General features: G+C 62.1%; 49 protein-coding genes and 1 pseudogene (1 of these 50 running past the window's edge). 30 read left to right on the top strand and 20 right to left on the bottom strand.

Features of this window, described 5'->3' with window-relative positions:
* Positions 1-440 carry the beginning of a bifunctional UDP-4-amino-4-deoxy-L-arabinose formyltransferase/UDP-glucuronic acid oxidase ArnA gene (gene arnA, locus AC07SU_RS00250; protein WP_494995789.1) on the bottom strand. It extends 1,552 nt beyond the left edge of the window, so the window shows 440 of its 1,992 coding nt (coding positions 1-440); the start codon lies at positions 438-440; the stop codon falls past the left edge of the window.
* Complete coding sequence (gene arnC / locus AC07SU_RS00245; RefSeq protein ID WP_494995788.1) at positions 437-1,477, bottom strand: undecaprenyl-phosphate 4-deoxy-4-formamido-L-arabinose transferase; 1,041 nt, start codon at positions 1,475-1,477, stop codon at positions 437-439. Before arnC ends, arnA begins: the two co-directional genes overlap by 4 nt.
* A gap of 471 nt (positions 1,478-1,948) precedes the next feature.
* Between arnC and AC07SU_RS00240 the strand changes: the two genes are divergently transcribed.
* Positions 1,949-2,752 carry a M949_RS01915 family surface polysaccharide biosynthesis protein gene (locus AC07SU_RS00240; RefSeq protein ID WP_494995787.1) on the top strand — a complete coding sequence of 268 codons (804 nt, stop codon included), beginning with the start codon at positions 1,949-1,951 and terminating at the stop codon, positions 2,750-2,752.
* Between the two features lie 115 nt (positions 2,753-2,867).
* A complete protein-coding gene (locus tag AC07SU_RS00235; protein WP_176996097.1) occupies positions 2,868-3,782 on the top strand; it encodes a site-specific integrase in 915 nt (304 codons plus the stop codon).
* Positions 3,783-3,788: 6 nt separating this feature from the next.
* Here the strand turns inward: AC07SU_RS00235 and AC07SU_RS00230 are convergent, their stop codons facing one another.
* On the bottom strand, positions 3,789-4,055 hold the full coding sequence (locus AC07SU_RS00230; RefSeq protein ID WP_494995786.1) for a DUF2790 domain-containing protein: 267 nt from the start codon (positions 4,053-4,055) through the stop codon (positions 3,789-3,791).
* Positions 4,056-4,256: 201 nt separating this feature from the next.
* Between AC07SU_RS00230 and AC07SU_RS00225 the strand changes: the two genes are divergently transcribed.
* From AC07SU_RS00225 to AC07SU_RS00190, 8 genes are all read left to right on the top strand, one after another.
* The gene (locus AC07SU_RS00225) at positions 4,257-5,018 is read left to right on the top strand and encodes a GntR family transcriptional regulator (protein ID WP_494995785.1); all 762 of its coding nucleotides are present in this window, start codon (positions 4,257-4,259) and stop codon (positions 5,016-5,018) included.
* A complete protein-coding gene (locus tag AC07SU_RS00220; protein WP_494995784.1) occupies positions 5,015-6,736 on the top strand; it encodes a fumarate reductase/succinate dehydrogenase flavoprotein subunit in 1,722 nt (573 codons plus the stop codon). Before AC07SU_RS00225 ends, AC07SU_RS00220 begins: the two co-directional genes overlap by 4 nt.
* Positions 6,737-6,904: 168 nt before the next feature.
* Positions 6,905-7,150 (top strand): 4Fe-4S dicluster domain-containing protein, encoded by a 246-nt coding sequence (locus AC07SU_RS00215; RefSeq protein ID WP_028616162.1) that lies wholly within the window; start codon positions 6,905-6,907, stop codon positions 7,148-7,150.
* 119 nt (positions 7,151-7,269) lie between these two features.
* The gene (locus AC07SU_RS00210) at positions 7,270-8,676 is read left to right on the top strand and encodes an ABC transporter substrate-binding protein (RefSeq protein WP_494995783.1); all 1,407 of its coding nucleotides are present in this window, start codon (positions 7,270-7,272) and stop codon (positions 8,674-8,676) included.
* A 13-nt stretch (positions 8,677-8,689) separates the two neighbouring features.
* Positions 8,690-9,472, top strand: coding sequence for an ABC transporter permease (locus tag AC07SU_RS00205; RefSeq protein WP_494995782.1), 783 nt, complete (start codon positions 8,690-8,692; stop codon positions 9,470-9,472).
* Positions 9,472-10,302, top strand: coding sequence for an ABC transporter ATP-binding protein (locus AC07SU_RS00200; RefSeq protein WP_494995781.1), 831 nt, complete (start codon positions 9,472-9,474; stop codon positions 10,300-10,302). Before AC07SU_RS00205 ends, AC07SU_RS00200 begins: the two co-directional genes overlap by 1 nt.
* The gene (locus AC07SU_RS00195) at positions 10,299-11,243 is read left to right on the top strand and encodes a HEAT repeat domain-containing protein (protein ID WP_494995780.1); all 945 of its coding nucleotides are present in this window, start codon (positions 10,299-10,301) and stop codon (positions 11,241-11,243) included. Before AC07SU_RS00200 ends, AC07SU_RS00195 begins: the two co-directional genes overlap by 4 nt.
* A complete protein-coding gene (locus AC07SU_RS00190; RefSeq protein WP_494995779.1) occupies positions 11,240-11,524 on the top strand; it encodes a DUF971 domain-containing protein in 285 nt (94 codons plus the stop codon). Before AC07SU_RS00195 ends, AC07SU_RS00190 begins: the two co-directional genes overlap by 4 nt.
* Here AC07SU_RS00190 and AC07SU_RS00185 read toward each other — a convergent pair.
* On the bottom strand, positions 11,521-12,393 hold the full coding sequence (locus AC07SU_RS00185) for a LysR family transcriptional regulator (protein WP_494995778.1): 873 nt from the start codon (positions 12,391-12,393) through the stop codon (positions 11,521-11,523). The genes AC07SU_RS00190 and AC07SU_RS00185 overlap by 4 nt on opposite strands.
* 178 nt (positions 12,394-12,571) lie before the next feature.
* On the opposite strand from AC07SU_RS00185, the pseudogene AC07SU_RS00180 reads away from it, so the two are divergent.
* The 3 genes and pseudogenes from AC07SU_RS00180 to AC07SU_RS00170 all read left to right on the top strand — a co-directional run.
* Positions 12,572-13,480 (top strand): annotated as a pseudogene (locus AC07SU_RS00180) (HAMP domain-containing protein); the annotation flags it as partial.
* A complete protein-coding gene (locus AC07SU_RS00175; protein ID WP_494996012.1) occupies positions 13,472-14,335 on the top strand; it encodes a methyl-accepting chemotaxis protein in 864 nt (287 codons plus the stop codon). The pseudogene AC07SU_RS00180 and the gene AC07SU_RS00175, both read left to right, overlap by 9 nt.
* Positions 14,336-14,338: 3 nt before the next feature.
* On the top strand, positions 14,339-16,354 hold the full coding sequence (locus tag AC07SU_RS00170; protein WP_494995777.1) for a putative bifunctional diguanylate cyclase/phosphodiesterase: 2,016 nt from the start codon (positions 14,339-14,341) through the stop codon (positions 16,352-16,354).
* Here AC07SU_RS00170 and AC07SU_RS00165 read toward each other — a convergent pair.
* The gene (locus AC07SU_RS00165; RefSeq protein WP_176996109.1) at positions 16,281-17,501 is read right to left on the bottom strand and encodes a multidrug effflux MFS transporter; all 1,221 of its coding nucleotides are present in this window, start codon (positions 17,499-17,501) and stop codon (positions 16,281-16,283) included. The two genes, AC07SU_RS00170 and AC07SU_RS00165, sit on opposite strands and share 74 nt — an antisense overlap.
* 134 nt (positions 17,502-17,635) lie before the next feature.
* Between AC07SU_RS00165 and AC07SU_RS00160 the strand changes: the two genes are divergently transcribed.
* Positions 17,636-18,532 carry a LysR family transcriptional regulator gene (locus tag AC07SU_RS00160; protein WP_494995776.1) on the top strand — a complete coding sequence of 299 codons (897 nt, stop codon included), beginning with the start codon at positions 17,636-17,638 and terminating at the stop codon, positions 18,530-18,532.
* Here AC07SU_RS00160 and AC07SU_RS00155 read toward each other — a convergent pair.
* The 3 genes from AC07SU_RS00155 to AC07SU_RS00145 all read right to left on the bottom strand — a co-directional run bounded on the left by AC07SU_RS00155 (position 18,509) and on the right by AC07SU_RS00145 (position 21,827).
* On the bottom strand, positions 18,509-19,705 hold the full coding sequence (locus tag AC07SU_RS00155; RefSeq protein ID WP_494995775.1) for an iron-containing alcohol dehydrogenase: 1,197 nt from the start codon (positions 19,703-19,705) through the stop codon (positions 18,509-18,511). The genes AC07SU_RS00160 and AC07SU_RS00155 overlap by 24 nt on opposite strands.
* 19 nt (positions 19,706-19,724) lie before the next feature.
* Positions 19,725-21,209, bottom strand: coding sequence for an APC family permease (locus tag AC07SU_RS00150; protein WP_494995774.1), 1,485 nt, complete (start codon positions 21,207-21,209; stop codon positions 19,725-19,727).
* Between the two features lie 258 nt (positions 21,210-21,467).
* A complete protein-coding gene (locus AC07SU_RS00145; protein ID WP_176996118.1) occupies positions 21,468-21,827 on the bottom strand; it encodes a winged helix-turn-helix transcriptional regulator in 360 nt (119 codons plus the stop codon).
* A 105-nt stretch (positions 21,828-21,932) separates the two neighbouring features.
* Here AC07SU_RS00145 and AC07SU_RS00140 point away from each other — a divergent pair, with 105 nt between their 5' ends.
* Positions 21,933-22,682, top strand: a complete 750-nt coding sequence (locus AC07SU_RS00140) for an SDR family NAD(P)-dependent oxidoreductase (protein WP_494996011.1) — start codon at positions 21,933-21,935, stop codon at positions 22,680-22,682.
* A 170-nt stretch (positions 22,683-22,852) separates the two neighbouring features.
* On the opposite strand, the gene AC07SU_RS00135 is transcribed toward AC07SU_RS00140, so the two are convergent.
* Positions 22,853-23,416, bottom strand: coding sequence for an RrF2 family transcriptional regulator (locus AC07SU_RS00135; protein ID WP_494995773.1), 564 nt, complete (start codon positions 23,414-23,416; stop codon positions 22,853-22,855).
* Between the two features lie 250 nt (positions 23,417-23,666).
* Between AC07SU_RS00135 and AC07SU_RS00130 the strand changes: the two genes are divergently transcribed.
* Positions 23,667-24,869, top strand: coding sequence for an NAD(P)/FAD-dependent oxidoreductase (locus AC07SU_RS00130; protein ID WP_494995772.1), 1,203 nt, complete (start codon positions 23,667-23,669; stop codon positions 24,867-24,869).
* Between the two features lie 55 nt (positions 24,870-24,924).
* On the opposite strand, the gene AC07SU_RS00125 is transcribed toward AC07SU_RS00130, so the two are convergent.
* The gene (locus AC07SU_RS00125) at positions 24,925-25,527 is read right to left on the bottom strand and encodes a dTMP kinase (RefSeq protein ID WP_494995771.1); all 603 of its coding nucleotides are present in this window, start codon (positions 25,525-25,527) and stop codon (positions 24,925-24,927) included.
* 178 nt (positions 25,528-25,705) lie between these two features.
* On the opposite strand from AC07SU_RS00125, the gene AC07SU_RS00120 reads away from it, so the two are divergent.
* The gene (locus AC07SU_RS00120) at positions 25,706-26,617 is read left to right on the top strand and encodes an enoyl-CoA hydratase-related protein (protein WP_494995770.1); all 912 of its coding nucleotides are present in this window, start codon (positions 25,706-25,708) and stop codon (positions 26,615-26,617) included.
* A 59-nt stretch (positions 26,618-26,676) separates the two neighbouring features.
* Here AC07SU_RS00120 and AC07SU_RS00115 read toward each other — a convergent pair whose 3' ends face one another.
* Positions 26,677-27,996 (bottom strand): LLM class flavin-dependent oxidoreductase, encoded by a 1,320-nt coding sequence (locus tag AC07SU_RS00115; RefSeq protein ID WP_494995769.1) that lies wholly within the window; start codon positions 27,994-27,996, stop codon positions 26,677-26,679.
* Positions 27,997-28,019: 23 nt separating this feature from the next.
* Positions 28,020-28,976 (bottom strand): ABC transporter substrate-binding protein, encoded by a 957-nt coding sequence (locus tag AC07SU_RS00110; RefSeq protein WP_494995768.1) that lies wholly within the window; start codon positions 28,974-28,976, stop codon positions 28,020-28,022.
* 310 nt (positions 28,977-29,286) lie between these two features.
* On the opposite strand from AC07SU_RS00110, the gene AC07SU_RS00105 reads away from it, so the two are divergent.
* The 4 genes from AC07SU_RS00105 (at position 29,287) to AC07SU_RS00090 (ending at position 36,275) form a co-directional block, all read left to right on the top strand.
* The gene (locus AC07SU_RS00105; RefSeq protein WP_494995767.1) at positions 29,287-30,882 is read left to right on the top strand and encodes an efflux transporter outer membrane subunit; all 1,596 of its coding nucleotides are present in this window, start codon (positions 29,287-29,289) and stop codon (positions 30,880-30,882) included.
* A gap of 25 nt (positions 30,883-30,907) precedes the next feature.
* Entirely contained in the window at positions 30,908-32,095 is a 1,188-nt protein-coding gene (locus tag AC07SU_RS00100; RefSeq protein ID WP_494995766.1) for an efflux RND transporter periplasmic adaptor subunit, read from the top strand.
* Between the two features lie 9 nt (positions 32,096-32,104).
* Positions 32,105-35,161, top strand: coding sequence for an efflux RND transporter permease subunit (locus AC07SU_RS00095; RefSeq protein ID WP_494995765.1), 3,057 nt, complete (start codon positions 32,105-32,107; stop codon positions 35,159-35,161).
* Positions 35,162-35,405: 244 nt separating this feature from the next.
* Positions 35,406-36,275, top strand: a complete 870-nt coding sequence (locus tag AC07SU_RS00090; protein ID WP_176996135.1) for an isocitrate lyase/PEP mutase family protein — start codon at positions 35,406-35,408, stop codon at positions 36,273-36,275.
* Between the two features lie 45 nt (positions 36,276-36,320).
* Here AC07SU_RS00090 and AC07SU_RS00085 read toward each other — a convergent pair whose 3' ends face one another.
* The 5 genes from AC07SU_RS00085 to AC07SU_RS00065 form a co-directional block, all read right to left on the bottom strand.
* The gene (locus tag AC07SU_RS00085; RefSeq protein ID WP_494995764.1) at positions 36,321-37,184 is read right to left on the bottom strand and encodes an NAD(P)-dependent oxidoreductase; all 864 of its coding nucleotides are present in this window, start codon (positions 37,182-37,184) and stop codon (positions 36,321-36,323) included.
* A 36-nt stretch (positions 37,185-37,220) separates the two neighbouring features.
* Complete coding sequence (locus AC07SU_RS00080; protein WP_494995763.1) at positions 37,221-37,976, bottom strand: SDR family NAD(P)-dependent oxidoreductase; 756 nt, start codon at positions 37,974-37,976, stop codon at positions 37,221-37,223.
* A 108-nt stretch (positions 37,977-38,084) separates the two neighbouring features.
* Positions 38,085-39,512 carry an NAD-dependent succinate-semialdehyde dehydrogenase gene (locus tag AC07SU_RS00075; protein WP_494995762.1) on the bottom strand — a complete coding sequence of 476 codons (1,428 nt, stop codon included), beginning with the start codon at positions 39,510-39,512 and terminating at the stop codon, positions 38,085-38,087.
* A 2-nt stretch (positions 39,513-39,514) separates the two neighbouring features.
* A complete protein-coding gene (locus AC07SU_RS00070) occupies positions 39,515-40,219 on the bottom strand; it encodes a type 1 glutamine amidotransferase domain-containing protein (protein WP_494995761.1) in 705 nt (234 codons plus the stop codon).
* Positions 40,220-40,415: 196 nt separating this feature from the next.
* Complete coding sequence (locus tag AC07SU_RS00065; protein ID WP_494995760.1) at positions 40,416-41,312, bottom strand: AraC family transcriptional regulator; 897 nt, start codon at positions 41,310-41,312, stop codon at positions 40,416-40,418.
* Positions 41,313-41,602: 290 nt separating this feature from the next.
* Between AC07SU_RS00065 and AC07SU_RS00060 the strand changes: the two genes are divergently transcribed.
* The 4 genes from AC07SU_RS00060 to fumC all read left to right on the top strand — a co-directional run bounded on the left by AC07SU_RS00060 (position 41,603) and on the right by fumC (position 47,219).
* Positions 41,603-42,526 (top strand): AraC family transcriptional regulator, encoded by a 924-nt coding sequence (locus AC07SU_RS00060; protein ID WP_494995759.1) that lies wholly within the window; start codon positions 41,603-41,605, stop codon positions 42,524-42,526.
* Between the two features lie 489 nt (positions 42,527-43,015).
* Complete coding sequence (gene mqo / locus AC07SU_RS00055) at positions 43,016-44,515, top strand: malate dehydrogenase (quinone) (protein ID WP_494995758.1); 1,500 nt, start codon at positions 43,016-43,018, stop codon at positions 44,513-44,515.
* Positions 44,508-45,770, top strand: coding sequence for a threonine/serine exporter family protein (locus AC07SU_RS00050; RefSeq protein WP_494995757.1), 1,263 nt, complete (start codon positions 44,508-44,510; stop codon positions 45,768-45,770). Before mqo ends, AC07SU_RS00050 begins: the two co-directional genes overlap by 8 nt.
* Before the next feature lie 3 nt (positions 45,771-45,773).
* Positions 45,774-47,219: a class II fumarate hydratase gene (fumC, locus tag AC07SU_RS00045; RefSeq protein ID WP_494995756.1), complete on the top strand. Its 1,446-nt coding sequence runs from the start codon at positions 45,774-45,776 to the stop codon at positions 47,217-47,219.
* A 47-nt stretch (positions 47,220-47,266) separates the two neighbouring features.
* Here fumC and AC07SU_RS00040 read toward each other — a convergent pair whose 3' ends face one another.
* Positions 47,267-49,876: a type III effector HrpK domain-containing protein gene (locus AC07SU_RS00040; protein ID WP_494995755.1), complete on the bottom strand. Its 2,610-nt coding sequence runs from the start codon at positions 49,874-49,876 to the stop codon at positions 47,267-47,269.
* A gap of 455 nt (positions 49,877-50,331) precedes the next feature.
* On the opposite strand from AC07SU_RS00040, the gene AC07SU_RS00035 reads away from it, so the two are divergent.
* On the top strand, positions 50,332-51,654 hold the full coding sequence (locus AC07SU_RS00035; protein ID WP_494995754.1) for an OprD family porin: 1,323 nt from the start codon (positions 50,332-50,334) through the stop codon (positions 51,652-51,654).
* Here AC07SU_RS00035 and AC07SU_RS00030 read toward each other — a convergent pair whose 3' ends face one another.
* Positions 51,655-52,131 carry a winged helix-turn-helix transcriptional regulator gene (locus AC07SU_RS00030; RefSeq protein WP_176996147.1) on the bottom strand — a complete coding sequence of 159 codons (477 nt, stop codon included), beginning with the start codon at positions 52,129-52,131 and terminating at the stop codon, positions 51,655-51,657.
* Between the two features lie 107 nt (positions 52,132-52,238).
* Here AC07SU_RS00030 and fabF point away from each other — a divergent pair, with 107 nt between their 5' ends.
* Positions 52,239-53,507: a beta-ketoacyl-ACP synthase II gene (gene fabF, locus AC07SU_RS00025; RefSeq protein WP_494995753.1), complete on the top strand. Its 1,269-nt coding sequence runs from the start codon at positions 52,239-52,241 to the stop codon at positions 53,505-53,507.
* 38 nt (positions 53,508-53,545) lie between these two features.
* Here fabF and AC07SU_RS00020 read toward each other — a convergent pair whose 3' ends face one another.
* Positions 53,546-53,839 carry a hypothetical protein gene (locus tag AC07SU_RS00020; RefSeq protein WP_178921183.1) on the bottom strand — a complete coding sequence of 98 codons (294 nt, stop codon included), beginning with the start codon at positions 53,837-53,839 and terminating at the stop codon, positions 53,546-53,548.
* Between the two features lie 94 nt (positions 53,840-53,933).
* On the opposite strand from AC07SU_RS00020, the gene AC07SU_RS00015 reads away from it, so the two are divergent.
* The 3 genes from AC07SU_RS00015 (at position 53,934) to AC07SU_RS00005 (ending at position 57,592) form a co-directional block, all read left to right on the top strand.
* Positions 53,934-54,887: a GlxA family transcriptional regulator gene (locus tag AC07SU_RS00015; RefSeq protein ID WP_494995752.1), complete on the top strand. Its 954-nt coding sequence runs from the start codon at positions 53,934-53,936 to the stop codon at positions 54,885-54,887.
* Positions 54,888-54,933: 46 nt separating this feature from the next.
* Positions 54,934-55,314 (top strand): RidA family protein, encoded by a 381-nt coding sequence (locus AC07SU_RS00010; protein WP_178921187.1) that lies wholly within the window; start codon positions 54,934-54,936, stop codon positions 55,312-55,314.
* 298 nt (positions 55,315-55,612) lie between these two features.
* Positions 55,613-57,592, top strand: coding sequence for a peptidase U32 family protein (locus tag AC07SU_RS00005; RefSeq protein ID WP_176996150.1), 1,980 nt, complete (start codon positions 55,613-55,615; stop codon positions 57,590-57,592).
* Positions 57,593-57,671 lie beyond the last annotated feature (79 nt).

Here is a 57,671-nt window from a genome sequence, read left to right as displayed (position 1 = left end):
AGGATTGCGCCGGCATCGGCGCGCTTGACCATGCGGTGCAGGGTCACGCCGGTTTCGGTTTCGCCGTTGACCAGCACCCAGTTGGCCGGGGCGCGGCCACGGTATTTCGGCAGCAGGGAACCGTGCAGGTTGAACGCGCCTTTCTTGGCGGTGGCCAGCAGCGCTTCGCTCAGCAGGTTGCGGTAGTAGAAGGAGAAGATGAAGTCCGGGTTCAGCTTGGCGATGCGCTCGATCCACAGCGGGTGGTTGGCGTCTTCCGGTGCATGCACCGGGATGCCGTTGCGGGCGCACAGTTGGGCGACGGAGCCGTAGAAATTGTTTTCCTTGGGGTCGTCGGCATGGGTGAACACGGCAGCAATGTCGTAGCCGGCAGTCAGCAGGGCTTCAATGCCTGCACAGCCAATATCGTGGTAAGCGAAGACAACGGCTTTTGAATTCATGACGAAACCTGATCGGAAGGAGAAGTAGAGGTGGAGGTATGGGAAGACACCAGGCCGTCAACGACGACGACAGGTGCCGGTACTGCCGGTGTGTTGCGCAGCACTTTTTCAATAAAGAAGCGCGGGCGGGCGCGCACGTCGCTGTACATGCGGCCCAGGTATTCACCCAAGAGGCCCATACCGATGAACTGGCCACCGGTGAACACGAACAGCACCGCAAACAGCACGAACATGCCGTCGCCGGCCCATTGCGCGCCGAAGGCCAGGCGCAACACGATCAGGGCAATGGCGAACAGCACGCCCAGGGCCGCCAGGCTGAAGCCGACCACGGAGAGCAAACGCAAAGGCGTGGTGGTCATGCAGGTCAGCAGGTCGAACATCAGGCTGATCAGCCGCATCGGGCTGTACTTGGACTCGCCGTGCTCGCGCTCGGCGTGGTGCACGAGGATTTCCGTGGTGTGGCGGGCAAAGCCATTGGCCAGGATCGGGATAAAGGTGCTGCGCTCGCGGCAGGCGAGCATGGCGTCGACGATGGTGCGGCGGTAGGCGCGCAGCATGCAGCCGTAGTCGGTCATGGCCACGCCGGTGGAGCGCTGCACGGCCAGGTTGATCAGGCGCGAAGGCCAGCGGCGGAAGGCCGAGTCCTGGCGGTTGTTGCGCACGGTGGCGACCACGTCGTAGCCCAGGGCGGCTTGCTCGACCAGGCGCGGGATTTCTTCGGGCGGGTTCTGCAGGTCGGCGTCGAGGGTAATCACCACCTCGCCACGACACTGCTCGAAACCGGCCATGATCGCCGCATGCTGGCCGTAGTTGCGGTTGAGGATCACCGCCACCACGTTGCTGCCGTCTTCGGCGGCAGCGTCTTCCAGCAGTTGGGCCGAATTGTCGCGACTACCATCATCGACCAGGATGATTTCGTATTCGTAGGCCAGTTGCTTGCAGGCTGCCGTCGTGCGACGCAGCAATTCAGGCAGGCTCTCTTGTTCGTTGTAGACCGGGATAACGATCGACACGCAATGAATAGGGTAGGGTTTCAAAGATTCATGACCTCGGGGCTAGAGCAGGTTGGAGCGTGAAAACGGCAGTAACCAGCGGCTGAAAGCTCAGTGAACTGATTAAACATGGCGTGGGGTTGCGGCATTCATTCGACTTTCCTGAGGACGGGCATTGGTTTCTTCCATGGCTAGCTGAGTAAAGACGAAATATATGAAAGGTAAAGCGTAATCAACAGGTTAGTCGTAGAACACGCGGCTTGTTCTCAAGTCCTGGGGCAGAGATTAAGCGGAAAAATGTTGAACGAATATGAAAGGCTGATGAAAAACTCGTTTATTTGACAGGTAGACAGCTAGGGTTCAGCTAAGTGACTGACGCGCCAACGGATACTGTTTGCGGGCAAAAACCCAGGGTTTTCCCTAGCGTGTGGAGCGCTCCCCGGTTTATTCAACAATCTTCTCTGCATTGGCCTTCAAGTGCCGGTAAAGTAAGCCATCTCTTGCCAGGGTACTCGGATGAATAGCGTGCAGCTTTTGCGCGGCCAGTTGCGGCCGGCGTTGATGGGATTGTTGATGGCCGTTGCGTGCGTCACCACCGTGCGGGCCGATGACGGCGTGGCACTGACCAGCATCGACCAGGTGCCGGACGGCGTGGAAGTCCGTGGCAAGCAGGTCGCGGCCTACACCTGGGACGACCATCAGGGCAAGAACTTGCTGGTGCTCGCCGAGCAGGTCAGCGAGCGCGATGATGACGGCACTCAATCGGCGTTCGTCTACGCGGCGCAATACCTGCTGAGCGGCGACCATCCCAAGCGTGTCTGGATGCTCTACGACGATGTGCAGCATTGCCAGTTCGATGCGGCGCTGCGTTTTGACATGGCCGCCACCAAGGTCACCGACCTGTCTGGCGACGGCATCACCCAGGCCACGGTGGGTTATTCACGCACCTGCACCAGCGATGTCAGCCCCAACGAATTCAAGTTGATCATGCACGTGGGCAAGTCCCAGAAATACCGACTGCGCGGTGTCGACCGCGTGGGCGCCAGTTGGTGGGACGAGGAGGCCGGCGCCCTGCGCGGCATGCCGCTGCCCAAGGATTGCAGCGTGGCGGCGCAACAGGCGTTGGTCAGCCAGTACAAGGAGCAGGGCACCGAATTGCCGCTGCCGGGTTGCTACAGCGAAGAGAAGGATTTCGCCAAGGCACCGGAGGGTTACCTCACGTTCATGCGCCAGCATTGGTTCGCACTGATGCAAAAACAGGACGCTGACTGGAGCCAGTCCCAGGCCCAGCCACAGGACCCGACCGACGACGAAGAGTAAGCCGTGATTTTGTGCCAGGGCTGATCGTGGGGTAGACTCGGCTCTCGCCAATTCACTAAATATCTCTATTAAACAAAGGCTTGTTAGAGGTATTTAATCCAAAGGCTGATCTACCTTGACTGAGTCTATCCGCAACCCACTGACCCTTTACCTCACCCGCCTGGCGCCCTCCAGCCAGCTGACCATGCGCTACGTGCTGCAAGATGCGGCCGACCGCCTGGGCTTTGAAGACATCAACCTTGAAGACATCGACTGGCATTTGCTGCAGCCGGAGCATGTGATTGCCCTGGTAGCCGCGCTGCGTGAGGACGGCTATGCGCCGAACACCTCGTCGCTGTACGTGAACGCGGTGCGCGGCGTGATGAACGAAGCGTGGCGGATGAGCCTGATCAGCCAGGATCACTTATTGAAGATGCGCTCGGTCAAGGCAGCTCCCGGCACGCGTCTGGGCCAGGGCCGCAACCTGCGCCGTACGCTGATCCGCGAAATGATGGCAGTGTGCGCTGCCGACCCGCGCCCCCAAGGCCTGCGCGATGCTGCGGTGATCGGCATCCTCTATGGCTCGGGCATGCGCAAGTCGGAATCGGTCAACCTGGACCTGGCCCAGGTCAACTTTGACGAACGCAGCCTGCGGGTGACCGGCAAGGGTAACAAGGAATTGATCAAATATGCGCCAGCCTGGGCCTTTGAAAAGTTGCAGGCCTGGCTGGCGTTTCGTCGCGAGCAGCTCAAGGAAGGCGAGCAAGACGATGCATTCCTGTTCAATCGCATTCGCCGGGGCAGCCACATCACCCGCGAGCGCATCACCAAGCACGCGATCTACTACATCGCCCGCCAACGCGGCGAACAGGTGGGGGTGAAGATCATGCCTCACGATTTTCGCCGCTCGTTCATCACGCGGGTGATCGAAGAGCACGACCTCTCGATTGCGCAGAAACTGGCGCATCACACCAACATCCAGACCACCGCCAGCTATGACGTGCGTGAGGATAACGAGCGGCGCCGCGCAGTCGACCGCTTTGACCTGTAGCGCGGATCAACCGTGCTGGCAGGCGTCGCCGACGCGCACATAGTCCAGCTCATGGCGCACGCCCTGGCTGTCCACGTACACCACGTGGCCCTTGACCGGCCCACAGGCGGTTGAAGCGCCGCTGGTGTTGCGCACGGCCTTGGCGATATCCAGGTCTTCGGAATAATCATCGACCTGGGTGGCCGGCGCATTCGCCCCGGGAGCGGGCGCGTCCTGGGCGGCAGCGAAGGTGCTGAACAGGCTCAGCACAGCAGCAATAAGCACATAACGCATGATGACCTCCAGCACCGAACGGTGACGGCTTGACTGTGGTCGCCATTCTATAAAGCCCGCCTGCGCGTCAGAAGGCATTGCGGCCGATACCGGACATCAGCCAAAACAATAGAAGTTTAAGCTTATGCATAAACGGTATTTCCATGGCGATGCTTAGGCTTCTTAAGATCACGTCATAACTCGTTATGACAAGTGACCTTGATGAACGAACCCGCCGTTGCCTTATCCCCACTGTCCAGTATTCCCCTGCATGCGCAACTGCGTGATTTGTTGCGCAGCGGCATCCTGGATGGCCAATACGCCCCCAATACGCAAATGCCGTCCGAAGCCGAATTGGGCGCGCGCTTCAAGGTCAGTCGGATCACCGTGCGCCAGGCCTTGGGCGACCTGCAGAAAGAAGGGCTGATCTTCAAGATTCACGGCAAAGGCACCTTCGTGTCCAAACCCAAGGCCTACCAGAACGTCAGCACCCTGCAAGGCTTGGCGGAATCCATGACCGAACGCGGCTATGAAGTGATCAACCGCCTGCGCAGTTTTCGCTTTGTAGCAGCCGACAAGCACGTGGCCGAGCGCCTGGGCCTGGAGGAGGGCACCACGGTTGCGCAAATCAAGCGGGTGCGCCTGATCAACCGCGAGCCGGTGTCCCTGGAAATCACCTACCTCAACCAGGCATTGGGCGAACGCCTGGAAAAAGCCGACCTGGTCACCCGCGACATCTTCCTGATCCTGGAAAACGACTGCGGCCTGCAACTGGGCCATGCCGATGTCGCCATTGATGCGGTGCTGGCCGACAGCGACCTGACCCAGGCGCTGAATGTGGAGCCCGGTTCGCCGATCATGCACATCGAACGCCTGACCCACACCGCCGACGGCCAGCCCGTGGACTTCGAGCACCTGTACTACCGCGGCGATGCGTTCCAGTACCGCCTGCGCATCGACCGCGAGCGAGGAGCCCGCCCATGAGCCGCAAGACCCTGGAACTGGAATACGACATCGTGGTGATCGGCGGCGGCACGGCCGGCCCGATGGCGGCGATCAAGGCCAAGGAAGCCAACCGCGACCTGCGCGTGCTGCTGATCGACAAGGCCAACGTGAAGCGCAGCGGCGCGATCAGCATGGGCATGGATGGGCTGAACAACGCGATCATCCCGGGCCACTCAACGCCCGAGCAGTACACCAAGGAAATCACCATCGCCAACGACGGCATCGTCAACCAGGCCGCGGTGTATGCCTACGCCACCCACAGTTTTGAAACCATCGAGCAACTGGACCGCTGGGGCGTGAAGTTCGAGAAGGACGAGACGGGCGACTACGCAGTGAAGAAGGTCCACCACATGGGCGCCTATGTGCTGCCCATGCCCGAAGGCCATGACATCAAGAAAGTCCTGTACCGCCAGCTCAAGCGCGCACGGGTGAACATCACCAATCGCCTGGTGTGCACGCGCCTGCTGACCGACAGCGAAGGCGCGGTCAATGGGGTGATGGGCTTTGACTGCCGCACGGCGGACTTCCAGGTGATCAAGGCCAAGGCGGTGATCCTCTGCTGCGGCGCGGCCGGCCGCCTGGGCCTGCCGTCTTCGGGCTACCTGATGGGCACCTATGAAAACCCCACCAACGCCGGTGACGGCTACGCCATGGCCTACCACGCCGGGGCGGAGCTGGCGAACCTGGAATGTTTCCAGATCAACCCGCTGATCAAGGACTACAACGGCCCTGCCTGCGCCTACGTCACCGGCCCATTGGGCGGCTACACCGCCAACAACAAAGGTGAGCGCTTCATTGAGTGCGACTACTGGAGCGGCCAGATGATGTGGGAGTTCCACCAGGAGCTGGAAAGCGGCAACGGCCCGGTGTTCTTGAAGCTCGACCACCTGGCCGAGGAAACCATCCAGAACATCGAACAGATCCTGCACAGCAACGAGCGGCCCAGCCGAGGCCAGTTCCACGCTAACCGGGGCACGGATTACCGCAGCGACATGGTGGAAATGCACATTTCCGAGATCGGCTTTTGCAGCGGGCATTCGGCCTCCGGCGTGTGGGTCAACGAACGGGCGGAAACCTCGGTAAAAGGTCTGTATTCGGCGGGCGACATGGCGGCGGTGCCGCACAACTACATGCTCGGCGCGTTTACCTATGGCTGGTTCGCCGGCACCAATGCGGCGCAGTACGTGGCCGAGCGTGAGTTCAGTGCGGTCAGCGCCGAACAGGTCGCCGCCGAACAGGCCCGGGTGTATGCGCCGCTGGACCGCGAAACCGGGCTGCCACCGGCCCAGGTGGAATACAAGCTGCGTCGCTTCGTGAATGACTACCTGCAACCGCCCAAGGTCACCCGCAAGATGGAGATCGGCCTGCAGCGCTTTGGCGATATCCAGCGCGACCTGGACCAGATGAAGGCCCACAACCCTCACGAACTGATGCGCGCCATGGAAACCAGCGTGATCCGCGACTGCGCCGAAATGGCCGCTCGCGCCTCGCTGTACCGCGCCGAAAGCCGCTGGGGGCTGTACCACCACCGGGTCGATCACCCGCTGCGCAATGACGCCGACTGGTTTTGCCATTGCCACCTGAAAAAGGGCGAAAACGGGCAGATGGTCAGCTTCAAGAAGCCGGTAGAGCCCTACGTAATCCCCCTGGACGCCGACGAACTGCAAGCCTACGACCGCCTACGCGTCACCTTGTAGTGAGCGGGCTCGCCCCGCGCTGCGGTGTGTCAGGTAAAGGTGGGGCGCCTGGTACGCCGCGGCGCGGGGCAAGCCCGCTCACTACAGGACGGGGCGCGCGGCAGGTTTAGAGGCACAAGCATTGAAATAACGCATAGAGAGTGCCAAAGGCACCCAGGACACCGTGAAATGGCCTATCAGCCCCAGGAAATATTCTTTCGCTCCAACGCGCCGGTGACGATCGACGAAGACAAGTGCATCGCCGAAAAGGGCTGCACCGTGTGCGTCGACGTGTGCCCCATGGACCTGCTGGCAATCAACCCGGCCACGCAGAAGGCCTACATGGCCTTCGATGAGTGCTGGTACTGCATGCCCTGCGAGAAGGATTGCCCCACCGGCGCCGTCAAGGTCGAGATCCCGTACCTGCTGCGCTGAGTGTGTTGATTCAAAGCCATCCGCCTACACCGGACGCCCACGCTGCACCCCCTCGTTTCCCACCGTGCCCGATCACGGCGGAGACGATCCTATAACCATGATTCGAGGGGAAATACCCAATGTTCTTGCGCGCAACCGTTGCCAGCCTGGTGCTGGCCTCCCTGAGCCTGTCCGTGCAGGCCCAGACCATCCGGGTGGCCATCGGCACCCAGGACACCACCATCAACTGCGCCGCCGGCGGCCTGCTGATCCGCGAACTGGGGCTGCTGGACAAGTACTTGCCCCACGACGGCCAATATAAGGACGCCACCTACGATATCCAGTGGAAGAACTTCACCAGCGGTGCGCCACTGACCAATGAAATGGTCGCCGGCAAACTCGACTTCGGCGCCATGGCCGACTTCCCCGGGGCGTTCAACGGCGTGGCGTATGAAACGGCGGGCAAGCACAGCCTGTTTATCAGCGTGCTGTCGGGCAACATCAAGGGCAGCGGCAATGGCATCGTGGTGCCAGCGACGTCTTCGGCGCAGTCCCTGGCGGACCTTAAGGGCAAAACCATCTCCGTACCCTTCGCCTCCACGGCCCACGGCATGCTACTGCGTGCGGTTGCCGCCCAGGGCTGGGACCCGCTCAAAGACGTGAACATCATCGCCCAGGCGCCCGAAGTCGCCGGGTCGGCGTTGCAGGCTGACAAGATCGACGCTCATGCCGACTTTGTGCCGTTTGCCGAGTTGTTCCCCAACCGTGGTTTTGCCCGCAAGATCTACGACGGCTCGCAATCCAACACGCCGACGTTCCACGGTGCACTGGTGGACGAGAGTTACGCGCGCCAATACCCCGAAGTGGTGGTCGCCTACCTGCGTGCGAGTATCGAAGCCAATCAATTGCTCGCCGCAGAGCCTGAGAAGTACAGCGAGCTGATCGAAAAAGTCACCGGCGTGGAGGCCGAGGTCAACTACCTGTTCCACGGGCCGCTGGGCGTGCAAACCCGTGACCTCAGCTGGAAACCGGAATACCGCCAGGCCGTGGGTACGGCCATCGACACCCTCAAGCTGCTGAAAAAGGCCGACCGTGGCCTGGACCTCAACACCTTCATTGACGACCAATACATCCGTGCTGCCTTCAAGGCGTCGGGCCTGGATTATCAAGCGCAACTGGCCAACTACGCCCAGGCGCCGCTCAAGGCCAACGACGCGCTCACGGGCAAGCCCATCACCGACTGGAGCCACGTCGCGCAGATCTGGGTCAAGGGTGAGCCCAAGGTGCGCGACTACGCCTCGGCCGAAGCGGCGTTCAGCGCACTGGCCAGCTTGAAAAAAGACGGCAAGGCCGTGCGTGCGGTGTACGCCCAGGCCCAGGACAGCGGCATCAAGCTGCTGGCCAGCCAGGCCTGGTTTGCCAGTGATCGCCAGGGCAAGTTGAGTGCCTTCCTGCTCAAGGGCCAGGCGCAGCAATTTGCTGACGCCCAGGGCGGCCAGGTGTTTGACTTCACCCGTGCCGGCGCCCAAGCCGTCGCCGGTCGCTGACAGGAACATGTCCATGCCGACTGCTGCTTATCGCTGGTTGCCCCGGGCCAGCTCCTTGCTGGTGTGCCTGCTGTTCTGGCAACTCGCCGCCAGCCACCACTGGAACCTGTGGCTGGTGACCTTCGCCAATGTGCCCACGCCTGGCGCCGTACTGGAGGCGGCGCTGGCCCTGGTGGACTCGGGCAAGCTGGCCCGGCACCTGGGGGCCAGCCTGGGCCGGGTGTTTGAAGGTTACCTGGTGGCAGTGCTGGTGGGCGTCGGGCTGGGGATCGCCATTGGCCGCTGGAAGTGGGCCGAGGATGTCTTGCTGCCACCGCTGGAAGTGATCCGTCCGATTCCTGCAGTGGCGTGGATTCCCCTGGCGATCCTGATGTTCCCGTCGTCGGAACTGTCGATGGTGTTCATCACCTTCACCGGCGCGCTGTTTCCGATCCTGCTCAACACCGTGCATGGCGTTGAAGGGGTGGACCCTCGATTGATCGCCTCGGCGCGCAGCCTTGGGGCAGGGCGCGGCGCCATTTTGCGCGAAGTGATCGTGCCGGGCGCTGCGCCGAGCATCATCACTGGCCTGGCCATTGGCATGGGCACATCGTGGTTCTGCCTGGTGACGGCCGAGATGATCTCGGGGCAGTTCGGCATCGGTTACTACACCTGGGAGTCATACACCTTGCAAAACTATGCCGACATTGTGGTCGGCATGTTGTTGATCGGTGTACTGGGCATGGGCAGCAGTTGGCTGGTCAAGCGCCTGGGCGCGGCATTCACCCCTTGGCATCGCCTGCGAGGTAAAGCCTGATGGAAGGTCGTATAGCAATCAGCGGGTTGTCGATTGTGCTGGGCGAAAAAGCCCAAGCGTTCGAGGCGGTCAAGGAACTTGATTGCAGCATCGAGCCGGGCCAGTTCGTGTGCATCCTGGGGCCGTCGGGCTGCGGCAAGTCCACGTTGCTTGGCGCGCTGGCGGGCCACCTGGTGCCGAGCCAGGGCACCTTGCACATGGACGGGCAGGCGGTGTCCGGGCCGTCCCAGCAGCGTGGCATGGTGTTTCAGCAACACACGCTGTTCCCGTGGCGCAGCGTGCGTGAGAACGTCGCGTTCGGCCTGAAGATGCGCGGCGTCGGCAAGGCCGAGCGGTTGGCGGCGGCGGATGAAATCCTCTCGCTGGTGGGGCTGCAAGGCTTTGCCGAGCGCTGGCCGAATCAATTGTCGGGCGGCATGCAGCAACGGGTGGAAATCGCTCGGGTGCTGATCAATCGCCCGCGCCTGTTGCTGATGGATGAACCGTTTGGCGCGCTGGACGCGCTGACACGCATGAAGATGCAGGCCTTGTTGCTGGATATCTGGACGCAGATCCGCACCACTGTGGTGTTTGTCACCCATGACATTGATGAAGCGCTGTTCCTGGCCGACCGTATCCTGGTAATGAGCCCGCGCCCGGGCCGCATTATCGAAGACTTCGCCCTGGACTTCCCGCGCCCGCGCCACACCGGGCTGATGACCACCCCTGAATTTACCCACCTCAAGCGTCACTGCCTGGAACTGCTGCACCACGAAGAGGGACGCCAGTTACCCCGATTGAACCCGCTTGGGTTGCCCATTGATCATTCCATACCGCGATTTGCCATATGACCTATAACCCCGAAATAGAAGCCCTGCGCCCACGCCTGCAGGCATCGGACGCTGCCATGCGGCGCATTGCCCTGATCGACCTGGCCGACCTGGAAGAGCCCGACGGCCTGGCGTGGCTGGTGGACAGCCTGCGCCAGGACCCCGCCGTCGAGGTACGCGCCCAAGCGGCCGCCTTGCTGGAGGCCTGGGAAGAGGATGAGGTGGTGCAGGCACTGTGCGAGGCGCTGACCGATGCGGAACCTGCGGTGCGCGAGGCGGCCGCACAAAGCTTGAGCGTCTTGAAGACGCCCGAGGCAGGCACGCTGTTGTTGCCCTGGACCGAACACGCTGACGTGAGTGTGCGCACGGCGATCTTTCGTGCCTTGCGGGAGTTGCGCCTGGAAGCTGCCGCGCCCTCGGCATTGCGGGCGCTGGCGGACGCCGATGCGGGTATCCGCCGCGAAGCCGTGGGCGTACTCGGCTGGCTCAAGCACCTGCCCGCGCTGGAAGCGTTGGCCAGATTGGCCAGCAGCGACCCGGACACCGAAGTACGCCGCGCGGCCACCGGCGCCCTCGGCCTGGCCAGCGATGAGCATGTGTTGCCAGCGCTGTACCAGGCCCTGCTGGACCCAGCCTGGCAAGTGCGTGAAGAGGCGGCGACCACCTTGGGCAAAGTCGGCAGTCACAACGCCGGCGAGGCACTGGTTGCTGCATTGAGCGACGAATACTGGCAGGTGCGCTTGCGGGCCACCCGCAGCCTGGGGCGGTTGCGCTATGTGCCGGCCCTCGACGCACTCGTCCAGGCGTTGGGCCACAGCATCAGCAACCTGCGTAAGGAAGCGGCGTTGTCGTTGGGTGAGTTGGGCGATCGCAAGGCATTGAGTGCCCTGCGGGATGCGGCCGACGACGCCGACCCGGAAGTGCGCAAGGCCGTGCGGATCGCCCTGGCGCAACTGCAATGACCGCCGCACCCAGCGGGATTGGCAACGGCGCGGACGGGCGATTGCGCCTGGAATGGGCCGACCGCACCCAGTGGATCGAGCCTGCGCGATTGCGCCGTGAATGCCCGTGCTCGCAATGCCGGGCGTTCCGCTTGCGTGGCAGCCAGCCAAGGGTGTCGGATGCAGTGCGTGTGCTGCAGATTCACCCGCAGGGTTACGGCGTGCAGCTGGTGTTCAGCGACGGGCACGAGCGCGGCATCTATCCGTGGGCGTACCTGGCCGGCATGGGCAGCGACGCCTAGCGCAGCCGGCAGATACCGGCCTTGTCGATCAAGTGGTCGAGCACGGCCAGGGCGGCCATCGACAGGGATTTGCGGTTCGGGTACACCGCATAGAACCCCTCGGTGGGCAGGTAGTATTCCGGCAGCACGCGTATCAGGTCCTTTTGATCGAATTGGGTGGTCACGTTGTTCAACAGGGCAATTCCCAGGCCCTGGTGGGCCGCATTGATCAGGCCCAGCATCGAGTCCGAAGAAAACCGGCCACGAATCGGCACGCTGTGGGTTTCATCGCCACGCATCAGCGTCAGCAGGTTCTCGTGGGTCTTGCCCAGGTACTGCAAATGTTCGTGGCCCATCAAGTCATCCAGGGTGTGCGGCGTGCCTTGCCTGGCCAAGTAGTGCGTGCTGGCATATAAGCCCAGGGTCACGTCGCGCAACTTGTGTATGACATAACTGGTTTTTTCAGGTTTACCCACGCGCAGCAGCAGGTCGATACCTTCTTCGGTCAAGTTGGGTTCTATGTCGGAGACGATGAGCTCCAGTTCGATCACCGGGTACTTGTCGAGAAAGACCTGCAAGAAGTTAGTGTCAGAGTATTCAAAGAAACTGGTGGACACATGCACCCGAACTTTGCCACGGGGTTCGCCGTCCATGTGTTTGATGGAGTCTATCGCGGCATGAAGTGCGTCGATATTAGTGCAACTGTGCTGGTATAAGCGCTCGCCGGCTGCCGTGCAGCGCAGGGCCCGGGTGGAGCGAAACAACAGCGGCGTGCCCATCATTTGCTCCAGGCTGGCCAGGCGCCGGCCCAGGGTATTGGCGGGCATGTCCAGCTTTTTGCTGGCCAGCGCCAGGCTGCCGCTGCGCACGATTTGAACAAAGATAGCCACATCATCCAGCATAACGACCCTAGGCGCCCACATGAGCGAAATACGTATGACGCCAAGCAGTACGCTATAGCGGAATTAGTTGTGATTAGTGCTGTTTCGAGCGGCGCGATAGTACGGTTTGAATGACTAATAATAAATACCTAAATATGGATTTCACTCCTCCATATTTGGATTTTTCATGTTTCGTTTATTCTTTGTTCAGCCAATGATATTGTGCGATGGCATTTTGACTCATTGCCAAGTAACAGCCTGGTTATTTATCGAGCAAAGTGCTCCATTAAATTTAATCTGCCCCCAGACGCTATCGCACACCTGCGAGGCGTCGGCGTTTCTGCGCGCCGAGCAAGCGGGTGCAATGAGGTTGTTATATATGTCGCGTGGATTCGCCCTGGAACATCTGACTGTGCGCCGCAAGCTTGGCTTGGGGTTTGGTTTGCTTTTGGCATTCGCGGTGCTACTGGCACTGACCGGGTTGTACGCTTTGCGCAGCGACGGCCAATCGCTCAAGCGCATCAACCGGTTGGGCAACCTGTTCGACCAGACCGTGTTCTCCCGTGACGCCAACTTTGTGTATGCCCTGACCGCAGACGTCACCCAATTGACCCGACACGATGCCAGCCTTGGGCAGATGGAAAAGTTGCTCGCCGGGATCGTCGCCGATGTGCACGCCGGGCAGTGGCCCCAGGAAGACCTGGCCAAGATCCGGCGCTTGGATGACAAGCTGCGCGCCTACATGAAAGCCCATGACGCGGTGGAAGCCGGCGTCGACGTGGGCCCCACGGTACTCAAATTGAACGCCGCCCTGGCTACGCTGCAAGATGAAATCAACGTGCTCTACGACGTTGAAGCCGTGCGGGCCAAGCGGCGTGTCGAAGCGGTGGTGATCGTCCTCGGTTCGCTGACGCTGTTGGCCCTGCTGTTCGGCGGGTTGCTTGCCTGGCGCATCGGCCGGCAGATTGTGGCGCCACTGCAACAGACCCTCGAGGCGGCCGAGCGCATCGCCAATGGCGACCTGACCGTGGAACTGCACAGCGAGCGTGCCGACGAACTGGGCCAGTTGCTGCGTTCGATCAACCACATGAGCCACCGCCTGCGCGACGTAATGGCCCAGATCGGCAGCAGTTCCCATCGCCTGGCCGCATCCGCCAGCCAGTTTGCCGCGATCACCGTGCAAACCCGCGCCGGTATCCACAGCCAGAAAACCGAGACCGACCAGGTCGCCACCGCCATGACCGAAATGACCGCCACCGTGCTGGAAGTGGCGCGCAATTCCGAGCAGGCCGCCCAGGCTGCCAAGCAAGCCGACACCCAGGCCAGCAGCGCCTTGCAGGTGTCGCAGCAAGCGGTGGAGCAGATTGAAACCCTGGCCCGGGACGTGGGCATGTCGGCCGAGTCGATGACCCGCTTGTATAAAGAGAGCGAACGTATCGGTGGCGTGCTCGATGTGATCAAGACCGTGGCCGGGCAAACCAACCTGCTGGCGCTGAACGCGGCCATCGAAGCGGCAAGGGCAGGGGAGGCGGGCCGTGGTTTTGCCGTGGTCGCCGACGAGGTACGCAGCCTGGCCAAGCGCACCCAGCAATCCTCCGAAGAAATCGAGAGCCTGATTGCCGGGCTGCAACGCATTGCCGAAGAAAGCTCGCGACGCATGCAGGCCAGTGTGGTGCAGACCCAGTCCACGGTGATCGGCGTGCGCGACACTGGTGAGGCGCTGGCGACCATCACCCGGCAGGTGGCGGGTATCCAGCACATGAGCCTGTTGATCGCCACCGCAGCGGAAGAGCAGACCAGTGTGGCCGACACCATCCACCGCAGCGTCATGACCGTGCGCGAAGTGGCCGACCAATCGGCACAGGCCAGCGCGGAGATGGCCGACTCCAGTGTGGACTTGGCGCAGCTGGGCGGCGAACTGCAGAACCTGGTCAAGCGGTTCAAGGTGTAACCCATGACAGAGGCGCTCGAACACCGCAGCTGGCTGTTGCCCGACGATGCAACCGTGCGCAGGCATCGGCTGCGTGCCTTGTCCCGGTTGGGCAAGGTGTCCCTCAGTTTTGTGCTGATTCACTTGCTGGTGACCCTGTTGTTTACCGTCAGCGGTTACCGCTTCAAGGCGGCGGCCGATGACGCGCTGCTGGGCACGCGCCTGAGCGCCATTGTGCAGGCGCTGCCAGTGGTGATCGGCGATGACTACTTGGGCGAACTGCTGGGTCAAGGACCTTTCGATGAACCTCGCTACCAGGCGATGTTGCAGCGCCTGGACGGCTACGCCAAAAAAGCCGGGGTGGATTCCATCTACGTGCTCACCCAGCGCGAGGGCCACACGCTGTTCGTGATGGATTCGGCGAATGCCGCCGAGATCGCCAGCGGGCGCTACGGCCAACACCTGAGCCGCTATGACAGCGCGCCGCCGGAACTTGACCAGGTGTTTGCACAGCGCCGCAGCCAGTTTGTGGAATACAGCGACCAGTTCGGCGATTTTCGCTCGCTGTTCCTGCCCATCAGAGGCCCACACGGCAGCCAGTTGGTGCTGGGCGCGGACGTCAGCCTTGAGGCAATCAAGGCCGAACGCCGGGCGTGCCTGCTGCTGTTCCTCGGCATTGGCCTGACCACCTTTGTGCTGGGTTTGCTGGTGATTGCCAGCCGCGAGTTGCGCATCTCCGAGCTGGCGTTTGAAGACCCGCTGACCGGGCTGCCCAACCGCACGCGGTTCATCATGGACGTCAACCGGGCCATCGCCGCTGGCCATCGGCCGTTGTCGGGGCTGACCGTGGCGATTTTCGACATCTGCGACGTCAAGCGCATCAATGCGCTCTACGGCTACGGCGATGGCAACCTGCTGCTGCAAGGCGTGGCAAGACGGCTGGCGGCGGTGCTGGGGGAGGGGGAGTTGCTGGCACGGCTGCCGTCGGACGGCTTTGCCTTGCTGCTGCGCTGCGACCAGGACATCTGCCTGGCGCGGCTGGCACGCACCTTGGACAAACCGTTCAGGCTTGGCGGCCAGCACGCGGTGATGGTCAAGGCGCGCCTGGGGTTAGCCCGCTACCCGATCCACGGGCGCAGTGTGCAGGACTTGTTGTGTTACGCCGAGGTGGCGCTCGATGCCGCCCGCAACCAAGCGGTGAGCCATGTGTTCTATGACCCGGAGCTGGAACAACGGCGTTTGCAGTCGATGGCGTTGCTGGACGATTTCGACCAGGCCATTGAAGCCGGTGAGTTGCGCGTGTTCCTGCAGCCCAAGGCGCGGTTGAGCGATGGCCATATCGGTGCAGCAGAAGCGTTGGTGCGCTGGGAACACCCGCGCCTGGGCCTGATTACACCGGGGGTATTCCTGCCGATCATCGAGGACAACGGTCGGATCTGCGCCCTGAGCCTGTGGCTGCTGCGCGAGTGCATGCAGTTGAGCCGGGCGTGTGACCTGCGCATCAGCGTCAATTTGAGCGTGCAGGATTTGGAGTCTCCCACCTTCCCGACCCAAGTCGAGGCCTTACTGGCACAGACCGGCGCCGATGCGGCGCAGTTGTGCCTGGAGATCACCGAGTCCAGTGCCATGCGCAACCCTGAGCAAGCGCTGGTGACGCTGACCCAGTTGCGCCAGTTGGGGTTCTCGCTGGCGATTGACGACTTTGGCACCGGCTATTCATCGCTGGCCTACCTGTCGCGGCTACCGGTGGACGAGTTGAAGATCGACCGCTCGTTCATCACCCAGTTGCACCAGCCCGAGCAACAGGAAATCGTGCGGGCCATTATTCAACTGGGCTTGATCATGAACCTGCGGCTGGTGGCCGAAGGGGTCGAAGACCGGCAGGTGTGCACGCTGTTGGCCAGCTTCGGTTGCCATGAAGTCCAGGGTTACGTAATCGCCCGGCCCATGCCGGCCCAGGTGTTTCTCACTTGGCTGGCGGTACGTGCGGGGCATTGGACGCCAGATGCGCTGGCAGACGGCGCAAGGTCCACAGCGTAACCAGCATCGCCGCGAGGGCACACAGCGCAATCCCCACCACCATCGGCGCCGGGGTGTGGTCGGCAAACACGCCGACCAGCGTCATGGACGCGGCCGCGGTGATCATCTGGATCGCGCCAAGCAGGGCCGATGCCGAACCGGCCACGGCACCGTGATCTTCCAGGGACAACACACCGGCCGCCGGCAACAGCAGGCCGAGAAAACCGAAGCCGATAAACAGCAGGGTCATCATCACGGCCAGGCTGTTGCCCCACACCAGGGTGACAGCCAACACCGCCATCACCGCCGCCACGGCCATCACCGAGCTGCGGATCACCCGCGCCAGGCCAAAGCGCGCACTCAGACGCGCCGTGAGTTGGCTCATGGCAAAGAACGACGCGGCGTTGAGGGCGAAGCACAGGCTGAACTGGGTGGGCGTGAGGCCGTAGTATTCGATGTACACGAACGGCGCACTGCCGATGAACACAAAGAAAGTGGCCAGGCCAAACCCGCTGACTACCGCCAGCCCGATAAACACCGGGTCGCGCAGCAAGGCGCCGTAGCTGCCGATGGCCGTGCCGAGGGTCTTGCCCAGGCGCCGCTCGGCCGGATGGGTTTCGGGCAACTGCACGGCGGTCATGACCAAACACAGCACCGCCACCACAGCCAGTGCCACAAACACTTCACGCCAACTCCACAGCGAAATCACCACACTGCCGGCCAACGGCGCGAGGATCGGAGACACGCTCATTACCAGCATCAACAACGCCATGAGGCGCGCGGCTTCATGGCCGGTGTACAGGTCGCGCACAATCGCCCGGGGAATCACCATCCCGGCACACGCGCCGAAGGCCTGCAGGGCGCGGAAACCGATCAGCACTTCAATGTTGGGTGCCAATGCGCAGCCGACACTGGCCACGGCAAAAATCACCAGCCCCGCATAAATCGGCAGCTTGCGCCCGAACACATCACTGATCGGCCCGTAGAACAATTGGCACACGCCAATGACCATGAAGAACACGGTAAGGCTCATCTGCACAGCGGCCGGCGAAGCCTGCAGGCTGGCGCCCAGGGTGGGCAGGGCGGGGAGGTAGCTGTCGATGGCGAAGGGGCCGATGGCGGTGATCAACCCCAGGAGCAGGGCGAGGTGGGCGATGCTTCGAGACATGGGATATCCGGGGCAGGGCGACAAAAAAGAGTGCCAGCTTAGGGGGCGTACCGGGTGCATACAAGCGCCATTGACGTGGGTGCGCCCCTGACGTTGAATGGGCCCCTTCATTTGCCGCCAGCCGGGACATTGCAGTGCTCAGAAACGTGACGGACATGGATCTGCGGCTGCTGCGCATTTTTGCCGTGGTGGTCCGATGCGGCGGGTTCACGGCGGCCCAGGCCGAACTGAACATGAGCCAGTCGAACATCAGCACGCATATTTCCGGGCTGGAAAAGCGCCTGGGTTATCGGATTTGCGAGCGTGGCAAGGGTGGGTTCCGCCTGACGGAAAAAGGCCAACGCATCCTCAAGGCGTCAACCGCCTTGTTCGGTGCGGTGGATGCGTTTCGTGACGAGGCCCAAGACTTGGCCGGGCGCCTGGTGGGAGACCTGTACCTGGGTTTGGCCGATAATATCGCCACTTTGCCCACGGCGCGCATCGATGCGGCCATCGCGCGCTTTTACCAGCGCGAGCACGACATGCACCTGCATATTTTCGTCAACTCGCCCACGGAGCTGGAACTGGCGGTGATCGATGGGCAGTTGGACATGGCCATCTCCTACTTCAGTCGGCCGCTGCCCACCTTGGCCTATCAACCGCTGTATAGCGAAGCCATCGGGATCTTCTGTGGGAGCAAGCACCCGCTGTTCAGCGTCGCGGCCCCCAGCCTTGAACAGTTGGAGGCGTGTGACTGGATCAAGCACGGTTTTCTGCCCGCCGAACAGGTGCTGCCGGTGGTGCCCAAGCGCGCGTCCGCCACCGCGTACCATATGGAAGCCGTGGCTCATGGCGTGATGGCCGGGACACACCTGGGTTACCTGCCAGCCCATTACGCCGCCCCGTGGATCGCCAGTGGGCATATGCGTGCGCTGCACCCCGATACCCTGCATTACGCTGTGCAACACAGCATGATCACCCACGTGGGGCACCCGCAAAGCGAGGCCGTGCGGGCGTTTATCGAGGATTTACTGCAGGAACACCGCGGGTAGTTCGCCGTAGACCGCGTGGCGATAGACCTGGCTGTAGGCCTGCGCATCGAGAGGACGGGCATTGGTGTCCGAGGACGAAGTGTCTGCCAGGGCTTGTGCACCGACCCACTCGGCGACGTCGGCGTCCAGGCCGATTTCGCCCAATGTATGGGGAATGCCCAGGCGTTTGCGCAAGTCCAGCACCCATGCCACGAAGCCTTCGAAATCAGGCTGCGGCAACTCCAGGTAACGGGCCAGTCGGGCGATGTCGGTGCTGATGGCCTCGCGGTTGGCGACCAGCACGTAAGGCAGCAGGATCGCATTCAACAGACCATGGTGCTTATGAAACCGCGCGCCGAGCGGGTGGGCGAGGGCATGCACGCCGCCCAGGCCTTTCTGGAAGGCCACGGCAGCCATGGCGGATGCCACCAGCATGCCTTCGCGTGCAACCAGGTCTTGGCCATCGGCATGGGCCGCGAGCAGGTGCTGTTGCACCAGGCGCACGCCTTCGACGGCAACACCGGACGACATCGGGTGGTACAGCGGCGAGCAAAAGGCCTCGATGTGGTGAGTGAGGGCGTCCATCCCGGTGGCGGCCGTGAGTGCCGGCGGCAGGCCACGGGTGAGCACCGGGTCGAGGATGACGGTGGCTGGCAACAACTCGGGATGGCTGATCACCTGTTTGATGGTGTGCTCGCTCAAGGTCAGCACGGCTTCGCGGCCCAGTTCAGAGCCGGTGCCGGCGGTGGTAGGCAGTGCGATCAGCCTGGGCAGGCCAAGCCGGGGAAAGTCCGCCAGGCTTGGGTAGCGGCTGACCACCTGGGACCATTCGAAACGCTCCAGGCCATGGCGGTCGACGGCGGCCAGGCTGATGCCCTTGGCTGCGTCCATGGCACTGCCGCCACCCAGGGCGATCAACGAGTCATGGCCACCGGCCTGGAAGGCTGAGACGCCTCGGGCCGCGTCGCACATCGTTGGGTTGCTGTGGATGTCACTGAAGACCGCAAAGGGAATGTCCGCCTGACTCAACTGAGCCTTGAGCAGCGCCAGTGGTTCCAGGGCCAGCATGCCAGGGTCGGTGACCAGCAGGGGGTTGCGCATGTCCAGCAACTGGCAGCGTTGTACCAGGACCTCCAGTGCGCCAGGGCCGCAGAAGATGTCCGTGGGGTAATTCCAATAATGAAGGGTAAGCATCTGAAGCTCCGAGTCCAAGTTAATGTGTGCGCAGCGCAGGGCTGGCAAGGCGTTGATTGGGCTTGGCCCAGAACAGATAGATCACGCCCAGCACCGCGAGTACCGAAAACACCAGGATCACTGCCCAGACCTGGAACCACGGCGCATCGGGCGGCGCCAACGCTGCCCGGGGCCAGGCGACGTTGATGCTTTCGAACACCAGCCAGATAAACGCTGCGACGTTGACCGGCATGCCCCAGCGACCGAGGCTGAAGGTGCCTGGTTCGGCTTTCCAGGTGCCGTTGAGGCGGGCGAGCAGGGCGCAGCTCACCACGATCAGGAAGACAAAGAAGAAGCCGCCACTGCCGAACGCGATCAAGGTACCGACGGCGGTGGCATTCAAGCCCAGGGCCAGGCCGAAGCTGGCAAACAACGTGCTGAACACCATGGCGGCGAAGGGCACCTTGCGTGCGTCAACCCGGCGCAACAGCGCCGACCCCGGCAGGATTTCATCCCGGGCCATGCCGAACACGGCGCGACCGATATAGGTTTGAACCGACACCACACAGGCGATAAAAGCCACCAGCACCACCGCCACGAAGGGACGTTCGGCCCAGGCACCGAAGGCATCGACCACGGCCGGTGTGACAGGGTCGATGACCTGGCCGGACACCATCGCGGCGGTGTTGGTGTAGGACAGCGTCACGGCAAAGGCGGTGAGCATGACGGTCAGGCCCACCAGGATCATCGAACGCAGGATCGCACGTGGTGTCGAGGTGCGGGCATCGGCGGTCTCTTCGGAGACTTGGGAGCAGGCGTCAAACCCCAGGAACGCCCAACCGCCCACGGCCATGGCCGTCAGGAAACCAGACACGTAGGAGCCCTCGCTTGCCGGACCAGACGTGATGCCTTCCAGCAACAAAGAAAACGAATGGTTGCGAAAGAACAACAGCAACAGCACGCCAATGCCAATTGAAGCGATGGCCTCGGCGACGATCCCGGCATTGACGAAGTACTTGAGCGGGTTGATCCCGAACAGGTTCACGCCGAGGCCGACCAACAGCAAAATCGCACCGCAGAACACCTGGGCATTGGCCGAAGGCGGCTCGCCGGTAAAGAACAACCACAACCAGAAACCACCCAGGTAGGCCACCGTGGTCAGGGACGCCAGCGCAGACGCCAAGTACATGAACCCGGTGAACCAGGCCCAACGATCACCTGCCAGGCGCTTGACCCACTGGTAGCAACCGCCTGCGAGGGGATATTGCGAAGCAAGCTCGGCATACACCAACGCCACCAACAGTTGCAGGGCCAGGCACAGCGGCACGATCCAGACCCAGGCAGGGCCGGCATTCATCGCGCCCAGGGACATCACAGAATAGATGCCCACCACAGGGGAGACCGTGGCGAACCCCACGGAAAACGACGACCACAGCGAGAGCCCCCGATGCAGTTGCTGGTCATAGCCATGGCTGTGCAACAGGCGCTCATCGGCGTTTTGCCGTTCAGACAAATGAGAGGACATAGGTATTCCTTGGGTCGGCAGACACATTATTTTTAGGATCGCCCTTGTGATCAGGGCGTACCGACGACGCGTGCTCCATCACGGGGAGGAGTGAGGAGAGCTTAAAAGGCGCAAACATTTGGAAAAATCCATATGTTTGTAGGCTGACATCTAGAAAAAGTGATGTGTCGGATGTGAAGTTGATAGCGCCGTGGAGAGACACAGCCGTTAACTCAACTAAATAGTCATTTAGTTGAGTTGGCTATCAGGGCAGGGGATTCAAGACTGGGAGAGGGTGGCAGTACGTCGCTCAGCGATACGCTCAACGGTTTGCATATGCTCAGTACCCCATTGGCACAAAGCCCCCAGCGCCGTAGCCAGGGAATGCCCGAAAGGTGTCAGAGAATACTCGACCTTGGGCGGTATTTCCTGGAAATCCACGCGGGAGATGATCTCGTCGCGCTCCAATTCCTTGAGTTGCTGGATCAGCACTTTATCGGTCACGCCGCCAATCGCGCGTCGTAATTCACCATATCGATGAACATTTTGCGCCAGGTTGAACAGCACCAAGGGCTTCCATTTGCCGCCAATCACCGCCAGGGCGGCTTCGAGCCCGCAGTTAAATGAGTTGTTGGCCATGATCGAGAAGGCTCCACAGGGGGGTACTTACTAAAAGGTGCATACTATTCAAAAAAATAGCGCAGATCTACAGTTGGGCTTCAACCTTATTCTTTGGAGTTCACCATGGGCAGGCTCAACGGAAAAATCGCAGTCATCACCGGTGGCAACAGCGGCATCGGCCTGGCAACCGCCGTTCGTTTTGCGGCTGAAGGCGCCCAAGTCGTCATTGTAGGACGCCGGCAGGAAGAACTGGACAAAGCGCTGCAGCTGATCGGTCCTGAAGCCATCGCCATACAAGGCGACATTTCAAAACTGGACGACCTTGATCGCGTGTTCACTCAAGTCAAAGCCGCCAAGGGCCGGGTTGACGTGTTGTTCGCCAACGCCGGCCTGGGGGATTTCCAGCCAATCGGCGCGATCACGGAGGAATCGTTTGACCGTACGTTCGGGATCAACGTCAAGGGCACGCTGTTCACCGTACAAAAAGCCTTGCCACTGATGAGTGCCGGCAGCTCGGTGATCCTGACGGGATCGACCACAGGCACCATGGGCACACCGGCGTTCAGTGTGTACAGCGCGACAAAAGCGGCGCTGCGGAATTTCGCCAGAAGCTGGGCATTGGACCTCAAAGGCACGGGCATCCGCGTCAACGTGCTGTCGCCAGGTCCGATCTCGACGCCAGGCCTGGACCTCGCGCTTTCAGGCACAGGTCAGAAGGAAGCGATTATTGACGACATGACCGCGCAGGTTCCGTTGAACCGCATTGGCAAGCCGGAAGAAGTCGCAGCGGCCGCGTTGTTCCTGGCTTCGGATGAGAGCAGCTTCATGACGGGCAGTGAAATGTTTGTTGATGGTGGGTTTGCTCAGGTTTGAGGGAGATGGGGGTTTTGCCTGTTGAAATCTGACGGGCACTGCCTCTGATTACGCAATACGATATTACGCATAATGTATATTATGTTAAATTACGTATCTGACCCTAGCGGCCCCTATCTGTCCAATGTCACTAACTTTCGGTTGAAACATCGTCTTCATCTCCAACCTCATCAATCCGAAATATCAGTCACCTGAATCACTTGATCACCCGGAGTCTGCGCAACGCCCTTCTTCTCCCTGCGATCATTAATCCACCCCCCAACCTGAGCAGCAAACTCCGCTGGCGACTTACGCCCAACCTTCCTCGCAAGGTCAAGAATGGTCTGTTGGGCCAGCGCATCTTCCATACGCTTCTGCGCCGTCATCATGGCCGCATGGACTGAGCAGTGGCCGTCCAGCGCCCAAGCCGGTGGTGCGCCATCAAACAACGCGCAGCGCCCGCGAATTTCACGGCAATTGAAGATGAGTTTCTGGCCATCAATCGCGTTGACGATATCAAGCAGGCTGATTTCGTCAGACGGCCTGGACAGCTTGAAGCCGCCGCGCACGCCTTCGGTGGCCACGACCAGTTTGGCCTTGGCCAGTTTGGTGAAAATCTTCCCGAGGTAATCCAGGGGCACACCTTGCAACTCAGCAAGGTCGCGCACGCTGGCCTCTCGGCTTTCGCCGCCATCGCCCACCAGGAAAATCAGGCAATGAATGCCGTATTCGACGCCTGCGCTGTAAAGAGACATGCCAATCTCCGACTTAATTAGTCGCATAACCTAACAGAAAACCGTGGGGCAAGCCAGCTCTCCACGCGCTAGACCACCGCCATCCAGGCACCAAATTCCTATAGCGAGAGCCCCATTTTGTAAGGCTTTCGAGACTTTTCCCATACCGGTTAAAACGCAGCCTCGCAAAAAATAGCCTTGCGCCAATTAACTACGACAAATATAGTCGCCGTTATCAAGCCACCCATCACCTCACCCCCAAGGTAAAAAAATGAAGCAGCACATTCTGATTATTGGCGCGGGTTTCGGCGGCCTGTGGACGGCATTGAGCGCGACGCGCCTGTTCGACATCCATGACCGCAATGACGTCGACGTGACCGTGTTGGCCCCGCAGGCCGAGCTGCGCATCCGCCCGCGTTTTTACGAACCGGATGCCCACCAGCTGTTCGCGCCGATTGGCGAGCTGTTCGAGGCAGTAGGCGTGACCTTCATCAAAGGCGCGGCCGAGACCATCGACGTCGAACAAAAACACGTCGCCTACCTCGATGCCTCCGGCAATCGGCAGGTGCTCAACTACGACAAGCTGGTGCTGGCCACCGGCAGTCGGCTCGCGATGCCGGGTACACCGGGTGTGGCGCAGCACGCGTTTGATGTAGACCAGATCGAACAAGCCGTACGCCTGGAGAACCACCTCAAAGCCCTGGCAGACCGTCCCTACAGCAAAGGCCGTAACACCGTAGTCGTGGCTGGCGGCGGCTTCACCGGCATAGAAACAGCAACCGAAATGCCCGCACGTTTGCGTGCCATCCTGGGTGAAAACGCGGATGTTGAGGTGATCATCGTGGATCGTAGCGAAGCAATCGGCGCGTCGATGGGCGCCGAAATCGGCCGGTCGATCGCCGAGGCCAGCGAAGAGCTGGGCGTGAAATGGCAGTTGAAATCCTCGGTGGTCGCCGTCGATGAAAATGGCGTCACCCTGGACAATGGCCAGCATCTGGAAGCCAGTACCGTGATCTGGACCACCGGCGTGCGCGCCAGCTCGCTGACCGAACAGATCCCCGGTGAGCGGGATGCGCTCGGGCGCCTGCACGTGGACGCAAACCTCAAAGTCATCGGCCAACCCGATGTCTTCGCCACCGGCGATGTGGCTTACGCCGCCACCGATGCACTGGGCAACCACGCGTTGATGACCTGCCAGCACGCGATCATGCTGGGCCGTTACGCCGGCAACAATGTCGCCGCGCAGGTTCTGGGGGTGGATCCGACACCCTACAGCCAGCCCAAGTACGTGACCTGCCTGGACCTGGGCGGCTGGGGCGCGGTGTACACCGAGGGTTGGGATCGCCAGGTCAAGTTGACTCGCCAGGAAGGCAAATCGCTCAAGACCCAAATCAATACCGTGTGGATCTACCCACCGGCTGCCAACCGTGAAGCGGCGTGGGCAGCGGCGGATCCATTGATCCCGATTGCCTGACAGGCCTTTGACGAGAGTGGCCGGTACCCATCCCGGCTCACCTCTCAGCTAACAATCACCGCAACACGCCATGGATCTCAGCAACCACCTGCCTCGTCGCCTCCTCGATCGTCCCTTCATTACGGCATAAAACCCATCCATGCGCCGCAGCCGCTTGCTCGAATGCCGCGGTGCACGCGGCATGTTCTTGCAGCGAATGGATCACGGTACTGCCCAGCCCACGCCCGCGTGCGGCAGCCCTTGCCCACGAGATCTCGGGGGCAGTGACCACCCCGATATGCAGATCCGGCACTCGCACGTTTCGCTCAATGTTCAAGCGCAGGATCTCTTCCATTGGGACGCTGCGGCGAAAGGCGGCATCCGACGGATACCAGCGGTCAATCAAAACGATACTGCCTGCTGGCTGCCTGGGCAGCACGTGCCGGGAAATCCACGCACGACTATCCGCGAAGCGCTCGCACACCGCCCACTCCAAATCCCGACCCGGGTGCCTGGCGAGCGTGTTAACCAGGGCCATGGTTTCACTTCTATTGGGATCGTTATTTCGCTCGCACAGCCGGATCACCTTGTTGTCGTCAGCCCTCAGGGCTTTGGTAACGGCTTCCAACAGCGTGGTTTTACCCGTGCCCTTGGGCCCATCCAGAGAAATAAACATCATTAACCAACGATTGATAAAGGCATTGACGGACTCTAACCGAATTTCTGGAAAAGATACGGCACGCCCATTCCGTCCCGGAATAAACGTTAGTCCCGCTTGCGTACTACAGGCGCTTCATGGCGCCCTTTAGCTTGCCTGCTTCGACGCCAACCAACGCCCCGCCAACAAGGAACCCTCGATGCAACGACTATTCCGCACGATCCTCGTTTTCTCAGCACTGTCCCTGTCTGTAGGGTCTGCTTATGCGCAGTCGGTCGACACCACCAAGCCGCATTCCAGCGAAGTCACCCTGGTCGATATTCCCGTCAGCCCGTCCCACAAAATCACCGTCGAGCGTCGCGGCAAGATCGTCCTGATTGGTATCAACCGCCCCAACATCCAGAACAGGCTTGATCCGGAAGCGTATCTGGCCCTCGCCAAGGCCTATTACGATTACGACCATGACCCTTCGCTGCGCGCCGCGGTGTTGTTCGGATACGGCGATAACTTTTCCCAGGGCGTAGACGTTGAAGGCTTCAAAGCCGTCGCCAGCTCGGGTGGCGTCACACTCGGTGACGGGCTTATCGACCCGCTCGGCAAGAAGATGCCTTTGCTCACCAAACCCTTGATCGTGGCGGTGCACGGCGACACCTGGAACCTGGCGCATGAGCTGTTTCTGGTTGCCGACATACGGGTCGCCGCGAACAACACCGACTTCGGCCAGGACGAAAACACCCACGGTCGCTTCCCGGGTGGTGGCTCCACCGTTCGCTTCGTGCGCGAAGCCGGCTGGGGCAACGCCATGCGCTACATTTTGACGGGCGATCATTGGACGGCCCGTGAGGCTTATCGAATGGGCACGGTCCAGGAGATTCCCGATCCACAGTCAGCGCTCGACAAGGCGATCGAGATTGCAAACAAGATCGCCGCCAATGGACCCTTAGGGATCAAAGCCTCGCTGGTCACTGCGCACCGCGTCATAGACCCGGTGCAAGCTGAGGCGCTGTCCGGGTTGGATACGCAACGGGCAGCACTGTACAAGTCCGAGGATTTCCAGGAGGGTCGCAAGGCTGAGGCTGAAGGGAGAACGCCGGTCTATCAGGGCAAATAGAGGCTGAGCACGCTTCACATCAAGCTGCCTGCGGCCGGGCAGCTTGACGAGTCACACCTTCAGGCCCCAAACCTCTCAATCCCCAACCCCAAACTCTCGCGCAACGTCGTCCCTTCATACGCCCTGCGATACACCCCCCGCTCCTGCAGCAACGGTACAACCTCCCGGGTAAACCGCGTGAACTGCTCCGGGTGTCCGATGTAGATGTTGAACCCATCCACAGCCCGCGCTTCAAACCAGTCCGCCATTTTCTGCGCCACAGTATCCGCGCTGCCCACAAACGCCCCCGGGCGCAGTTGCCGGCCAAATTCCACGGCCTGGCGCAAGGTGAACCCCCTCTCCCGCGCCTGATCGGCAATGCGTTTGGCCGCGGTGAAGAAACTGCTGCGCGCCGCTTCCAGGCTTTCCTGGGGAAACGGCGCATCCAGGTCGTACTGCGTGAAATCGTGCCAGCCAAAATTACGCCCGAACTCCTTCAACGCCAGTTCAAAGCTATGGTCGGCTTGATGGTAGTGCTGCTCGATTTCCCGTGCGTGGGCGTCGGTGTCGCCCACGTAGACTTCAGCGCCGGGCATCACCAACAGTTGCTCGGGGTCACGACCGTGCTGCTCCGCCCTGCCCTTTACCTCTTTATAGAACGCCTGGCCCTGCTCGATGCTGGCGGCGTGGGTGAAAATCACGTCGGCCGTGGCGGCGCCCAGGTCGCGGCCTTGCTCGGAGTCGCCCGCCTGGAAGATCACCGGTTGGCCTTGGGGTGAGCGTTGGATGTTCAACGGGCCGACCACGGAAAAGTGCTCGCCCTTATGGTTCAGGCTGTGCAGTTTGCTCGGGTCGAGGAATTGGCCAGTGGCGCGGTCACGCACGAACGCATCGTCCTCGTAGGAGTGCCACAACCCCTGCACCACCTGCACGTGTTCGGCAGCGCGGCCATAGCGAGTGTCGTAGTCGTAGTGTTCGTCACGGCTGTAGTTGCCGGCGGTACCGGCATCGCCGCTGGTGACCACGTTCCAGCCGGCGCGGCCTTTGCTGATCAGGTCCAGGGAGGCCAGGCGTCGGGCCACGTTATACGGCGAGTTATAGGACGTGGTCAGGGTGCCGACCAACCCGATATGCCGTGTGCTTACGGCCAGCGCCGACAACAGCGTCAGCGGTTCCAGGCGATTGAGGTAATGGGACGGCGAACCGGGTGTGATGAACTGGCTGTCGACGATGAACACCAGGTCGAACAGCGCCGCCTCGGCCTGGCGGGCAATGTCGATGTACCAGTCGACGTTGACGCTGGCGTCGGCCGGCAATTGCGGGTCAAGCCACAGGTTGTGGCGACCTGGCCCGCCGCAGCCCATGGTCAAGGCGCCGAGTTTCAGTTGTCGTTTGCTCATGTCTGAGGGATTCCTTGAGGCGTTCAGGGCTGCTGTTGGGCGACGGCGGGTTGCAGGGATGCTGCGAAAGAGTCATCGAACAAGCTGGCTGCCGAGTACGACTTGACCAGGCCCTGGCCGGCGAAAAAGTCCACGGTCTTTTGCGCTTCCAGCGGCGACTCGGCCGTCACCGGTTCCACTGTGGTGCGCGCCCGCGCAAACCAGGCGCGGGCAATGTCGGCGTCCGCACGGGTGCGTTTGGCCCAGGCATCGGCATAGGCGTCGCCGTTGGCTGGGTTCTGGCGAGCCCACTCACGGGCTTTTTTCAGGCGCAGCAGAAAGTCGCTGATCGGTGCGCGTTTGGCGTCCACGGCTTTAGCGCTCGCGGCAATGTAGCTCTGGGCGGGAATCAAGCCTTCGGCGGTGGCCAACACGCGCGCGCCCTGCCGTTCCTGCTGTGTGACGTAGGGTTCCCACGTGGCAATTACGTCCACCGAACCGCCCTCCAGAGCATGGGACGCGTCCAGTGCACTGAGGTAGCGCAGTTCCAGCGAGTCCACCGGCACGTTAGCGTTGGCGAGCGCGGTCAGCAGCAATTGCTGGCTCCAGGAGCCTTTCCAGACGGCAGCGCGCTTGCCGGCGAGGTCCGCCAGGCTGTGAATTGATGAATCTTTCTTCACCAGGATGGCCACGCCATCGAGGTTCTGCCGGGTAATGCCAATCACCTTGATCGGCGCGCCCAGTGCGCCAAGAAACAACACCGGCGCATCGCCCAGCAAGCCGATATCCAGGCTGTTGGCGTTGAGCGCTTCGGCCACCGGCGAACCGGCGGTGAATTGCTTCCACTCAAGGGTGTACGGCAGGTCATCCAGCACCCCCGCCGCTTCCATCACGGCCTGGGCGTTGTAACTTTGGTCGCCCACCACCAGCGTTTGCGCGTTCGCGGCCAGGCACAGCAGTGCGGCGGTCAGCCCGGTCGCCAGTTTTGTCAGGTAACGCACGTTCGCTCCAGATGCCCTTTCGGGCACTTCAGGTCGATCCGCGTGCGCGGTCTCGGCATTGTTGTAGGGCGGTCACAATGACGGCCAAACCAGCGCCTGTAAAATACCTATAATGCATAACCTAATTCTTTATAAATGCACCAAATGCATTTTATGGCGTTAGGCAGTCATCCCGACGCAGGCCCTCACATTGCGTAGCGCCAAGCACCACCTACACTGATTCAAACCCAGCGATTCCGGGCTCTTTTCACCGGGTCGAGCTGATGCAGCTGCAAAGAAACAGTTAACCAACTGATCGATCAGAGCAACCATGAAAGAGCAGCCCCGGCAGCGTGCATCCAGCTCCAAACCGGTCGGTAATTCCCGACAGACACACCTTCTGGCGCCCTTGAGCCTGCTGTGCATCGCCCTGGCGGCGTGCACCGTCGGGCCGGATTTCACCCGACCGGATGTCCCTGCCGGTGCCGACTACCAACGCGAAAAACTCACCAGCACCGCCAAGTCCGACATCAACACCGGCGGCGCTGCCCAGCGGCTGGTGGCCGGCATGGATATTCCCGGCCAATGGTGGACGCTGTTCCGTTCGCCCACGCTCAACACCTTGATAGAAGAAGCCCTGCGCGCCAACCCGGATGTGAGCGCGGCCCAAGCGGCGTTGCGCCAGGCTAACGAACAGGTCTACGCCGACCAGGCATCGCTGTTTCCTTCTGTCACCGCAAATGCCTCGAAAACCCGCGAGAAAGTCTCCGGCGTCACGGCGGGCTTGCCGGAATCGCCGATTCTGACCGTCAGCTCTGCGTCACTGAACGTGTCCTACGCCCCGGACGTATTCGGTGGCACTCGCCGGCAAATAGAAGGCACCACGGCGCAAGCCGAGTACGAGCGTTTCCAGTTGGAGGCGACCTACCTGACTCTGACGGCCAACGTGGTCAACACCGCGATCAGCCTGGCCTCTCTACGCGACCAAATCGCCGCCACCGAAGAAATCATCCGGCTGCAAGGCGGCCAGCTCGAACTGTTGCAGGCTCAGCGACGACTCGGCGCCATCGGTGACAGCGACGTGCTGACCCAGCAGACCGCCCTGGCCCAAACCCGTGCGACGCTGCCGCCCTTGCAGAAGCAACTGGCACAAACCCGCAACCAGTTGATGGCTTATCTGGGGCGGTTTCCGAACCAGGACCGTGGCGAGGCGTTCAACCTGGCGTCCCTGCGCTTGCCGGAAGAACTGCCCGTGAGCCTGCCCTCGGCCATCGTCGGCCAGCGGCCGGATGTGCGTTCTGCCGAGGCGCAACTGCATCAAGCCAGCGCCAACATCGGCGTAGCGGTGGCCAACCAGTTGCCGCAGTTCAGCATCACCGGGTCCATAGGGTCGACCGTGGCCAGCGGGACCAAACTGTTTTCTGCCGGCTCCGGTGTATGGAGCCTGGCCGGCGCCATCGCCCAGCCGATCTTCGACGCGGGCAAGCTGGAGCACCAGAAGCGCGCGGCCGTGGCCGCCTATGACGAGTCGGCAGCACGCTATCGCGGCACGGTGATCACGGCATTCCAGGACGTGGCCAACTCACTGCGCGCACTCGACGCCGACGCCGACGCGCTCAACCAGCAAGTGGTGGCCGAACGGTCAGCGCAAGCCAACCTCGATCTGGTGCAAGCCCAGTTCAAGCTCGGCGCCGTGGCCTACATCAACCTGCTCAACGCCCAGCAGACCTACCAGAACACCGTGTTGGCCCGGGTCAAGGCCCAGGCTGCGCGCTACAGCGATACCACGGCGCTGTTTCAGGCCCTGGGCGGCGGCTGGTGGAACCGCACGGATGTGGACCCGGCCACGGCCGGCAAACCGGACCGTTTCGGCCTGCCCTCGTGGCAAGAAATCATGCCGGCCAAGAACGCGGCGCGACTGAACTGAATCATTGAAACAGTGAGAACCTTCCATGGCTGACGTCAACACCGCCTCTGCCCTGCCCCACGAACCGAGCGCACCGCGCAAGCGCCGTTTGTGGCGGCCGATGCTGCTGATGATCCTGGTGGTGCTGGTGATTGTCGCGATCATTGCCGGGGTAAAGTACGTGCAGATTTCGGCACTGATCGCCCAGTCAAAAGTGCCGTTGCCCGCCGCCGTTGTGACCGCCCTGCACGTGCCATTCGAAGAGTGGCAGCCCAACGTGTCTGCCGTGGGCTCGATGAAAGCGGTGCGCGGTGTGGACGTGACCACCGAAGTCGGCGGCATCGTGCGTACCCTCGGCTTCAAGCCCGGGCAGGAAGTGGCCGCCCAGGCATTGCTGGTGCAGCTAAATGCGGACTCGGACATTGCCCAGCTGCATTCCCTTGAAGCCACCGCCGACCTGGCCGTGATCGTGCTCAAGCGTGACAAGGCCCAACTGGCGGTCAACGCCATCTCCCAGGCCCAGGTCGACACCGACACCGCCGACTTGAAAGCCAAGCTCGCCGCCGCCGAACAACAACGGGCGCTGGTGGAGAAAAAATCCATCCGCGCACCCTTTGCCGGGCGTATCGGCATTACCGCGGTCAACCCCGGCCAGTACCTCAACCCCGGCGACAAGATCGCCACGTTGCAGACGTTCGATCCCATCTACATCGACTTCAGCGTGCCCCAGACCCAACTGGAAGCCATCGCCATCGGCCAAGCCGTGTCGGTCACGGCCGACGGGCTGTCCAACCAGACGTTCAGCGGCCGCGTCAGCACCATCGACACCCAGTTCGACGCCACCACGCGCAACGTCACCGTGGAAGCCACCGTCGACAACCCCAAGCAACGCCTGGTGCCTGGGATGTTCGCCCGCGCCGTGGTGAACGCGGGTAGCCCGCAGCGCTACCTCACCGTGCCGCAAACCTCGGTCACCTATAACCCTTACGGCACCACCGTGTTCATCGCCACGTCGAGCAAGAACGACAAAGGTGAAGAGGTGCTCACGGCGCAACAGACCTTTATCAAGACCGGGCCGACCCGGGGCGATCAGGTGGCGATTCTGTCGGGCGTGAAGGAAGGCGACCTGTTGATCACCAGCGGCCAGATGAAGCTTAAAAATGGCTCGCCGGTGAAGATCGATAACAACGCCGCACCGTTGAACGACCCCGCGCCGACTCCGCAAGAACACTAAGGGTGTCCCATGAAGCTTACCGATACCTTTATACATCGACCGGTCTGGGCGATTGTCGTCTCGCTGTTCATCCTGATCCTGGGGCTGCGCTCGATCTTCGAGCTACCGGTGAACCAGTGGCCGCGCACTGAAAACACCGTGGTCACCATCACCACCGCGTATTACGGTGCGGACGCGTCCACGGTCGCCGGCTTTATCACCCAACCGCTGGAATCGGCCATCGCCCAGGCCCAGGGCATTGATTATCTGTCGTCCACCAGTATCACCGGGGTCTCGACCATCACCGCCACCCTGCGACTGAACTACGAGGCCAGCAAGGCGCTCACCGAGATCAACACCCAGGTCAACTCGGTCAAGAACCAGTTGCCAGCCCAGTCCCAGGAACCGGTGCTCACCGTCGCCGTCGGGCAAACCACCGACGCCATGTACCTGGGCTTCTACAGCGACACCTTGCCCACTAACAACATCACCGACTACCTGGTGCGGGTGGTCAAGCCCAAGCTGGATTCGTTGCAGGGCGTGCAAACCGCGGAAATCCTCGGTGGGCGCCAGTTCGCCCTGCGCGCTTGGCTCGACCCGAACAAGCTGGCCGCGCACAACGTGTCGGCACAAGACGTCTCCACCGCCCTGGCCAACAACAACTACCTGTCGGCCGTCGGCTCCACCCGGGGGCAAACCGTCACGGTTGACCTCACCGCCGGCACCGATTTGCACACGGTGGATGAGTTCAAGCGCCTGGTGATCAAGCAGAAAGGCGACGCCCTGGTGTACCTGGAAGACGTCGCTACCGTCACCCTCGGCGCCGAAAGCTACGACAGCAGCGTGGCGTTTTCCGGCAAGCGCTCGGTGTTCATCGGCATCAAGGCGGCGCCGAGTGCCAACATTCTCAACGTGGCGCAAAGCGTGCGCGAGGCCTTCCCGGAGCTGCAATCCCAACTGCCCAGCGGCGTGCGCGGCGAGATCGTGTATGACTCCACGGCCTTCATCAACACCTCTATCTATGAAGTGGTGAAAACCCTGGTCGAAGCCATGATCATTGTCTCGGTGGTCATCTACCTGTTCCTCGGCTCGTTCCGCGCGGTGATCGTGCCGTTGGTGGCGATTCCGCTGTCGCTGGTCGGCACCTTTTTTGTCATGTACCTGCTGGGGTATTCCATCAACCTGTTGACCCTGCTCGCCCTGGTGCTGGCCATCGGGCTGGTGGTGGATGACGCGATCATCGTGGTGGAGAACGTCGACCGGCATATCAAGGAAGAAGGCAAGAGCGTGCTGGAAGCGGCGCTGACGGCGGCGCGAGAACTGGGTGGGCCGATCCTGGCGATGACGGTGGTGCTGGTCGCCGCCTATGTACCCATCGGCTTGCGCAGTGGCCTGACGGGTGCGCTGTTCAAGGAGTTCTGCTTTTCGCTGGCCGGCGCGGTGACCGTCTCGGCCGTGGTTGCGTTGACGTTGTCGCCGATGATGACGTCCAAGCTGTTCAAGCCCGGGCAGGAAGAAGGCCGCTTCGCCCGCCGCCTCGACGGGTATTTCGACTGGCTGCGCAAGCGTTATCACCGCATCCTGTCGGGCGGCCTGGATATCTGGCCGGTGCTGGTGACCTTTGGGTTTGTGCTGTTCCTGCTGGTGGCCGCCAGTGGCATGACCGCCAAGAGCGAGCTATCACCCACAGAAGACCAAGGCCTGGTGTTCATGCAGATCAAAGGCCCGCCCACCGCCTCGCCGCAGCAGATGGAGCGCATTGCCGACCAGGCATTCCAGATCGCCAACAAAGAGCCTGAATACGCGCAAATGTTCCAACTGACCGGGTTGCCGATTCTCAACCAAGGCCTTGGCGGCGTGCTGCTCAAGACTTGGGACGACCGCACGCGCTCCCAGGCTCAACTGATCCTCGAACTGCAGCAAAAATGGAACCAGGTGCCGGGCGCAACCATTGCGGCGTTCCCGCTGCCGTCACTGCCGGGTGCTCAAGGTTTGCCTGTGCAATTCGTGATCACCACCACCGACTCGATCGAGAACCTCAACGAAGTGGCCCAAGCGGTGGTGGCCGAGGCGCAGAAACAACAGCTGTTCTACTTCTCCGACATGGACCTGAAACTGGACAAACCCCAGGCGCGCCTGGTGGTCGACCGTGAAAAAATCGCCGCCCTGGGCATGACCCAGGCCGACGTCGGTGCCGCGTTATCCGCCGCCTTGGGTGGCAACTACGTGAACTATTTCTCCACTGCCGGGCGCTCGTACAAAGTGATTCCCCAGGTGTTGCAAGTCGACCGCCTGAACCCGGAGCAGATCCTCGATTACTACATCCGCACGCCGTCGGGCAGCATGATCCCGGCGCGCACCGTGGCGCATATCGAAACCTCCACGCAGCCGGAGTCGATCAACCACTTCCAGCAGCTCAATTCGGCAACCCTCTCCGGCGTGAGTGGCGTGGCCCAGGGCGAACTGTTGGCGAAGCTCAACACCATCCTGAAAAACGTCGCACCCTCGGGCTACACCTCTGACTTTTCCGGCGAATCGCGCCAGTTCATCCAGGAATCGGGCGGGTTTGTCGGGCTGTTGCTGTTCTCGATCCTGATCGTCTACCTGGCCCTGGCGTTCCAGTTCGAAAGCTTCCGCGACCCGGTGGTTATCCTGTTTTCGGTGCCCCCTGCCCTGTTTGGCGCGCTGGCCTTTATCACCATGGGCTACGCCTCGATCAACGTGTACACCCAAGTGGGCCTGGTGACGTTGTTGGGCTTGATCACCAAGCACGGCATTTTGATCGTGCAGTTCGCCAACGAATTGCAACGCGCCGGACGCAGCAAGCGCGAGGCCATCGAAGAGGCTGCGGCGGTACGGCTGCGGCCGATCTTGATGACCACGGCGGCGATGGTGCTGGGCGTGGTGCCGCTGGTGTGGGCCTCCGGCGCCGGCGCTGCGGGGCGGCACGACATGGGCCTGGTGATCTTCAGCGGGTTGTCGATCGGTACCCTGCTGACGCTGTTCATGGTGCCGGCGATGTATATGTTCATTGGTGCGACGCACCATCACGAGGCAGAAGAACCCGTGCCGGAATACCCGCTGTGAGGTGAATGGCTACACCTTGCCGTGCGCTTCAAAAACCGCTCCAGGCGCTCGCCAAGGATGCTGCGTGCCGCGATTTGACGGCGTTTCGTCTTGTCCATCGACTAACTGTGAACCCTGGATCCATGTGTTTGGCACATGCCTCATGCTCAAACGTCATAATCCCTTGTTCACCTGCATGGTAATCTCGCGCCACCACGAATAGACATTGATCGTCACAAGACGATGACCAGAGCCAGGAAACAACATGCCGAAAATCTCTCACTCAGCACTGCGCCGTAATTTCCGTGAACTGCTTGCAAAGCCGATCTGCGTAGAAACCGCCTCCGTTTTCGACCCCATGTCCGCGCGCATCGCGGCCGACCTGGGCTTTGAAGTCGGCATCCTCGGCGGTTCGGTCGCATCGTTGCAGGTACTGGCGGCACCCGATTTTGCGCTGATCACCCTGAGTGAGTTCGTCGAGCAAGCCACGCGGATCGGCCGTGTGGCCCAGCTGCCGTTCATTGCCGACGCTGACCACGGCTACGGTAACGCGCTGAACGTGATGCGCACCGTCGAAGAGCTCGAACGTGCCGGCGTCGCCGCGCTGACCATCGAAGACACCCTGCTGCCCGCGCAATTCGGGCGCAAGTCCACCGACCTGATCTCCATCGATGAAGGCATCGGCAAGGTCAAGGCCGCGCTGGAAGCCCGCGTCGATCCGGCGCTGTCCATCATCGCGCGTACCAATGCCGGCGTGCTGCCGACCGAAGATGTCATCGAACGTACCAAGGCCTACGAAAAAGCCGGCGCCGACGGGATCTGCATGGTCGGCGTCAAAGACTTCGATCACCTGGAGCAGATCGCGCAAAACCTCACGGTGCCGTTGATGCTGGTGACCTACGCCAACCCCAAGCTCAACGACAGCGAGCGCCTGGCCAAGCTGGGTGTGCGGATCGTGGTGGCCGGCCATGGCGCCTACTTTGCCTCGATCAAGGCCACCTACGACAGCCTGCGTGCCCAGCGCAACATCACGTCCAGCACGTCGAACCTCAGCGCTACCGAACTGACCCACACCTATACGCTGCCTGAGAGCTACGTGGCATGGGCCGAAGAATTCATGGATGTGAAAGAGTAACAACCCGCCCCCGGCAACGCGTTCATCTGCCGGGGGCGTCTTGCTTTACCGGGTAAACAACTGGGCCACGCTCGTAATGTTCGACTGGCCCAGCCCTTCGATGATGCCGTGCTGGAACACACTGCGCGCCGCCGCAATGGTCGGTGCGTCGTCTACAGAACCCGCCGCGTCGATGGCGTAGCCGAAGTCTTTCTCCATCAGTTCCACCGGGAACCTGGGTGCGTTGTCACCCGCCAGCATCAACCCGACCATCTGCCGCGCCGCCGCGCTCGACACCGGGGTGCCGCCGATCACTTCAAACACGCGCTGCGCATCGGCGCCGGCCCGCTGGAGGATGCCCATCAACTCCGCCAACACGGCCACCTGCACACCGAGCAAGGCATTGGTGCCCAGCTTGGTCAGTGCACCAGCGCCGAGCGGGCCGACCAGGTGCAGGGACGAACCCAGCACATTCAACAGCGGCCGGGTACGTTCAAAGGTTTCGGCGTCGCCACCTAACAAGTAGACCAGCTGCGCTGACTCGGCCTGTGGCCGCGAGCCCGAGACCGGCGCCTCAAGCAACGACACGCCATAGTGAGCCGCCTCGTGACCCAGCTCACGCACCCAGTTGGGCGACAGCGTCGAGCTTTCAATCGCCACCGAACCCTTGGTCATTCCGGCCAGGGCGCCTTTTACCGGGTCGAGCCAGACTTGGCGCGATGCGCCGTCGTCGCGCACCATCGAGAACACAAACTCAGCACCTTTCACCGCGTCCTTCGGGCTGCTGCCTTGCTTGGCGCCCTTGGCCACCAGCTCCGCGGCGGCCTCAGGCTCACGGTTCCACACGGTCACCTGGTGGCCGGCGTTGAGCAGGTTCAGCGCCATGCGCGAACCCATCGCGCCGATGCCTAGAAATGCAATATCAGACATGGGTAAAGCCTCATCAGGAATAGGAACGTGCGTGGGTCAGATGCCTTGGCCGCCCGATACTTCGATACGCTGGGCATTGACCCAGCGGTTGTTCTCGGACAACAGGCTGGCAATCATCGGGCCGATGTCGTCGGGTACACCGGCACGGCCGAGGGCGGTCATGTCGGCGAAGATCTTGTTCACTTCTGGGTTGTCGCGCACGGCACCGCCGCCAAAATCCGTTTCGATGGCGCCCGGCGCCACGGTATTCACCGCAATCCCGCGCCCGCCGAATTCCTTGGCCATGTACACCGACAGCACTTCCACCGCCGCCTTCACTGCCGCATAGGCAGCGTAGCCGGGGAACGACACGCGGGTGAGCCCGCTGGACAGGTTGACGATACGCCCGCCGTCGGCGATCAGCGGCAGCAGCGCCTGGGTGAGGAAGTAAACGCCCTTGAAGTGCACGTTGACCAAGCCGTCGAACTGCGCCTCGCGGGTGTGTTCGATCAGCGCGTAGTCGCCGTGGCCGGCGTTGTTCACCAGGTGATCGAAACTGTCGCGCTGCCAGTGATGGCGCAGCACGTCAGCCAACTCGCTGGCGAACCCGGCAAAACCGCTGACATTGCCAGTGTCCAGGGGCAGCGCCACGGCTTTGCGGCCCAGGGCCTGGATCTCGGCGACCACCGCCAGCGCATCGTCTGCACGGCGCTGATAGGTGACGATGACATCGCCACCCTGGCGCGCAATGCTCAGGGCAGTGTTACGGCCGAGACCGCGGCTGGCGCCGGTGACAATAGAGATGGTGGTCATAGCAAAACTCCTCAGTAGGTGTGAGGCCATCATAGGAAGTGGCCTGCCGGATGGCGTTGCCGGAAACTGGGGGTTGTTTGCCCAATCCTCCCAGTTTCACGGCGTGCATCAACGGATGCTCAGCAACTTGGTGGTCTGGTACGGTGCCAGGATCTCGCTGCCGCCTTCGGTGCCGATGCCGCTCTCTTTCCAGCCGCCCAAGGGAACTTCCGGGTGATGGGTGACGACGTCGTTCAAGCCGATGGCGCCAAACTGCAACCCATCGGCCAGGCGCCGTTGGCGCGCCAGGTCCTTGCAGAAAATGTAGGCAGACAGGCCGAACTCCAGGCCATTGGCGCGGGCGAGCATGTCCTCTTCGTCCGTAAAGGACTGGATCGGTGACAGCGGTCCGAAGGGTTCCTCATGCAGGATCTTCGCGTCCTGCGGCACCTGCGTCAGCACGGTGGGCGCGTAGAAAAAGCCTTGAGTGCCCAACCGTTCGCCACCGGCAAGCACCGTGGCGCCGCGTGCGCGGGCGTCATCCACCAGCTCGGCGACCGCCTGCAAGCGACGTTCACTCACCAGCGGGCCCATCTGCGTTTGCGCATCCAGGCCATCGCCCACGCGCCACTGGGTGGCGTGTTCCGCCATGCGTGCGGCAAATCGGTCGTGCAGGTTGGCCTCGACAAAAAAACGGGTGGGCGACAGGCAGATCTGCCCGGCGTTTTTGAACTTGGCCTTGGCCAGGAAATCAGCGGTGGCCTCCGGGTCGACATCCCCGCAGACAATCACCGGGGCATGGCCGCCCAGCTCCATGGTCACCGGTTTCATCGCCCTACCCGCTGCGGTGGCGAGCAACTTGCCGATGGGGATGGAACCGGTGAACGTCACTTTCGCCACAATCGGTGAAGTGATCAGGTGATCGGACACCTGATTGGGGTTGCCAAACACCACGGCAATCGCCGCCTTCGGTACGCCCGCTGCGAGCAGCGCCCTGGCCATGATCAACACCGACGCGGGCGTTTCCTGCGACGGTTTGCAGATGATCGAGCACCCTGCCCCCAAGGCGCCGGCAAACTTTTTCGCGGCTTGTGCCATGGGAAAGTTCCACGGGGTAAAGGCTGCGATCACCCCGATCGGGTGGGTTTGCACTTCGAAGCGCTGCGCGCTGTCACGCCCACTCAGCACACGGTCACTGATCCGCCGTGCCTCTTCACCGCCCCATTCGAGGAAGTCCGCCGAACGCTCGACTTCATCTTTCGCCTCGGCCAACGGCTTACCTTGCTCCAGGGTAATTGCCTGGGCCGCGCTCTCGACGTCGGCCCGCAGCAGTGCGGCGGCCCGCTTCATGATGCGGCCGCGCTCCCACGGCATCACCGCCTGCCATTCCAGCAAGCCCCTGGCGGCCACGTCGAGGATTTCGTCGAGGTCTGCCGGCGAGGCGTGGGCGACGCGACCGATCACCTCACCGGTGGCCGGGTTGACCACCGCCTCGCTCACACCGTCTGAACCGTCGCGTTCGACGCCGTCGATCAACAGCTGAAAGGTATTGGCCATGATTACACCCGCCCGGCCAGTGCCTGCAGGACCGCAGCGGCCATGGGCGCACTGGACGCCGGGTTCTGGCCGCTGATCAAATGGCCGTCGCTCACCACAAACGGCGCCCAGTTTTCCGCGCCGCGCACGTAGTTCGCGCCCCGTTCGCGCAAGGTGGTCGCCAGCAGCCAAGGGGCGTTTTCAGCGGTGCCGAAGTCGACTTCTTCTTCATCACTGAACGCGGTCAGCTTGCGCCCGGCAAACAGCCAACTGCCATCGGGCTTGACCGCACTGAGCAACGCCGCCTGGCCGTGACACACCGAACCAATCAAGGTGCCGGCCTTGTCGGCGTCGAACAGCACGCGGGCCATGTCGGCGTCCTTGTACAGGTCCTCGACCGGGCCGTGCCCACCTGGCACCACCACGGCGGCGTAAGCGGCGGTGTTCACCTGCGCGAGTTTCAGCGGGTGCTGCAAGTCCTGGGCAATGCTGGTGAGGTAGTCGACAAAGTGCTGGACCTGCGACCCGGCAAATGCCGGATCAAGGCTTTTCGGGTCGGCGGTGGGTGTTACGCCGCCGGGCGTGGCGAGCGCCACGGTATGGCCGGCCTGGGCAAACATCTCGTGAATCACCACGAACTCTTCGGCCCAGTAGCCAGTGGGATAATGGCTGCCATCGGCGCGGGTCCAGTGGTCTGCTGCGGAAAGAACAAACAGCACGGTGCTCATCAGGGGTAACCTTTCTGGGTGAGTGGAGGTGCCGCACTGCTTGAGTGTCGACACCCCCAGTATCCCGTCCGCTGTTTTGCACGAGCAGTTCAAAACTCGACGTTGTTTGCCTATTGCTACACATCTGCGGCGTGAGCCCAGAACGCAAAACACCTCCATCAGGAGGTGTTTTCAATCGCCCGCAGCCGCAGGTGGATCAGGCGGACGCCATGGCCCAGCCCTTGACGGCTTCGACGTCCTTGATCGGCGGCAAGCCGAACATTCGCGCGTATTCACGGTTGAACTGCGACACGCTTTCGTAGCCGACATTGAACGCGGCGCTGCTGGCCGAAGAACCTTCGGCCATCATCATCCGGCGCGCTTCGATCAACCGCAGGTTCTTCTGGAACTGCAGGGGCGACAACGAGGTGACCGCCCGAAAATGCCGGTGGAACGAAGACGGGCTCATCCCCGCCGTGGCCGCCAGTTGATCAACCGGCAATGGTTGCTTGAAGTCGGCGCGAAGCACAGCGACCGCACGCGCCACGCGGTGGGCCTGGCCCTCTGTCCAGCCGAGCCGGCGAATCGCCGCACCGTGGCGTCCGGCCAACAGCCAGTAATGCAGTTCGCGCACGCGCTGCGCATACAGCACGGGGGCGCAATCGGGGAAGTCCAGGGTGCGCATCAAGCGCAACGCCGCATCCACCACTTCAGCATCAGTGCGCTCGGCGGCTTTGACCGGCATACCCACAGCGACCTGTTGCGGTTTCATCTGCAACGACAATTCGGCGATCACGGCCGGGTCCAGGTCAAGCACGATGGACAGGTAAGGCTCCTCCACACTGGCCTTGGTGATCTGGCTGACGGTGGGTACGTCGGCGGTGATCAGCAAGGAATCGCCGGCCTGGAACGTATAGGTCTGTGTGCCCATGGTCACCTCCTTGGTGCCCTGCAGGATCAGGCATATCAAGGGGTTGGGCATGGAATGGATCAGGCCGCTGGGCGTGGTCGAACGGATGGTCGTCAGGCCGGGAACCGGGGTCTGGGCCACGCCGGTCGCGTTGGCGTTGGCCTCGACGTAATGGCGCACAGCGTCGAGCAGTGTGTAGGTCATGGGGGGTTCATCCGTTCGCATGAGACGACTGGAAGGAATGGGCAAACAAGGTCGAGGTTTCGGCAACGCCACGACGGCGGCGCAGGCCTAGCATTCGTCCAAGCACAGGTTAAAGCCTTAAACACAGTGAAGAAAGCCGTGGGCCCGCCGCTTCGTCGGCCAGTGCCTGGACAGGACACTACGGCAAACGCCTGCGGGATCGCTTGCCGAAAAATCGATGTTTTTTGCCTGATACTCCTCGTGCGAATCGCGTTCACACGCCTGAAATCCGCTTTTACGCAGTACGCCCTATGAATGACGCCTTGCTCAATGCCGTGTCCCGCTACGCCCAGACCCATGCCGACGCCGCTGGAATCGCCCATACGCCCATTCCCGGGATGTCTATCGTCAGCGCCCACCTGCCCGGTGGCTTGATACACGAGGTTGCCCAGCCTCTGGTCTGCCTGGTGATGCAAGGCAGCAAGCGCGTGGCCGTGGGCAAGCAGTCGTTCACCCTGAACGCGGGCGATTCGCTGCTGATCACCGCCGACGCGCCGACCATCAGCCAGATCACTTCAGCCTGCGAACAGCAGCCTTACCTCTCGCTGATTCTAGACCTGGATTCGCGGGTCATCGCTGACCTGACGGCCGAAATCAGTACCGCCGAGCTGCGCGCGACGGGCATGACGCCTGCAACACCGGTGCTGACCGATCACACCGACGCCGAAGTCGCCGACGTGGCCCTGCGCCTGATGCGCCTGATTGAACGCCCTGCCTCGGTGCGCTTGCTACAGGCACCACTGGTGCGTGAGTTGCACTACTGGTTGCTGACCGGTTGCCACGGCGCAGCGATCCGACGCCTGGGCTGGCGTGAAGGCCGCGCCCAGCGTGTAGCGCGCGCCGTGGCGCTGCTGCGCCGGGAATTCACCCGCCCGCTGCCAATCAGCCGTCTTGCGGAAGCGGCAGGCATGAGCCCGTCGTCATTCTTCATCCACTTTCGCGCGGCAACATCGCTGTCGCCCCTGCAGTTTCAGAAGCAATTGCGCCTGATCGAAGCGCGCCGGTTGATGTTGTCGGTGGGCGTGTCCGCCAGCAGCGCGGCCTTTGCCGTGGGCTATGAAAGCGTCTCGCAATTCACCCGCGAATACGGGCGCATGTTCGGCCTGCCACCGGCCAAGGACATGGAAGCCCTGGGGCGGCTGCCGCCTGCGGACGGAAAACCCACCGCTGAATAAATTCGTGGGCGCCTGGAATAAGCCAAGAGGTCGACCGTCTTACCTGGCAGACAGGTTCATCTTTATGAAACTTCGTTTAACTTCCATAGTTGCCTGAAGCTATAAGATGTCTAGATACCCTGCACTTTCAAGACGCGGACAACTGAACATCGACTGAACACTGGGAAAAATAGTTTGACCATCAATCAATAGTCACTTGACGAGACTTTCAACCGCCCTTTATTGTCGTCGAAAGCGTTACATAGTTTCACTTGAATTCACGGAAAACGGGCGCTCCAGCCCGACCATCACGGATCACGATTATTTATTCAGCCTCAACTTAGGCTGCATATTTATTCGCATCGACATCACCAAAAAGTCTTTACCACGCAAAGACGCCTGCCCTGCCTTACACACTAACCGCTCGCAGTAGCGGAACTCTTTCGTGCCTGTGCTTTTGAACTAACAACGCTTTCAACGCTGTTCAATCCCTACTGAAGGTGAATGCCCATGCCCAACGCAACAGTGTCTAGAACCGTCGACGTGGTCCTGATCGGCGCCGGCATCATGAGTGCCACGGTCGGTTCAATGCTCAAGGAGCTGGAACCTGGCCTTGAGGTGGCAATGTACGAAGCGCTGCACGATTGCGCCCAGGAAAGCTCCGATGGCTGGAACAACGCCGGCACCGGCCACGCGGCCAATTGCGAGCTGAACTACACCCCGCTCAAACCCGATGGCAGCGTGGACATCAGCAATGCCCTGGAAGTGAACGTCGAGTTCGATATCTCCCGCCAGCTCTGGACGTACCTGGTGCGCAAGGGCGCGATTGCCGACCCCGCGGCATTTATCCATGCCTGCCCGCACATGAGTTTTGTCACCGGCGAAGAGAACCGCGACTTCTTGCGCAAACGCTACGCAACGATGTCGGCCCATCACTGCTACCACGGCATGGAGTACAGCGAAGACCCGAGCGTGATTGCGGGCTGGGCGCCGCTGGTGATGGAGGGGCGTGACCCCAAGATTGTCGTGGCCGCCACCCGCATGGCCACAGGCTCGGACGTCGACTATGGTGCCCTTACCCACCTGCTGGTTGGGCAACTGGCGGAGCAACCTGGCTTCAGCGTGCACTACCAGCACCAGGTCGTTGACCTGAGCCGAGGCGATGACGGCCACTGGCGGGTCAAGGTCAAGGACCTGAGCACCGGCAACACTGAGATCACCCAGGCCAAGTTCGTGTTTATCGGTGCCGGTGGCGCTTCGATCGAGCTGTTGCAGAACGCCGGCATTCCCGAGGGCCATGGCTATGCCGGCTTCCCCGTAAGCGGTATCTGGCTGCGCTGCGATGTGCCGGAAGTTGCTGCCTGCCACCAGGCCAAAGTCTATGGCAAGGCGCCCCACGGGTCGCCACCGATGTCGGTGCCGCACCTGGACACGCGCATTATTGGCGGCAAGCGCTCAATGCTGTTCGGACCCTATGCCGGGTTCTCCAGCAAATTCCTCAAGTCCGGCTCCTACCTGGACCTGTTCAAGTCGATCCGCCCGGCCAACCTCGGGCCGATGCTGGACGTGGCCGTGCACAGTTGGGACCTGGAAAAGTACCTGATCAGCCAGGTGACCCAGACCGCCGATGAACGCTTCGCCTCGCTCCAGGAGTTTTTCCCCCACGCCCGCCAGGCCGACTGGAAAGAAGCCGTGGCCGGCCAGCGCGTGCAGATCATCAAGCCGACTGGGCACGGCGGTGGCCAACTGGTGTTCGGCACCGAGCTGATCGCCGCTGAGGACAAATCCATCGTGGCCTTGCTCGGCGCCTCCCCCGGGGCCTCCACCGCCGCGCACATCGCCCTGCAAGTGCTGCAAAAATGCTTTGCCGACAAACTCACGGCGCAAGCCTGGCTGCCGCGCTTGAAAGAAATCATTCCTACCTACGGCATCGACCTCAAGACCGACGGCGACGCCCTCCGTGCCTCCCGCGCCGACACCGCGCAGGTGCTGGGCCTGCAGAATGTCTGAGGTGTCACTGGCGCGTGCGGCGCACCTCACGGCGCGTCTCGGGCGGATCCTGCTGACCCACGGCGCCGACACCGCGCATACCCAGCGCATGCTCACGGACGTGGGCCGTGCCTTGGGCCATACGGTGCAGGTGCTGGTCACGGCGGATGCGCTGCTGATCACGGTGGGGACCGAGGCGCAGTTCCAGACCAAGGTCGGGCATGCGTTGGTCGGCATGAGCGTGGACATGGGCACGCTCATGGCGTTGCAACAGCTGGTCGACAGCATTTGCCTGGGCACGCTGAAAGCCCAGGCGATTGATGCGCAACTGGACGCCGTGGAGTATGCCCCTCAAGACCACGGCGCCATGACCATGGCTTTGGGCATTGGCCTCACCGCCGCCTCGCTGGCCCGCCTGTTTGGTGGGGAATGGTCGGTGGTGGCCGCCGCGTTTGTGGCCGGCGTGCTGAGCGCGCTGCTGCGTCGCGCCTTGGGGCGTCATGCGGTGAATGGCGTGGCGGTGGTGTTCATCACCGCACTGCTCAGCGGCCTGTGCAGCATCCTGGTGTTGCGTGCCTTCTCGGGTGCATCGCCGGTGCTGTGCCTGACGGCGGCCGGCATGATCCTGGTGCCCGGCGTGCCGTTGATCAATGGCGTGCGTGACCTGGTCAGCGGTCATCCCGGCAATGGCCTGGCGCGCATCGCCATGGGAGCGATGACGGTACTGGTGATCGGCTTCGCCTTGTTTATCGCCGCCGCCCTGCTGGGTGACAGCCTGCCGGTGGGCAGCGGCCCGGGATCGCTGCCGCTGGGCCAGGACATGCTGTTTGCGGCCACCGCTGCGGCTGGCTACGCGCTGTTCTTCAATGTGCCCTGGCGTGTGCTGTGGGTGTGCGTGCTGTGCGGCATCGCCAGCCATGGCCTGCGCACGCTGTTGCAACAGCATGGGCTGGACCTGGCCTGCGCCTCGCTGGTCGGGGCGTTTGCCGCAGGCCTGGTGGCACTGCTCGCCGCGGCACGTTTGCGGGTGCCACCCGTGGTGTTCGCCTTCCCTGGCATCGTCGCGCTGGTGCCGGGTTCCTATGGGTTCCGCGCCGGGGTCGGCGGTTTGCAATGGATGTCCCTGGGGGCCGATTCACCACTGGTGTTGATCGCCGACACCACTTCACTGGCGATCACCACCGTGATCGTCAGCGCTGCCATTGCCGTGGGCCTGCTGCTGGCCCTGGCGGTTCGACCTGAACGCCCAATTTCCGGACCTTTATCCAAGGGGTAAGCCATGACAGACACCACATTGCGCGACATCGCCATCGGCCTTGACGCCATCGGACACCGCAGCGAATTCGACAGCATGGGCACGGTGCCGGTGCCTGCCGACAAATACTGGGGGGCGCAGACCCAGCGTTCCCTGCAGCATTTTTCCATCGGCGATGACCGCATGCCCAAGGCGGTGTATCACGCCTACGGCGTGGTGAAAAAAGCCTGCGCCCTGGTCAATGCGGACGCCGGGCGCCTGCCGCAATGGAAGAGCAACGCCATCGTGCAAGCCGCCGATGAAGCCATTGCCGGCGCGCTCGATGAGCATTTCCCGCTGTATGTGTGGCAGACCGGCTCTGGCACCCAGTCGAACATGAACGTCAATGAAGTGCTGTCCAACCGCGCGATCCAATTGCTCGGCGGCACCCTTGGCACCCAGCACCCAGTTGGCCCCAACGACGACGTGAACATGGGCCAGTCGTCCAACGACAGCTTTCCCACCGCCATGCACATTGCCGCCGTGACCGTGATCGATGAGCGCCTAGTGCCGGAACTCAACCGTCTCGCCGAGACGATTGAACGAAAAGCCCAGGGCTGGATGGACGTGATCAAGGTGGGCCGTACGCACTTGCAGGACGCCACGCCCCTGTCGGTCGGCCAGGAATGGAGTGGCTGGGCCGCGCAGATCCGCTGCTGCAGCGCCGAGATCGAGCGCAGCCGTGAGGGGCTCTACGAACTGGCACTGGGCGGCACCGCCGTGGGCACCGGGCTGAACGCACCCAGCGGTTTCTCGGCAGCCATCGCGGCCAAGATCGCCGAACTCACCGGCAAACCCTTTGTGACGGCGCCCAACAAGTTCATGGCGCAGGGCTCGCTCGACGCCATGGTCCGCGCCAGTGCCGCCTTGCGCGGTGCGGCGGTGGCATTGATGAAAATCGCCAATGACATGCGCTGGCTTGCCTCTGGCCCACGTTGCGGCCTGGGTGAATTGCAACTGCCGGCCAATGAACCGGGTTCCTCGATCATGCCCGGCAAGGTCAACCCGACCCAGTGCGAAGCCATGGTGATGATCTCGATCCAGGTGATCGGCGATGACACTGCCATCGCCTTTGCCGGCAGCCAGGGCAATTTCGAGCTGAACGCGATGCGCCCGATCATCATCAACAACTTCCTGCATTCGGCGACGATCCTGGCCGACGGCTGCGCGAAGTTCCGCACCTATTCGGTGGAGGGCACCGAGCTGGACCGCAAGAAAATTCAGGGTTACCTGGACAACAACCTGATGCTGGTGACGGCGTTGTCACCGGTGATCGGCTATCAGAATGCCGCGCACATTGCCGAAGACGCCCAGGCCACAGGTTCGACCCTGAAGGCGGCGGCGTTGAAATCCGGCAAGGTCAGCGAGCAGGACTATGACCGGATCATCGTGCCTGGGGACATGGTGGGCACGGGGGTCGCTGGCGCGTAACGAAGCCCATGCACCTGTGCCGGGTGACCGGCACAGGTCATCCACGGTCAATAATTGGCGTTGGGATTACCCACGTCCACATAGCCATTTTTCGGTGCGATGATCACGTCCAGTGGCGGCGGCGTCACGCCGAACCCCTTGAACTGGTCCGACAGCCCCTTGTACCAATCCTCCTGTTGTTTCTTGCGTGCATTGTCAGCCTTGATGTCGGCAATGATCGCGTAGATCAGCCCACCCACCGCCGCAATCCCGCCGACTGCGCCCGCCAGTGCACCGGCTGCGCCGCCGATGGCGCCTGCCGCTTCTGCCACGCCGGCGGCCACGGTGGTGATGCGCGGCACCACATAGGTGGCGACCTCCACCGCGCCCGCGACTGCCGACAAGCCATTGAGGCCAGCGAACGTACCCTGAAAACCCGCCGCTACCTTGTCACCGCTTTGCGCCGAGTTCTTCGCCGAAATCGCCCCAGTGACCAACCCCAGCACGTTGCCCGCGACACCGCCCAGGCTCTTGCCGACGTTCTCCACGTCTTTCACGAATTTGGGCGCATCAAACTTGTAGGTGCCCTGCTTGGTGCGATCGAACTGGTCCTGGACGAACTTGGCGCCGCCCTCCATGAACAAGCCCGCCGCCTGGAACGACTGGCCCACGGTCTGCGCGGTACTGCCGCCTCTGCCGCTGGCGATCCGGGTGCCGATGGCGCCGGCCAGCAACACCCCGGAAACCCCGTGCATCACGCCGGCCTTGTAGGTCGCGCTGACCCCGGCCGGCAGTTTTCCGCCCCAGGTGCTCTGGACCTTCTTGATGGCGTCGTCGAACTTGGCGCCGCCGCGCATGGCGTCTTCCACCGCGCGAATGCCGCTGATGATATCGGCGGTTTTAGGTGGCGCTTCGCCGGGCGGGGTGAAGGCGGCGATGTTGTCGTTGATGACTTGTTCGAGGCGCGGGTCATTGGCGCCGGTCACGCCCAGGCCACGGTAGAAATCATCGATGGACTGGCCCTTGAGCAAGTCCTCGCGGCCCATTTTGGCAGCCGCGTCATTGAAGCTCGACGTGCCCGCCTGCACGGTCTTGTCATCGAGCACGGCGTCGAAGATCGCCTTGTTCACGCCGGACTGGATCACCGCCTTGTCCGCTGGCACACCGCTGGCGATCAGGTCGTTCATTTCTTTGCCGGAGGTGATGTTGGCGTAGTCAGCCTTGACCCTGTCCTTGATCGCCTGCGGGGCATTCTCGAAGGCTTTCTTGTAGTCCGGCTGCTTGCCCAACGCCTGGGCGTAGAAGTCGGGGTATTTGATAAAGCTCGACAGCGCGTCGGTGGTGCTCACGCCTTTGGGGGCGAACGCATTTTCCAGGGCGTCGGTGCTGGATGACGCTTCCAGGCGGCGCTCCATTTCGGCTTTCAATGCCGGGTCGGCGGCGACCATTTTCTGCAACTGCTCGGTGCCCTGGGTGTTGAGGAACTGCTGGACGTCGGGGTCCTTGCTGAGCTTGTCGATACGGCTTTGTACATCGTTGATGAAGTCTTCGCGCTGCTGGCCCGGCGACTTGCCTTCGCCGGACCATTCATTGGCGCCATCCGGACCCTGATGCGCAAAGGCGTCGGCGCCGGCCTTGTAGTTGGCCAGGCCGGTGGACAGCTCGATGATCGCTGCCGTTTTATCCGCACCGCTGGCGCTGGTGTTGCCCGTGGTGAAGTAATCGGCGCCGACTTTGGAAGCATCACCCCCGGCAGCCTTCACGGCGTCTTCGGTGGCCTTGGCGTTGAGGTCCTTGATCTGGTCGTCGGCGCTGTTGCCGTCCAGGCCCTTGAGGTTGTCGTAGCCGTACTTGCCAAAGTCCTGCAGGCGCCCGGCCTCGGTACCGTGGCGGGCTTCGCCGTCCTTGGTGAAGCCGTCGATCTTGCCGTTGCCCACATCGCCGCCGTCGATGTGCTTGCCGGTCTCGTCGTAGTTTTCGACGTAGTTGAGCACTTGCGCGGCGCGCCACGCAGCGTCCGGGTCGTGTTCGAAGTCACCGACACGCTCTCGCAATTTGTCTTTTACGCCACTCTGGTTGCCGAGGTTCTTGAGCAGCGGGTTGTCGTCGATGATCTGCTGGGCGCTGCGGGTGTCGCCCACCGGCCGTCCTTCACCCGGCAAGGGCAAGTGGTTGGAGGGCGCGTCGCCCTTGGGTGGCGTCTTGGGTTTGCTGACCGGTAGCTCACCCTTGAGGGTGTCCCAGCCGTATTTGCCGAAGTCCTGCAGGCGCCCGGCCTCGGTGCCGTGGCGCGCATCGCCGCCTTTGGTGAAGCCGTCGATCCTGCCATTGCCGGCGTCATTGAGTTCTGCCCGCTTGACGGTGGGCTTGCCGTTTTCGTCGAGCTTCTCGATGTGTTCCAGCACACGGCTGGCGCGGTAGGCGGCGTCCGGGTCATGTTCGAAGTCCCCCACGCGCTCGCGCAGCTTGTCTTTCACGCCGCTCTGGTTGCCGAGGTTCTTGAGCAGCGGGTTGTCGTCGATGATCTGCTGGGCACTGCGAAAGTCACCCTGGGGACGCTTTGTATCGGGACCGAGACGGTTGTCGCCCGGCTGATTGTCTACCGCCCTGGACACTGCTTTGTTCCAGTTCGCGTTATCGCCTGCGGCGGGTTTGCTATCGACCGGATTGACCTGCATCACCTATCTCCTGGTACGGCGTGGGAGAAGGGATTATTGAGGGGTAAGTGCAACAGTCTTGTTACACAGACAGCATTATCGGCGCAATCATACTGCCATCACCGGGTGACGGTTATAGATGAATATTTATATAGATTAGTTTAACTAAGCATAAAAAATCCGCCGCAGAGCCTGCGGCGGCAAACCAAAGGTTTTTGTCGAAGCAGAGCGGCTAAGACCTGTTCAACGCTACACCTGCGCTCGGTTAAACATAGTGAAGTTTAATTAATCGAGTTTAATCATCCACAGGGCTGCAGGCCGCGCAGTCTGTGCTTAGAATCAGCTTCGGCACTCACGCCGAACACAATAAAAACGGCAACGCCTCACTTCAAACCCTGCCCATAAAACCTATGCATTAACCAAATAAAGTGCGGTGTTTCTGTGCGCGCGTTAATTATTCCGGGGAAGTAAACAACATGATCAAACAGTGGAGCCTGTTAACACTGGCCGTGTGCGCCAGTATCAGCCAAGCGGCCTTCGCCGAGTCCGTCAGTGACCAGGCCGATTCCAAGGGGTTTATCGACGGCAGCAGCATCACCGGGCTGTTGCGCAACTACTACTTCGACCGCGACCGACAAAGCGGCAAGGCCGACAACCGCGACTGGACCCAGGGCGCGATGCTCAACTACGCCTCGGGCTTCACCCAGGGCACCATCGGGTTTGGCGTGGATGCCTATGCCTATGGCGCCATGAAACTCGATGCCACCCACGCCGACGCCGGCACCGGCGAATTGCCGACCGACCGCAATGGCGACCCCAAGGACGGCTACGGCTCCGTGGGCGCAGCAGTGAAGATCAAGATTTCCAAGACCCAGCTCAAGTACGGTGACATGCAGCCCACCGCGCCGGTCTTCGCCACCGGGGGCACGCGGATCCTACCGCAGACCGCCACCGGCTTTGACCTGACCAGCAGCGAAATCGCCGGCCTGGACCTGGAAGCGGGTCACTTCACCAGCACCAACAGCGGCATGACCAGTGACCATGAGCACGACATCTACGCCACCTACGCCAACGTTGCGGCCAAGAGTGCGAGTTTCGTCGGCGGCAAATACACCTTCACGCCGTCCTTGAGTGCGACGGTGTACGCCGGTGAGCTGGAAGACATCTGGCGCCAGTACTACACCAACCTCAACTATGTGTTGCCGTTGGGTCATGACCAGTCGCTGGCACTGGACGGCAACCTGTACCGCACCCTCGACACCGGCAGCGCCAAGGCCGGTGCGATCAACAACACCACGTATTCGTTGGCGGCGGCCTATTCGTTCCTGCAGGCCCATACCCTGACGCTGTCGTTCCAGAAAGTGCACGGCGACACGCCTTTCGACTACATCGGTACCGGCAACAACGGCGCCGGCGAAGGCGGCGACTCGGTGTTCTTGGCCAACTCGATCCAGTGGGGTGACTTCAACGGCCCGGGCGAACAGTCCTGGGGCATTCGCTATGACCTGAACATGGCGAGCTACGGCGTGCCGGGCCTGAGCTTCATGACCCGCTACGTCAACGGTACCGACATCAACGGCACCCACACCCCGGCCAACAGCGCCTATGTGGGCGACTACGGTGCCGACGGCGACCATCACGAGACCGATGTGGAAGCCAAGTACGTGCTGCAAAGCGGCCCCGCGAAAAACCTGTCGCTGCGCGTGCGCGATGCGATGGTTTCATCCAACGCCGATCAGCGTGACGGCAAGCTCAATGAGCTGCGCCTGATCGTCGACTACCCGTTCACCCTGCTGTAATCACGCCGGGCTCAGCCGTTGGCGCATACCTGCGCTGGCGGCTGGACCGGCCTGCACCACGCACTGCTCAAACGGCACCAGCGCACCTTCGGCGGTGGCCATCATCGGCTGCACCGGCAGGCCCGTGTCACGCTGCACCACCTCGACACTCCTGCCCTCCTCGGCAAAATGCCGATTGCCCCACGCCACCAGCGACATCAGCACCATGCCGAAGTCCTCACCCCTGGCGGTGGGCACGTATTCGTAACGCGGTGGCCGCTCGCTGTAGGCCCGACGCTCCAGCATGCCCGCCTCCACCAAACCATTGAGACGACGGGTCAACATGTTCGGCGCGATGCCCAGGCTGCGCGAGAACTCATCAAAACGCCGCAAGCCATGCAACGCATCGCGCATGATCAACATGCTCCACCACTCCCCTACCCGTTCCAGGCTGCGGGCAATCGGGCATTCTTCACTGACAAGGGATTTGCGTTGCATCGGCGTTCCTGTGTGCGAGTACAAACTTGTGTGACGCCATGTTACTTTCATGATGATAGTGACGTCCATAGGGTCTGTACCCTCAACGCAACCGGAGTCGATTGATCATGAGTAAACGTATCGTGGTGACAGGCATGGGCGCACTGACGCCGTTGGGTGCCAGTGTTGAATCCACCTGGCAACGCTTGCTGAACGGGCAATCGGGCATTCGTCGCCTGCCGGAAGAACTGATCGGCGACCTGGCCGTCAGCATCGGCGGCCAGGTGCAGAGCGTGGAGCAAGACCCTCAAGCCGGTTTTAACCCGGATCGGCTGTTGGCCGCCAAGGAGCAGCGCAAGATGGACCGCTTCATCCTGTTCGCCCTGGCGGCGGCGGATGAGGCGTTGAAGCAAGCCGGCTGGGCACCGAAGACGGTCGAGGAGCAGGAACGCACCGCCACCATCATTGCTTCGGGCGTGGGCGGCTTCCCGGCCATTGCCGATGCCGTGCGCACCACTGACAGCAAAGGCCCACGTCGCCTGTCGCCGTTCACCATTCCGTCGTTTCTGAGCAACATGGCGGCCGGGCATGTGTCGATCAATTATGGTTTGAAAGGCCCATTGGGCGCGCCTGTGACCGCCTGTGCGGCGGGCGTGCAAGCCATTGGTGACGCCGCGCGGATGATTCGTGCCGGCGAGGTGGATGTGGCCGTGTGTGGCGGTGCCGAAGCGGCGATCCACCGGGTCAGCCTGGCGGGTTTCGCGGCGGCGCGGGCGCTGTCCAGCGACTTTAACGACAGCCCCGAGCGCGCCTCACGCCCGTTTGACCAGGCTCGCGACGGCTTCGTCATGGGCGAAGGCGCCGGCATCCTGGTGATCGAAGAACTGGAGCACGCCCTGGCCCGTGGCGCGCAGCCGATTGCCGAGCTGGTGGGTTACGGCACCAGTGCCGATGCGTATCACATGACCGCTGGCCCGGAAGACGGTGACGGTGCACGCCGGGCGATGACCCAGGCGCTGCGCCAGGCCGGCATCGAACCTGCGCAAGTGCAGTACCTGAACGCCCACGCTACCTCGACGCCCGTGGGTGACAAGGGCGAACTGGCCGCGATCAAGACGGTATTCGGTGCCCAGGGCAGCCCGGCGATCAGCTCGACCAAATCCGCCACCGGCCACTTGTTGGGCGCTGCGGGCGGGATCGAGGCGATCTTTACCGTGCTGGCCTTGCGTGACCAGGTGGCCCCGGTGACGCTGAACCTGGAAAACCCGGACGCGCTGGCCGACGGGTTGGACATGGTGCGCGGTGAAGCCCGGCCATTGCCGATCGAGTATGCGCTGTCCAATGGCTTCGGGTTTGGCGGGGTGAATGCCAGCGTGCTGTTCCGCCGCTGGGCATGAACTAACAGGCGCCGTCGACTACCGACGGCGCCTGCCGGTCAGCGGCCTTGCAACAGCAAGCCGAGCGGCGCCAGCGGGCCGACGGGGATGAACTCGCACTGGCTCAGGCCCTCATCACCCAGGGGCAGACCTTCTACCAGGGTTTTGGCCTCTTCGATGCTCTGCACTTCCAGCAGGAAGATCACACCCAGCACGTCGTGCCGAAACCAGAATTGCTCGATCTTGCCGTCCAGGTACAACTGCAGGGTGGCGGGGACTTCCTTGGGCATGATCCGCGCTTGCTGCTCAGGGCTGAGTGGCTGGGGGATCGAGACGATGGCCATGACTTTCATAGTGTTGCTCCGGTGAGGTTTGGAGCCGCCAATATGGCAGTCGTGGGCGCGATGCAGTATCGTCCTAAATGCCAACTTTGAGACCATTTACGCCATGCGCTTATCCATCCTTGCCCTGGAAGGTTTGTTCGACACCGGGCTCTCGGTGTTTCTTGATGCCTTCTCGTTAGCCAACACGCTTTCGCCCACCGGACCGGTGTTCGAGGTGTCCCTGGTCGGGGTACGCAAGAAGGTACACACCCGCCATGGCCTGCTTATTCCGACCCAACCGATCAATGACCAGCACAAACCCGACTGGGTCGTCCTGCCTGCGCCGGCCACCGCCAGCCCTGAGCTGTTGGTGCCCGCACTGGCGCGGGCGGATGTGCGTGACGCCAAGACGCAGTTATTGAAATGGCATGCCCAAGGCGCGCAAATCGCCGCGTCGTGTGTGGGCACATTTTTCTTCGCCGAAACCGGCCTGCTGGACCATCGCCCGGCCACCACCACCTGGTGGCTGGCCCCGCTGTTTCGCCAGCGCTACCCACATGTGAAACTTGATGAGTCACGCATGCTGGTACAGACCGATGTGGGCGTGACTGCAGGCGCCGCCATGGGCCACCTGGACCTGGCGCTGTGGCTGATTCGCCAGGCCAGCCCGGAATTGTCGAATGTGGTGTCGCGCTACCTGCTGGCGGATATTCGCACCTTGCAGGCGCCGTACATTATTCCCAACCACCTGGCCCAGGCCGACCCGTTGATCCTGCGCTTCGAGCGCTGGTCGCGGGAGCGGCTCAAGCAGGGTTTCTCGCTGCAGGAAGCTGCCTCGGCCCTGGCCACCAGCCGCCGCACGTTGCAACGGCGCTGCGAAGACGTGCTGGGCAAGTCACCGCTGTCGTACTTCCAGGACCTGCGTGTGGAACGTGCGCAATCGCTGTTGCACGGTGGCGACATGGACATCGAGGCGATTGCCAGTGAGGTCGGTTATGCCGACGGTTCCACCTTGCGCACCCTGTTGCGCCAGCGCCTGGGCCGTGGCGTGCGCGAGCTGCGCAGTGACCTGCGCTGAGCCAAGGGGTTAGACTGACGGCCCTTTTTCCTGCCAAGAGAACCCCATGGCCAACCACGACCTGTCCTTCACGCCCGATCCTGACGCCGACTCCATTTCTTCCGATGTGATCGGTTTCAACGGCATCCTGGTCTCCACCCAGGTGCCAACCCGCGCCGATGGCAGCCTGGAACTGGGCGATATCACCCTGCAAAGCGAATGCACCCTGCAAGCCCTGAAAGTCGCCCTGGAAAAAGCCGGCAGCTCCATGGACCGGGTGATGCACCTGACCATCTACCTCACCGACATGGCCGATCGCGCCGCGTTCAACGAAGTCTACAAGCGCTTTTTCGCCAAACCATGGCCGGTTCGCGCCGCCGTGGGCGTGGCCGCCTTGGCGGTACAAGGCATGCGCGTGGAAGTCACCGCGATGGCGGCCAAGGCCTGACACCCACTGTAGGAGCTGGCTTGCCAGCGATGGCGGCGGCACAGCCAATAAAGATGTAGCCTGACCCACCGCCTTCGCAGCCTCGCTGAAGCTCGACAACTCCCACAGGGGACCGCGTTCACCCGTTGAAATGCGCTCGACTGTGGGAGCTGGCTTGCCTGCGATGGCGGCCGCACGGCCAATACAGATATCCCCTGACCCACCTCGCCAAAGCCCGACAGCCCTGCGGTAGATGCTGCCCAGGCATTTCACGGCTACAATGCGCGCCTCAACCGTGACAAGCCTGACTAAAAAAACTATGTCCTTGCCCAAGCATCACCTTGAATTGCTCAGCCCTGCCCGCGATGTCGCCATCGCGCGGGAGGCTATCTTGCATGGCGCCGACGCCATCTACATCGGCGGCCCAAGTTTCGGCGCCCGCCATAACGCCTGTAACGACGTCAGCGATATCGCCGGGCTGGTCGAGTTCGCCCGCCGTTACCACGCGCGCGTGTTCACCACCATCAACACCATCTTGCATGACAACGAACTGGAACCGGCGCGCAAGCTGATCCATCAGCTCTACGACGCCGGCGTTGACGCCTTGATCGTGCAGGACATGGGCGTGATGGAGCTGGATATTCCGCCCATCGAGCTGCATGCCAGTACCCAGACCGACATCCGCACCCTGGGTCGCGCCAAGTTCCTCGACCAGGCCGGTTTCTCCCAGTTGGTCTTGGCCCGTGAGCTGAACCTGCAGGAAATCCGCGCCATCGCCGACGAGACCGATGCCGCCATCGAGTTCTTCATCCACGGCGCGCTGTGCGTGGCGTTCTCCGGGCAGTGCAACATCTCCCACGCGCAGAACGGCCGCAGCGCCAACCGCGGCGACTGCTCCCAGGCTTGCCGCCTGCCGTACACCTTGAAAGATGACCAGGGCCGCGTCGTGGCCTTTGAAAAACACCTGCTGTCGATGAAAGACAACAACCAGAGCGCCAACATTCGCGCCCTGGTCGAAGCCGGTGTGCGTTCATTCAAGATCGAAGGCCGCTACAAGGACATGGGCTATGTGAAGAACATCACCGCCTACTACCGCCAGCGCCTCGATGACGTGCTCGAAGACCGCCCGGACCTGGCCCGCGCGTCCAGCGGCCGTACCGCACACTTCTTCCTGCCCGACCCGGAAAAAACCTTCCACCGTGGCAGCACCGACTATTTCGTCACCGACCGTAAGGTCGACATCGGCGCCTTCGACACCCCGACCTTCACCGGTTTGCCGGTGGGTGTGGTGGAAAAAGCCGGCAAGCGTGATCTGCAAGTGGTCACTCATGAGCCACTGTCCAACGGCGACGGCCTCAACGTGCTGATCAAGCGCGAAGTGGTGGGTTTCCGCGCCAACATCGCCGAGCCTAAAGGCGAATTCGAGGAAGACGGCGAGAAGCGCTACCGCTACCGCGTCGAGCCGAATGAAATGCCGGCCGGCCTGCACCAGTTGCGCCCGAACCACCCGTTGAACCGCAACCTGGACCACAACTGGCAACAGGCGCTGCTCAAGACCTCATCCGAGCGCCGCATCGGCCTGACCTGGGCTGCTCGTCTGCGCGAAGAACAGCTGGAAGTGACCGCCACCAGCGAAGAAGGCATCAGCGCCAGCGTGACCCTGCCCGGCCCGTTTGGCGTCGCCAACAAACCGGAACAGGCGCTGGACACCCTGCGTGACCTGCTTGGCCAGTTGGGCACCACCGAATACCACGCCACGAACATCCAGCTGGATGCACCGCAAGCGTTCTTCATCCCCAATTCGCAGCTCAAGGCCTTGCGTCGCGAAGTGATCGAAGCGTTGACAGCTGCCCGTGTGGCCGCTCACCCTCGTGGCGGACGTAAAGCCGAGACCACACCACCACCGGTGTACCCGGAAGCGCATTTGTCGTTCCTGGCCAACGTCTACAACCAGAAAGCCCGCGACTTCTACCACCGTCATGGGGTGAAGCTGATCGACGCGGCCTTTGAAGCCCACGAAGAAACTGGCGAAGTGCCGGTGATGATCACCAAGCATTGCCTGCGGTTCTCGTTCAACCTGTGCCCCAAACAGGCCAAGGGTGTGACCGGGGTGAAGACCAAGGTCGCGCCGATGCAGTTGATTCACGGTGATGAAGTGCTGACCCTGAAGTTCGACTGCAAGCCCTGCGAAATGCACGTGGTTGGCAAGATCAAGGGCCATATCCTCGGCCTGCCACAACCGGGTAGCTCGGTAGAGCATTTCAACCCCGAAAACATCATCTTCCAAGGCACCCATTAACGGTAGTGGGGGGGGGGGGGGGGGGGGGGGGGGGGGGGGGGGGGGGGGGGGGGGGGGGGGGGGGGGGGGGGGGGGGGGG

This window comes from Pseudomonas sp. GW821-FHT05H12 (assembly GCF_059419385.1).
This window is presented reverse-complemented; position numbering and strand designations above follow the sequence as displayed.

Bases quoted from the DNA above. Each gene is read 5' to 3' on its own strand.
- AC07SU_RS00130 (WP_494995772.1), top strand. From the start codon at position 23,667: ATGAAGCAGCACATTCTGATTATTGGCGCGGGTTTCGGCGGCCTGTGG.
- AC07SU_RS00205 (WP_494995782.1), top strand. From the start codon at position 8,690: ATGCCGACTGCTGCTTATCGCTGGTTGCCCCGGGCCAGCTCCTTGCTG.
- AC07SU_RS00060 (WP_494995759.1), top strand. From the start codon at position 41,603: ATGAATGACGCCTTGCTCAATGCCGTGTCCCGCTACGCCCAGACCCAT.
- AC07SU_RS00020 (WP_178921183.1), bottom strand. From the start codon at position 53,839: ATGAAAGTCATGGCCATCGTCTCGATCCCCCAGCCACTCAGCCCTGAG.
- AC07SU_RS00240 (WP_494995787.1), top strand. From the start codon at position 1,949: ATGAATAGCGTGCAGCTTTTGCGCGGCCAGTTGCGGCCGGCGTTGATG.
- AC07SU_RS00035 (WP_494995754.1), top strand. From the start codon at position 50,332: ATGATCAAACAGTGGAGCCTGTTAACACTGGCCGTGTGCGCCAGTATC.
- AC07SU_RS00085 (WP_494995764.1), bottom strand. From the start codon at position 37,184: ATGTCTGATATTGCATTTCTAGGCATCGGCGCGATGGGTTCGCGCATG.
- AC07SU_RS00195 (WP_494995780.1), top strand. From the start codon at position 10,299: ATGACCTATAACCCCGAAATAGAAGCCCTGCGCCCACGCCTGCAGGCA.
- AC07SU_RS00215 (WP_028616162.1), top strand. From the start codon at position 6,905: ATGGCCTATCAGCCCCAGGAAATATTCTTTCGCTCCAACGCGCCGGTG.
- AC07SU_RS00010 (WP_178921187.1), top strand. From the start codon at position 54,934: ATGGCCAACCACGACCTGTCCTTCACGCCCGATCCTGACGCCGACTCC.
- AC07SU_RS00155 (WP_494995775.1), bottom strand. From the start codon at position 19,705: ATGCTTACCCTTCATTATTGGAATTACCCCACGGACATCTTCTGCGGC.
- AC07SU_RS00170 (WP_494995777.1), top strand. From the start codon at position 14,339: ATGACAGAGGCGCTCGAACACCGCAGCTGGCTGTTGCCCGACGATGCA.
- AC07SU_RS00005 (WP_176996150.1), top strand. From the start codon at position 55,613: ATGTCCTTGCCCAAGCATCACCTTGAATTGCTCAGCCCTGCCCGCGAT.
- AC07SU_RS00145 (WP_176996118.1), bottom strand. From the start codon at position 21,827: ATGGCCAACAACTCATTTAACTGCGGGCTCGAAGCCGCCCTGGCGGTG.
- AC07SU_RS00015 (WP_494995752.1), top strand. From the start codon at position 53,934: ATGCGCTTATCCATCCTTGCCCTGGAAGGTTTGTTCGACACCGGGCTC.
- AC07SU_RS00165 (WP_176996109.1), bottom strand. From the start codon at position 17,501: ATGTCTCGAAGCATCGCCCACCTCGCCCTGCTCCTGGGGTTGATCACC.
- AC07SU_RS00090 (WP_176996135.1), top strand. From the start codon at position 35,406: ATGCCGAAAATCTCTCACTCAGCACTGCGCCGTAATTTCCGTGAACTG.
- AC07SU_RS00190 (WP_494995779.1), top strand. From the start codon at position 11,240: ATGACCGCCGCACCCAGCGGGATTGGCAACGGCGCGGACGGGCGATTG.
- AC07SU_RS00120 (WP_494995770.1), top strand. From the start codon at position 25,706: ATGCAACGACTATTCCGCACGATCCTCGTTTTCTCAGCACTGTCCCTG.
- AC07SU_RS00150 (WP_494995774.1), bottom strand. From the start codon at position 21,209: ATGTCCTCTCATTTGTCTGAACGGCAAAACGCCGATGAGCGCCTGTTG.
- AC07SU_RS00230 (WP_494995786.1), bottom strand. From the start codon at position 4,055: ATGCGTTATGTGCTTATTGCTGCTGTGCTGAGCCTGTTCAGCACCTTC.
- AC07SU_RS00095 (WP_494995765.1), top strand. From the start codon at position 32,105: ATGAAGCTTACCGATACCTTTATACATCGACCGGTCTGGGCGATTGTC.
- AC07SU_RS00225 (WP_494995785.1), top strand. From the start codon at position 4,257: ATGAACGAACCCGCCGTTGCCTTATCCCCACTGTCCAGTATTCCCCTG.
- AC07SU_RS00105 (WP_494995767.1), top strand. From the start codon at position 29,287: ATGAAAGAGCAGCCCCGGCAGCGTGCATCCAGCTCCAAACCGGTCGGT.
- AC07SU_RS00125 (WP_494995771.1), bottom strand. From the start codon at position 25,527: ATGATGTTTATTTCTCTGGATGGGCCCAAGGGCACGGGTAAAACCACG.
- AC07SU_RS00050 (WP_494995757.1), top strand. From the start codon at position 44,508: ATGTCTGAGGTGTCACTGGCGCGTGCGGCGCACCTCACGGCGCGTCTC.
- AC07SU_RS00080 (WP_494995763.1), bottom strand. From the start codon at position 37,976: ATGACCACCATCTCTATTGTCACCGGCGCCAGCCGCGGTCTCGGCCGT.
- AC07SU_RS00040 (WP_494995755.1), bottom strand. From the start codon at position 49,876: ATGCAGGTCAATCCGGTCGATAGCAAACCCGCCGCAGGCGATAACGCG.
- AC07SU_RS00065 (WP_494995760.1), bottom strand. From the start codon at position 41,312: ATGACCTACACACTGCTCGACGCTGTGCGCCATTACGTCGAGGCCAAC.
- AC07SU_RS00200 (WP_494995781.1), top strand. From the start codon at position 9,472: ATGGAAGGTCGTATAGCAATCAGCGGGTTGTCGATTGTGCTGGGCGAA.
- AC07SU_RS00220 (WP_494995784.1), top strand. From the start codon at position 5,015: ATGAGCCGCAAGACCCTGGAACTGGAATACGACATCGTGGTGATCGGC.
- AC07SU_RS00175 (WP_494996012.1), top strand. From the start codon at position 13,472: ATGAGCCACCGCCTGCGCGACGTAATGGCCCAGATCGGCAGCAGTTCC.
- mqo (WP_494995758.1), top strand. From the start codon at position 43,016: ATGCCCAACGCAACAGTGTCTAGAACCGTCGACGTGGTCCTGATCGGC.
- AC07SU_RS00030 (WP_176996147.1), bottom strand. From the start codon at position 52,131: ATGCAACGCAAATCCCTTGTCAGTGAAGAATGCCCGATTGCCCGCAGC.
- AC07SU_RS00210 (WP_494995783.1), top strand. From the start codon at position 7,270: ATGTTCTTGCGCGCAACCGTTGCCAGCCTGGTGCTGGCCTCCCTGAGC.
- AC07SU_RS00135 (WP_494995773.1), bottom strand. From the start codon at position 23,416: ATGTCTCTTTACAGCGCAGGCGTCGAATACGGCATTCATTGCCTGATT.
- AC07SU_RS00070 (WP_494995761.1), bottom strand. From the start codon at position 40,219: ATGAGCACCGTGCTGTTTGTTCTTTCCGCAGCAGACCACTGGACCCGC.
- AC07SU_RS00100 (WP_494995766.1), top strand. From the start codon at position 30,908: ATGGCTGACGTCAACACCGCCTCTGCCCTGCCCCACGAACCGAGCGCA.
- AC07SU_RS00115 (WP_494995769.1), bottom strand. From the start codon at position 27,996: ATGAGCAAACGACAACTGAAACTCGGCGCCTTGACCATGGGCTGCGGC.
- fumC (WP_494995756.1), top strand. From the start codon at position 45,774: ATGACAGACACCACATTGCGCGACATCGCCATCGGCCTTGACGCCATC.
- AC07SU_RS00075 (WP_494995762.1), bottom strand. From the start codon at position 39,512: ATGGCCAATACCTTTCAGCTGTTGATCGACGGCGTCGAACGCGACGGT.
- fabF (WP_494995753.1), top strand. From the start codon at position 52,239: ATGAGTAAACGTATCGTGGTGACAGGCATGGGCGCACTGACGCCGTTG.
- AC07SU_RS00140 (WP_494996011.1), top strand. From the start codon at position 21,933: ATGGGCAGGCTCAACGGAAAAATCGCAGTCATCACCGGTGGCAACAGC.